The 56,612-nt window shown below is 74.5% G+C and carries 49 protein-coding genes (1 of these 49 running past the window's edge); 13 read left to right on the top strand and 36 right to left on the bottom strand.

The window, feature by feature from the left end:
• A protein-coding gene (locus AC3EVP_RS20385) for a methyltransferase domain-containing protein (protein ID WP_435131594.1) crosses the window boundary here: on the bottom strand, positions 1 to 945 show its 5' portion. It extends 192 nt beyond the left edge of the window; 945 of the gene's 1,137 nt are visible here — the first part of the coding sequence; it begins with the start codon at positions 943 to 945; its stop codon lies off the left edge, out of view.
• 66 nt (positions 946 to 1,011) lie between these two features.
• Complete coding sequence (locus AC3EVP_RS20380; RefSeq protein ID WP_435131592.1) at positions 1,012 to 2,055, bottom strand: polyprenyl synthetase family protein; 1,044 nt, start codon at positions 2,053 to 2,055, stop codon at positions 1,012 to 1,014.
• Between the two features lie 404 nt (positions 2,056 to 2,459).
• Between AC3EVP_RS20380 and AC3EVP_RS20375 the strand changes: the two genes are divergently transcribed.
• The 3 genes from AC3EVP_RS20375 to AC3EVP_RS20365 all read left to right on the top strand — a co-directional run bounded on the left by AC3EVP_RS20375 (position 2,460) and on the right by AC3EVP_RS20365 (position 7,656).
• Positions 2,460 to 5,936, top strand: coding sequence for a DNA polymerase III subunit alpha (locus AC3EVP_RS20375; RefSeq protein ID WP_435131591.1), 3,477 nt, complete (start codon positions 2,460 to 2,462; stop codon positions 5,934 to 5,936).
• A 31-nt stretch (positions 5,937 to 5,967) separates the two neighbouring features.
• Positions 5,968 to 7,080: a DNA polymerase Y family protein gene (locus AC3EVP_RS20370; protein WP_435131590.1), complete on the top strand. Its 1,113-nt coding sequence runs from the start codon at positions 5,968 to 5,970 to the stop codon at positions 7,078 to 7,080.
• A gap of 111 nt (positions 7,081 to 7,191) precedes the next feature.
• On the top strand, positions 7,192 to 7,656 hold the full coding sequence (locus AC3EVP_RS20365; RefSeq protein ID WP_335982252.1) for a PPOX class F420-dependent oxidoreductase: 465 nt from the start codon (positions 7,192 to 7,194) through the stop codon (positions 7,654 to 7,656).
• Here AC3EVP_RS20365 and AC3EVP_RS20360 read toward each other — a convergent pair.
• Both AC3EVP_RS20360 and AC3EVP_RS20355 read right to left on the bottom strand, forming a co-directional pair.
• Positions 7,653 to 8,657, bottom strand: coding sequence for a helix-turn-helix transcriptional regulator (locus tag AC3EVP_RS20360; RefSeq protein ID WP_435131589.1), 1,005 nt, complete (start codon positions 8,655 to 8,657; stop codon positions 7,653 to 7,655). The genes AC3EVP_RS20365 and AC3EVP_RS20360 overlap by 4 nt on opposite strands.
• Before the next feature lie 154 nt (positions 8,658 to 8,811).
• Positions 8,812 to 10,077: a DUF5685 family protein gene (locus tag AC3EVP_RS20355; protein ID WP_435131587.1), complete on the bottom strand. Its 1,266-nt coding sequence runs from the start codon at positions 10,075 to 10,077 to the stop codon at positions 8,812 to 8,814.
• Between the two features lie 386 nt (positions 10,078 to 10,463).
• Between AC3EVP_RS20355 and AC3EVP_RS20350 the strand changes: the two genes are divergently transcribed.
• On the top strand, positions 10,464 to 10,907 hold the full coding sequence (locus AC3EVP_RS20350; RefSeq protein WP_335982246.1) for a cell division protein SepF: 444 nt from the start codon (positions 10,464 to 10,466) through the stop codon (positions 10,905 to 10,907).
• Between the two features lie 42 nt (positions 10,908 to 10,949).
• On the opposite strand, the gene AC3EVP_RS20345 is transcribed toward AC3EVP_RS20350, so the two are convergent.
• On the bottom strand, positions 10,950 to 12,140 hold the full coding sequence (locus tag AC3EVP_RS20345; RefSeq protein WP_435131585.1) for an acyl-CoA dehydrogenase family protein: 1,191 nt from the start codon (positions 12,138 to 12,140) through the stop codon (positions 10,950 to 10,952).
• A gap of 65 nt (positions 12,141 to 12,205) precedes the next feature.
• Positions 12,206 to 13,891, bottom strand: a complete 1,686-nt coding sequence (locus tag AC3EVP_RS20340; RefSeq protein WP_435131584.1) for an MFS transporter — start codon at positions 13,889 to 13,891, stop codon at positions 12,206 to 12,208.
• 396 nt (positions 13,892 to 14,287) lie between these two features.
• Between AC3EVP_RS20340 and AC3EVP_RS20335 the strand changes: the two genes are divergently transcribed.
• A complete protein-coding gene (locus AC3EVP_RS20335) occupies positions 14,288 to 15,310 on the top strand; it encodes a phosphatase PAP2 family protein (RefSeq protein WP_435131582.1) in 1,023 nt (340 codons plus the stop codon).
• On the opposite strand, the gene AC3EVP_RS20330 is transcribed toward AC3EVP_RS20335, so the two are convergent.
• Together AC3EVP_RS20330 and AC3EVP_RS20325 are read right to left on the bottom strand one after the other, a co-directional pair.
• Positions 15,267 to 15,485, bottom strand: a complete 219-nt coding sequence (locus AC3EVP_RS20330) for an I78 family peptidase inhibitor (RefSeq protein ID WP_335982238.1) — start codon at positions 15,483 to 15,485, stop codon at positions 15,267 to 15,269. The genes AC3EVP_RS20335 and AC3EVP_RS20330 overlap by 44 nt on opposite strands.
• 254 nt (positions 15,486 to 15,739) lie before the next feature.
• Positions 15,740 to 16,612, bottom strand: coding sequence for a LysM peptidoglycan-binding domain-containing protein (locus tag AC3EVP_RS20325; RefSeq protein WP_435131581.1), 873 nt, complete (start codon positions 16,610 to 16,612; stop codon positions 15,740 to 15,742).
• 256 nt (positions 16,613 to 16,868) lie between these two features.
• On the opposite strand from AC3EVP_RS20325, the gene AC3EVP_RS20320 reads away from it, so the two are divergent.
• Together AC3EVP_RS20320 and AC3EVP_RS20315 are read left to right on the top strand one after the other, a co-directional pair.
• Positions 16,869 to 17,810 carry a hypothetical protein gene (locus tag AC3EVP_RS20320; protein ID WP_435131579.1) on the top strand — a complete coding sequence of 314 codons (942 nt, stop codon included), beginning with the start codon at positions 16,869 to 16,871 and terminating at the stop codon, positions 17,808 to 17,810.
• A gap of 218 nt (positions 17,811 to 18,028) precedes the next feature.
• Positions 18,029 to 18,382, top strand: a complete 354-nt coding sequence (locus AC3EVP_RS20315) for a hypothetical protein (protein WP_335982234.1) — start codon at positions 18,029 to 18,031, stop codon at positions 18,380 to 18,382.
• Between the two features lie 75 nt (positions 18,383 to 18,457).
• Here AC3EVP_RS20315 and der read toward each other — a convergent pair whose 3' ends face one another.
• The 4 genes from der to AC3EVP_RS20295 all read right to left on the bottom strand — a co-directional run bounded on the left by der (position 18,458) and on the right by AC3EVP_RS20295 (position 22,647).
• A complete protein-coding gene (der, locus tag AC3EVP_RS20310) occupies positions 18,458 to 19,915 on the bottom strand; it encodes a ribosome biogenesis GTPase Der (protein WP_335982232.1) in 1,458 nt (485 codons plus the stop codon).
• A 99-nt stretch (positions 19,916 to 20,014) separates the two neighbouring features.
• Positions 20,015 to 20,602 carry a lysophospholipid acyltransferase family protein gene (locus AC3EVP_RS20305; protein WP_435131748.1) on the bottom strand — a complete coding sequence of 196 codons (588 nt, stop codon included), beginning with the start codon at positions 20,600 to 20,602 and terminating at the stop codon, positions 20,015 to 20,017.
• A 131-nt stretch (positions 20,603 to 20,733) separates the two neighbouring features.
• Complete coding sequence (gene cmk, locus AC3EVP_RS20300) at positions 20,734 to 21,411, bottom strand: (d)CMP kinase (RefSeq protein WP_435131577.1); 678 nt, start codon at positions 21,409 to 21,411, stop codon at positions 20,734 to 20,736.
• Positions 21,412 to 21,561: 150 nt separating this feature from the next.
• On the bottom strand, positions 21,562 to 22,647 hold the full coding sequence (locus AC3EVP_RS20295) for a prephenate dehydrogenase (RefSeq protein ID WP_335982229.1): 1,086 nt from the start codon (positions 22,645 to 22,647) through the stop codon (positions 21,562 to 21,564).
• Between the two features lie 323 nt (positions 22,648 to 22,970).
• On the opposite strand from AC3EVP_RS20295, the gene AC3EVP_RS20290 reads away from it, so the two are divergent.
• Positions 22,971 to 23,714, top strand: a complete 744-nt coding sequence (locus AC3EVP_RS20290; protein WP_435131576.1) for a nucleotidyltransferase domain-containing protein — start codon at positions 22,971 to 22,973, stop codon at positions 23,712 to 23,714.
• A 50-nt stretch (positions 23,715 to 23,764) separates the two neighbouring features.
• Here the strand turns inward: AC3EVP_RS20290 and AC3EVP_RS20285 are convergent, their stop codons facing one another.
• From AC3EVP_RS20285 to pyrG, 10 genes are all read right to left on the bottom strand, one after another.
• Complete coding sequence (locus AC3EVP_RS20285) at positions 23,765 to 24,556, bottom strand: nucleotidyltransferase domain-containing protein (RefSeq protein WP_435131746.1); 792 nt, start codon at positions 24,554 to 24,556, stop codon at positions 23,765 to 23,767.
• A 206-nt stretch (positions 24,557 to 24,762) separates the two neighbouring features.
• Entirely contained in the window at positions 24,763 to 25,863 is a 1,101-nt protein-coding gene (locus AC3EVP_RS20280; RefSeq protein ID WP_335982225.1) for a pseudouridine synthase, read from the bottom strand.
• A complete protein-coding gene (scpB, locus tag AC3EVP_RS20275) occupies positions 25,863 to 26,591 on the bottom strand; it encodes an SMC-Scp complex subunit ScpB (protein ID WP_335982223.1) in 729 nt (242 codons plus the stop codon). Before scpB ends, AC3EVP_RS20280 begins: the two co-directional genes overlap by 1 nt.
• Positions 26,588 to 27,700 carry a segregation and condensation protein A gene (locus AC3EVP_RS20270; RefSeq protein WP_435131575.1) on the bottom strand — a complete coding sequence of 371 codons (1,113 nt, stop codon included), beginning with the start codon at positions 27,698 to 27,700 and terminating at the stop codon, positions 26,588 to 26,590. The genes scpB and AC3EVP_RS20270 overlap by 4 nt, the downstream gene beginning before the upstream one ends.
• A gap of 45 nt (positions 27,701 to 27,745) precedes the next feature.
• Positions 27,746 to 28,378: a hypothetical protein gene (locus AC3EVP_RS20265; RefSeq protein WP_335982219.1), complete on the bottom strand. Its 633-nt coding sequence runs from the start codon at positions 28,376 to 28,378 to the stop codon at positions 27,746 to 27,748.
• Complete coding sequence (locus AC3EVP_RS20260; RefSeq protein WP_335982217.1) at positions 28,363 to 29,454, bottom strand: ParA family protein; 1,092 nt, start codon at positions 29,452 to 29,454, stop codon at positions 28,363 to 28,365. Before AC3EVP_RS20260 ends, AC3EVP_RS20265 begins: the two co-directional genes overlap by 16 nt.
• 261 nt (positions 29,455 to 29,715) lie before the next feature.
• Positions 29,716 to 30,831, bottom strand: coding sequence for an alanine dehydrogenase (gene ald, locus AC3EVP_RS20255; protein ID WP_335982333.1), 1,116 nt, complete (start codon positions 30,829 to 30,831; stop codon positions 29,716 to 29,718).
• Between the two features lie 254 nt (positions 30,832 to 31,085).
• The gene (locus AC3EVP_RS20250; protein WP_435131572.1) at positions 31,086 to 33,743 is read right to left on the bottom strand and encodes a tetratricopeptide repeat protein; all 2,658 of its coding nucleotides are present in this window, start codon (positions 33,741 to 33,743) and stop codon (positions 31,086 to 31,088) included.
• 201 nt (positions 33,744 to 33,944) lie between these two features.
• Positions 33,945 to 34,568, bottom strand: coding sequence for an NUDIX domain-containing protein (locus AC3EVP_RS20245; protein ID WP_335982213.1), 624 nt, complete (start codon positions 34,566 to 34,568; stop codon positions 33,945 to 33,947).
• A gap of 87 nt (positions 34,569 to 34,655) precedes the next feature.
• Complete coding sequence (pyrG, locus tag AC3EVP_RS20240) at positions 34,656 to 36,314, bottom strand: CTP synthase (protein WP_435131745.1); 1,659 nt, start codon at positions 36,312 to 36,314, stop codon at positions 34,656 to 34,658.
• A 542-nt stretch (positions 36,315 to 36,856) separates the two neighbouring features.
• Between pyrG and AC3EVP_RS20235 the strand changes: the two genes are divergently transcribed.
• The gene (locus AC3EVP_RS20235; protein WP_435131744.1) at positions 36,857 to 38,683 is read left to right on the top strand and encodes a glycoside hydrolase family 15 protein; all 1,827 of its coding nucleotides are present in this window, start codon (positions 36,857 to 36,859) and stop codon (positions 38,681 to 38,683) included.
• Between the two features lie 51 nt (positions 38,684 to 38,734).
• On the opposite strand, the gene AC3EVP_RS20230 is transcribed toward AC3EVP_RS20235, so the two are convergent.
• From AC3EVP_RS20230 to AC3EVP_RS20200, 7 genes are all read right to left on the bottom strand, one after another.
• Positions 38,735 to 39,862 (bottom strand): glycosyltransferase family 4 protein, encoded by a 1,128-nt coding sequence (locus AC3EVP_RS20230; protein ID WP_435131570.1) that lies wholly within the window; start codon positions 39,860 to 39,862, stop codon positions 38,735 to 38,737.
• Between the two features lie 154 nt (positions 39,863 to 40,016).
• The gene (locus AC3EVP_RS20225) at positions 40,017 to 40,847 is read right to left on the bottom strand and encodes a hypothetical protein (protein WP_335982209.1); all 831 of its coding nucleotides are present in this window, start codon (positions 40,845 to 40,847) and stop codon (positions 40,017 to 40,019) included.
• A gap of 85 nt (positions 40,848 to 40,932) precedes the next feature.
• Positions 40,933 to 42,711 (bottom strand): DNA repair protein RecN, encoded by a 1,779-nt coding sequence (recN, locus tag AC3EVP_RS20220; RefSeq protein WP_335982207.1) that lies wholly within the window; start codon positions 42,709 to 42,711, stop codon positions 40,933 to 40,935.
• Between the two features lie 86 nt (positions 42,712 to 42,797).
• Positions 42,798 to 43,808 carry an NAD kinase gene (locus AC3EVP_RS20215; protein WP_435131569.1) on the bottom strand — a complete coding sequence of 337 codons (1,011 nt, stop codon included), beginning with the start codon at positions 43,806 to 43,808 and terminating at the stop codon, positions 42,798 to 42,800.
• Positions 43,805 to 44,611 carry a TlyA family RNA methyltransferase gene (locus tag AC3EVP_RS20210; protein WP_335982205.1) on the bottom strand — a complete coding sequence of 269 codons (807 nt, stop codon included), beginning with the start codon at positions 44,609 to 44,611 and terminating at the stop codon, positions 43,805 to 43,807. The genes AC3EVP_RS20215 and AC3EVP_RS20210 overlap by 4 nt, the downstream gene beginning before the upstream one ends.
• Positions 44,612 to 44,618: 7 nt before the next feature.
• Entirely contained in the window at positions 44,619 to 44,927 is a 309-nt protein-coding gene (locus tag AC3EVP_RS20205) for a hypothetical protein (RefSeq protein ID WP_435131568.1), read from the bottom strand.
• Positions 44,920 to 45,861 (bottom strand): histone, encoded by a 942-nt coding sequence (locus tag AC3EVP_RS20200; protein WP_435131566.1) that lies wholly within the window; start codon positions 45,859 to 45,861, stop codon positions 44,920 to 44,922. Before AC3EVP_RS20200 ends, AC3EVP_RS20205 begins: the two co-directional genes overlap by 8 nt.
• Before the next feature lie 150 nt (positions 45,862 to 46,011).
• Between AC3EVP_RS20200 and AC3EVP_RS20195 the strand changes: the two genes are divergently transcribed.
• On the top strand, positions 46,012 to 46,359 hold the full coding sequence (locus tag AC3EVP_RS20195; protein ID WP_435131564.1) for a sterol-binding protein: 348 nt from the start codon (positions 46,012 to 46,014) through the stop codon (positions 46,357 to 46,359).
• On the opposite strand, the gene AC3EVP_RS20190 is transcribed toward AC3EVP_RS20195, so the two are convergent.
• The 3 genes from AC3EVP_RS20190 to AC3EVP_RS20180 are packed head-to-tail and all read right to left on the bottom strand — an operon-like array spanning position 46,307 to position 49,535.
• Positions 46,307 to 47,344 (bottom strand): ABC transporter ATP-binding protein, encoded by a 1,038-nt coding sequence (locus tag AC3EVP_RS20190; RefSeq protein ID WP_435131562.1) that lies wholly within the window; start codon positions 47,342 to 47,344, stop codon positions 46,307 to 46,309. The genes AC3EVP_RS20195 and AC3EVP_RS20190 overlap by 53 nt on opposite strands.
• A 56-nt stretch (positions 47,345 to 47,400) precedes the next feature.
• Positions 47,401 to 48,474 (bottom strand): FecCD family ABC transporter permease, encoded by a 1,074-nt coding sequence (locus AC3EVP_RS20185; RefSeq protein WP_435131560.1) that lies wholly within the window; start codon positions 48,472 to 48,474, stop codon positions 47,401 to 47,403.
• On the bottom strand, positions 48,471 to 49,535 hold the full coding sequence (locus tag AC3EVP_RS20180; RefSeq protein ID WP_435131743.1) for a FecCD family ABC transporter permease: 1,065 nt from the start codon (positions 49,533 to 49,535) through the stop codon (positions 48,471 to 48,473). The genes AC3EVP_RS20185 and AC3EVP_RS20180 overlap by 4 nt, the downstream gene beginning before the upstream one ends.
• 56 nt (positions 49,536 to 49,591) lie before the next feature.
• On the opposite strand from AC3EVP_RS20180, the gene AC3EVP_RS20175 reads away from it, so the two are divergent.
• Positions 49,592 to 50,647: an ABC transporter substrate-binding protein gene (locus tag AC3EVP_RS20175; RefSeq protein ID WP_435131559.1), complete on the top strand. Its 1,056-nt coding sequence runs from the start codon at positions 49,592 to 49,594 to the stop codon at positions 50,645 to 50,647.
• Between the two features lie 4 nt (positions 50,648 to 50,651).
• Positions 50,652 to 51,524: a siderophore-interacting protein gene (locus AC3EVP_RS20170; RefSeq protein ID WP_435131558.1), complete on the top strand. Its 873-nt coding sequence runs from the start codon at positions 50,652 to 50,654 to the stop codon at positions 51,522 to 51,524.
• Between the two features lie 27 nt (positions 51,525 to 51,551).
• On the opposite strand, the gene AC3EVP_RS20165 is transcribed toward AC3EVP_RS20170, so the two are convergent.
• The 4 genes from AC3EVP_RS20165 to AC3EVP_RS20150 form a co-directional block, all read right to left on the bottom strand.
• The gene (locus AC3EVP_RS20165) at positions 51,552 to 52,787 is read right to left on the bottom strand and encodes a mannosyltransferase family protein (protein WP_435131557.1); all 1,236 of its coding nucleotides are present in this window, start codon (positions 52,785 to 52,787) and stop codon (positions 51,552 to 51,554) included.
• A 183-nt stretch (positions 52,788 to 52,970) separates the two neighbouring features.
• Positions 52,971 to 53,492, bottom strand: a complete 522-nt coding sequence (locus tag AC3EVP_RS20160; RefSeq protein WP_435131556.1) for a hypothetical protein — start codon at positions 53,490 to 53,492, stop codon at positions 52,971 to 52,973.
• Complete coding sequence (locus tag AC3EVP_RS20155; protein ID WP_335982189.1) at positions 53,485 to 54,018, bottom strand: SigE family RNA polymerase sigma factor; 534 nt, start codon at positions 54,016 to 54,018, stop codon at positions 53,485 to 53,487. Before AC3EVP_RS20155 ends, AC3EVP_RS20160 begins: the two co-directional genes overlap by 8 nt.
• A gap of 124 nt (positions 54,019 to 54,142) precedes the next feature.
• Positions 54,143 to 55,165, bottom strand: coding sequence for an HAD-IIA family hydrolase (locus tag AC3EVP_RS20150; RefSeq protein WP_435131555.1), 1,023 nt, complete (start codon positions 55,163 to 55,165; stop codon positions 54,143 to 54,145).
• Between the two features lie 91 nt (positions 55,166 to 55,256).
• Here AC3EVP_RS20150 and AC3EVP_RS20145 point away from each other — a divergent pair, with 91 nt between their 5' ends.
• Positions 55,257 to 56,570 carry a DUF1015 family protein gene (locus AC3EVP_RS20145; protein ID WP_435131554.1) on the top strand — a complete coding sequence of 438 codons (1,314 nt, stop codon included), beginning with the start codon at positions 55,257 to 55,259 and terminating at the stop codon, positions 56,568 to 56,570.
• Positions 56,571 to 56,612: the final 42 nt, after the last annotated feature.

The raw sequence follows: 56,612 nt of genomic DNA, 5'->3' as shown, positions 1-56,612 counted from the left end.
CAGCTCCAAGCACTTGTCCGGCTCCCGGTTGACCGGTTCGGGGCCGCCGGGCGCTTGGTGCGCGACGAAGAACCAGCCGATCCGGGCCTGTCCGCCGGGCCCCCGGTGCTGCATCACCAGTGCGGCCTCCAGGTCGCCGGGGGCCAGGTCGAGCCCGATCTCCTCCCGGGTCTCGCGGATCATTCCGCTCCTGACGTCCTCGCCGTCCTCCAGGTGCCCGGACGGGGCGTGCAGCAGGCCGTCCGCGTAGCCGGTCCCGTCCCGGCGGGCGAGCAGCACGTCCCGGCCGCGCAGCAGGAGCAGATGGACGTCGACGACCTCGGTGTGCCGGCGGGAGCCGCGGGGGGCCGGGCGGACCACCGCCGCATACCGCTCGTCGGACACCTCGTGCCCCCACAGCGCCGTGTCGTGTCCGAGCTGTTCGACCCGGGTCGACCCGCCGAGCGGCGCGGTGAGTTCGACGAGGGTGTCCGCCGAGATGCCGACCGGGGGCGTCCCCCACCTTCCCTCGACGAGGACCAGCCGTCCGCCGGGCCGCAGCAGGTCCGCCCACCGCCGCAGCACGGCGTCCGGGTCCGGCAGCGCCCACAGCACGTGGCGGACGAGGACGACGTCGAATCCGCCGGCCCCCACCGGCGGGTGCCCTGCGTCGCCGACGACCACCCGCGCGTCCGTGCCGGCGAGTTTCGCGCGGGCCCGTGCGGCCATCCGCTCCGACCGGTCCACCGCGGTGACGCGGTGCCCGTCGGCAGCGGCGAGGCGGGCGAGGCTCCCGGTGCCGCAGCCGAGGTCCAGCACGTCGGACGGCTCTGCCGGCAGCCAGGACCTCAGCCGCGCCTCCCAGGCCGAGCGGACGCCCGGGTCGCGCAGGCCGTGGTCGGGCTCGTCGTCGAAGTGGTCCGCGGCGGCATCCCAGTACTGCCGGGCGTCTGTGTCGGTGCTCATACGGGAAGCTTCGCACCCACCACTGACACGACCGCCGGCCGAGCGGATCGGACGAACGAGGCGGGCTCAGGCACGGCGGGCGGCCAGGCGTCCGGCCATGGCGGCGAGGTGGTCGCGGTGCTGTCCGGGCGGCAGGTCCTCCAGCGCGGCCAGCGCGGCCGCGAGGTGATCGGCGGCGGTGGCCCGGGCGGCGTGCAGCGCCCCGGCCGCTTCCAGGAGTCCGGCCAAGGCGTGCTGGGCGTCCTCCGCCGGCTGCTGCCACAGGTCCTGCAACAGCAGGCGCTGCTGGGGCGTCGCGTTGCCGAAGGCGATCAGCACCGGCAGGGTCGGGCGCCGGTTGCGCAGGTCGCTGAGGGCGGGCTTGCCGGCCGCCCGGTCGTCCTCGGCGTACGGCAGCAGGTCGTCCTGCATCTGGAAGGCGATCCCGAGGTGGTCGGCGAACCGGGCCAGGGCACGGACGTGCGGCGGCTCCGCTTCGGTCAGCACGGCGGCCGCACGGGTCGCGGCGTCGAGCAGGGCGCCCGTCTTGAGCCGGACCATCCGGAGGTACTGCGCCATGGCGCAGTCCATCCGCCCGGCGAGGTCGGCTTCCATCATCTGGCCGCGGCTGACCTCGACGGCGGCCGTGCTGATCACATCCAGTACCCGGAGTGCCTGTTCGGCACCGTAGCCGCTGGTCGCGAGCGCCCGCGCCTGCCCGAGCGCGGCGCACATCATGGCGTCCCCGCCCACCAGGGCGTCGGCCTGGCCGAAGCGCGCGGCCACGCTCGGGCGGCCGCGCCGCAGCGCGTCCTGGTCGATGATGTCGTCGTGCACGAGCGTGGCGGCGTGCAGCATCTCCAGTGCCGCGGCGGCCGGCAGTGCCGCGCCCGGGTCGCCGCCCAGGGCCGCGACGGTCTCCAGCAGGAGCAGCGGGCGCAGCAGTTTCCCGCCCGGCAGCAGGGCGTAGCGCATCAGCACGCCCAGCCGGTCGTCCGAGGCGCACACGGACTCCAGGTGCCCGAGCAGGAGCGCGGCCAGCTCCACCGCGCAGCCGTCCACCATGGCGGTGTCGGTGGGCGGGGAGAGCACCGTCAGGGGCTCGGGGCCGAGTTCGACGCCTCCGCGCACACTCCACCAGCTCTCAGGCAGGACCGATGACCAGAGCCGCGCGCCCGCCTCTTCGGTCCGGCGAACCGGACGGAAGCCGCGAGCGGCAGATACCCCCACACTATTCCGGCCGCTCGGAGCACCTTCCGGCACCCCATGGCTGGTGCGGGGGCGAAGGCCGGCGCCCTCTCGTGATGAACGTCATTGCGGCCGGCGGCGCCGCGGTCCGAACCGCCAAGTCCGTTGCCAGGCCGCGAAGATGCGGCGCAGGCGTTCGATTTCGCCATCGTCCTCCACCCCCGGACCGCCGACCAACGGGCGCGTTCGAGTCGCTGACCTGGGGCGACCGCGCTAAGGTAATCGAACGAACGTGCGAGAACGTTCCGGACGGATGGCCGAAAAGGGGTGGAGGGTGGAGGTGCGGCATGGCGGGCTTCGCCCATCTGCATGTCGCGTCCGGCTACTCCGAGCGGTACGGCGCGGCCCACCCCGAACAGCTCGCCCTGCGGGCGGCCGAGCGAGGGGTGCGGACGCTGGCACTGACCGACCGGGACACCGTCACGGGGGCCGTGCGGTTCGCGCGGGCGTGCGCGGAAACAGGGGTGCGGCCGGTCTTCGGGATCGACCTCGCCGTGGCCGCGCTCGCGCCACCGCCCCCGGCCCAGCGGCTCAGGGCCCCGGCGCGCGGTGGCGCCCACGTGGTCGAGCCGCCGTTGCGCTTCGTCCTGCTCGCCCAGGACGCCCAGGGCTGGGCCCGGCTGTGCCGCATCACCAGTGCCGCCCACGTCGGCACTGCGAGCCGGACGGCGCCCGTCGAGGTGCCGTGGGACGCGCTGCGCGAGCACGGCGGCGCCGGTCTGACCGTGCTGCTCGGGCCGCTCTCGGAGCCGGTGCGGGCGCTGGCGGCCGGCCGGGAGGACGTCGCGGTGAGGCTGCTGCGGCCCTGGTGGGAGATCTTCGGCGACGGGCTGCGACTGGAGGCGGTCGTCCACGGCAAGCCCGGGACGGGGCCGGGCTCGCTGCGGCTGGCCGCCCGCACTCTCGCGCTCGCCGACCGCACCCGTACCACCGCGGTGCTGACCAACGCCGTCCGCTACGCCGACGCGGAGCAGCACCGGCTCGCCGACGTCCTCGACGCCGCGCGGCTGCTGCGGCCGATCGACCGGCGGCGGCTGGACAGCGGGCAGCGCTGGCTCAAGGGGGAGGGGGAGATGTCCCGGGTGGCGCGGGAGATCGCCGAGTGCGCCGGCATGGGACCGCGCCGGGCGGACCGGCTGCTCGCCGACACCGCCGCCACGGCAGCGGCCTGCCGCCTGGACCCGGAGGCGGATCTGGGAATCGGGTCCCGGCACTTCCCCGAACCGGAGGTCGTCGGGGCTCGGAAGCCAGGTCCTGGTGCCGCTGCCCGGCTGCTGCGGGAACGCTGCGAGGCGGGGCTGGCGCGCCGCGGCCTGGAGCGGGACCGTGCGGCGCTGGAACGTATGGGAAGCGAGCTGGAGATCATCGGGAAGCTCGGCTACGACTCGTACTTCCTCGCCGTCGGGCAGGTGGTCGCCGACATCCGCGAGCTGGGCATCAGGGTCGCCGCCCGCGGTTCCGGCGCGGGCTCGATGGTCTGCCACGCCCTCGGTATCGCCACCGCCAACCCGCTCGACCACCACCTGCTGTTCGAACGCTTCCTCAGCGAACGGCGCAGGGGATTGCCCGACATCGACATCGACGTGGAGTCGATGCGCAGGCTGGAGTGCTACGACGCGATCTTCCGCCGGTTCGGCCACGAGCGGGTCGCGGTCACCGCGATGCCCGAGACCTACCGGGCGCGCAGAGCGCTGCGCGACACGGGGCTGGCGCTCGGCATCCCCCCCGCGGAGGTGGACCGCGTCGCCAAGAGCTTCCCGCACCTGCGGGCCGGCGACATCACCAGCGCGCTCGCCGAACTGCCCGAACTTCGCGCACTCGCCTCCGAGGCCGGGCGGTACGGGCCCCTGTGGGAACTCGCCGAAGGGCTGGACTCCCTCGTCCACGGCATGGCCATGCACCCGTGCGGAGTGATCATCAGCGACGCGACCCTGCTGGACCGCCTTCCTGTCCAGCCGACCCCGCAGGGCGACTACCCCATGGCCATGGCGGCCAAGGAAGAGGTCGAAATCCTGGGCAACATCAAACTGGATGTCCTGGCGGTACGGATGCAGTCCTCGATGGCGCACGCGGTCGCGGAGATCGAACGTGCCACGGGGCAGCGGATCGACCTCGACGACGGGAAGCAGGTCCCGCTCGACGACGTCTTCGCGTTCCAGCTGATCCAGCAGAGCCAGACCATCGGCATGTTCCAGTTGGAGTCGCCCGGCCAGCAGGACCTGCTCTCCCGCCTTCAGCCGCGGGACGTGCAGGACGTCATCGCCGACATCAGCCTCTTCCGCCCCGGGCCGGTGGCCGGCGGAATGCCCGAGCGGTACATCGCCGCCCGGCACGGCGGCTCTCCGCGCTTCGCCCACCCCGCTCTGGAACCGGTGCTCGCCGACACCTACGGGGTGACCATCTGGCACGAGCAGATCATCGAGACGCTGGACGTGATGACCGGATGCGGCAAGGACCGGGCGGAGGTGGGCCGGCGCCTGCTCGGCAGCCCCGGGAAGCTGCCGGAGATCAGGGACTGGTTCCACCGTGCGGCCGCCGCCCGCGGCTTCTCCCCCGAGGTCCGCGACGAGGTGTGGGCCACGGTCGAGGCGTTCGGCGCCTACGGCTTCTGCCGGGCGCATGCGGTGGCGTTCGCGGTGCCGGCCCTCCAGTCGGCCTGGCTGAAGGCGCACTACCCGGCGTTCCTGCTGGCCGGGCTGCTGGAGCACGACCCGGGCATGTGGCCCAAGCGGGTCATCGTCGCCGACGCCCGGCGCCGCGGGGTGCCCGTGCTGCCGGTCGACGTCAACCGCTCCCGCCCGGAACACGTCGTCGAGCGTGCCGAGGACGAGCGGTGGGGGGTGCGGCTCGCCCTGTCCGGGGTGCGCGGGATCAGCGAGGAAGAGTGCGCGCGGATCTCCGCGGGGCAGCCGTACGATTCCCTGTCCGACTTCTGGCAGCGGGCCAGGCCCAGCCGTCCGGTGGCCGAACAGCTCGCCGTCATCGGTGCGTTGGACGCGCTGCACGACGGGCGGTCGACCCGGCGGGATCTGCTGTTGCAGATCGCCGAACTGCACAGGCAGTCCCGCAACCGCAACGTGACCGAGGGGCAGGTCCCCCTCACCACGGAGGCGGTCGGCGCCGCCGAGCCCGGCGGCCTGCCCGAGATGACCAAGCGCGAAGTGCTCGGCGAGGAACTGCACACGCTCGGCATCGACGTCTCCCGGCATCTGATGGAGTACCACCACCGGCTGCTGCGGGAGATCGGCGCGACCGACGCCGCCCATCTGGGCGGCCTGCCCGCAGGCCGGCAGGTCCTCGTGGCCGGCATACGGTCCGCGACCCAGACCCCGCCGATCGCCTCGGGCAAGCGGATCATCTTCGTCACCCTGGAGGATGGCTCCGGCCTGGTCGACCTCGCCTTCTTCGAGGACTCCCACGAGGCATGCGCGCACACCGTCTTCCACTCCGGGCTGCTGCTGGTCCGCGGCACCGTCCAGGTCCGCGGCACGCGCCGGACGATCGTCGGCACCATGGCCTGGGACCTTGAGCAGCTCGCCGCCACCCGGCGTGACGAGGGACCGGAGGCCGCCCTTGCGCTCCTGGGAGCGGACGGTCCCCACCCGACACCGGCGCAGCCGCAGCCGCAGCCGCAGCCGCAGCGAACTCTGGCGAACGGCACCACCGGCGCCCGCCTCCACCCCTACGCCGACCTCCAGCCCGCCGGCTCCCGCACCGCCGACCTGCGCAGGCTCGGCCACCGCAGCCCGGGGAGCGCGGGATGAGGGCGCGCCGCACCGTCGGGGTGACTGCCGCGTGAGCGGGACCGGTGACGTGGCCGGAGGGCGGCACGCCGGCGGCAGGCAGGTGCTGCACGTGCGGTTGCTGATTCCGGACCGCCGACGCGAGGCCCTGTTCGCCGCGGTCCTGGAGGCGTTGACGAACATCACACCGGTCGTGCAGGCGCTCCCGCCCGACGCCGCGGACCTGGACGTGACCGGTGCGCTGAGGTTCTGGGACCGGGATCTGCGCGGGATCGCGTACTTGGTGCAGGTGCGCCTGGTGGCTTTGTTCGGGCTGGACCGCGCCTGCATCGGGGCCGGGACGAACCGTCAGATCGCCGCCATGGCCGCGTCCGTCACGCCGCCCGGCCGCGTCACCGTCGTCGGCTCCTCCCGCGAGGCGGTGGCCGCGTTCCTTCGTCCGCTGCCGGTGGCGGCGCTGCCGGGCGTCGGGCCGGCCACCGCGGAAACACTGCGCCGGTACGGGCTGCACACGGTCGGCTCGCTCGCCGACCTGCCGCTGGTGACGCTGCAACGAATCCTGGGCGGCACGGCCGGCAGAGCGGTTCGCGAGCGGGCCCTGGGGATCGACCCCCGGCCGGTCACGCCGGCGGAACTGCCGCGGTCGCTCACCAGAGCGGTGGAGTTTCCCGCTGATGTACTCGATCCCGAGCGGCACCGCACCGCGCTGCTGTCGCTGGCGGACGCACTGGGCGGGCAGCTGCGGCGGGAGGAGCAGGTCGCCGGCGCGATGGTGCTGACGGTGGGGTACGCGGACGGGTCGGCGTCGGTGCGCAAGCGGGTACTGCCCGAGTCCACCGCGCACTCGGCCGCGCTGGCCCGGGCGGCGTACGCGCTGTACGAGCAGTTGGGACTGCAGCGGGCCCGGGTCCGGCGCGTTCATCTGCGGCTGGACGCGCTGCGCCCCGCCAGGGAGGCCGTGCGGCAGCTCAGTTTCGATCCGCGGGACGACCGGGCCCGCGCGGTGGAGGCCGCCGCGGACAGCGCCCGGGCACGTTTCGGAAGCGACGCCGTGATGCCGGCGAGCCTGGCACCGTCCGCCGCCAGAAGGCCGCGCCGGCCCCGCCCGGCGCGTCTCGGGCCGGACCGGCCGCCGTGGGCGACGGGGCTTGTCCCGAAAGAGTGAATCCGTGCGATTCGGTGCTCGGGACGGAACAACCGCCCGGCCACGGCGCGTTCCCCCATGCACAGGCAGTAACCGACCGTATCCGTCAGCCCCGCTCACCGAGGAGCGATCATGCACCAGGCCCCCGCCACCAGCCCGCTGCTGGACCTGCTCAAGGACCAGCGGAACGGAGTGCTCGTCACACTCAAGAAAGACGGCAGGCCCCAGTTGTCCAACGTCACTTTCCTCTACGACGAGTCGACCCGCTACATCCGCGTCTCCGCCACCGACAGCCGGGCCAAGACCCGCAATCTGCGCCGCGACCCGCGGGCGAGCTTCTACGTCACGACCCCCGACCTGGGCGCCTATCTGGTCGCCGAGGGCGAGGCGGAGCTCACCCCGGTGGCCGCCGATCCGCACGACGCCACCGTGGACGAGTTGGTCGAGGTCTACCGGGCGATCGCCGGGGAACACCCGGACTGGGAGGAGTACCGCGCGGCCATGGTGGCCGACGGGAGGCTGGTCATACGCCTGCGGGCCGACCGCGCCTACGGCTGGGGCCGCACCCAGGGCGGCACGAGCGGCCCCCTGGACTAAGGCTGCCCGAGGTCGCCGGAGGCCACCTGGGCGCCGCCCTCCGCACCTCTGCGGTGGGCCGCCCGGGCCAGCCGGCCGGACACCGCCGCGAGCTGGGACACCAACTCGGGCGGCTCCTTCACCTCGAACTCCGCACCGGTCATGCCGATGAACATCGCCACGGCGTCCAAGGTCTCGAACCCGGTGGTCAGTTCGCAGGTGTCGGGCCCGAGGGCGGCGAGCCGGCCGAAGCCGGACCAGGCGAGGGCGGCAATGGTGTCCAAGGGCGCGTGCAGCACCACCCTGGCCTGGTAGCGGTAGGCCCGGGAGGTGACGCCCGCGGCGACGTAGGAGGCGGCGTCGTCGGGGAGTTCGCGCGGGGCGAAGCGGGGGCCGGTGGGCGGCTTGGGCTCGATCCGGTCCACCCGGAAGGTCCGCCAGTCGTCCCGGTCGGTGTCGAAGGCGAGGAGGTACCAGCGGCGGCCGTGGTGGACCAGCCGGTAGGGCTCGACGGTGCGGCGGCTGCCGGCGCCGCGGTGGTCGAGGTAGTCGAAGCGCAGCTGCTCCCGGTCCCGGCAGGCGGCGCCGATCACGGTCAGCACTTCCTGGCTGACCGTCATAGCAGCGGGCGCGGGCCGCACGGTGACCGCCTGCATCGCCTGCACCCGGTGCCGCAGCCGCGACGGGAGGACCTGCTCCAGCTTGGTCAGCGCCCGCGCCGAGGTCTCCTCGATGCCCTCGACGCCGCCGACCGCGCCGGTACGCAGGCACAGCGCCACCGCGACGGCCTCCTCGTCGTCGAGCAGCAGCGGCGGGAGGGCGGCACCCGCGCCCAGCCGGTAGCCGCCCGCCGTGCCGGGGGTGGCGTGGACGGGGTAGCCGAGCGCGCGCAGGCGTTCGACGTCCCGCCGGACCGTACGGGCGGTGACGTCCAGGCGCCCGGCGAGTTCGGGTCCGGTCCAGTCGCGGCGCGACTGGAGGAGGGAGAGCAGGCGCAGCAGGCGGGCTGAGGTTTCCAGCATGCTGTTCAGTCTGGCAGTGGTCCAGGACAGGAGTTGACCGCGAGGTGAGCGAGCGAGGAAGGAGCAGGGCAGGCGTGGCGAAGCGGTTCGAGAAGGCCGCTGCCGCCGCCGGGCGGTACCCGGCGGAACGGCCCGACCCCGGCGGCGCCCCGGTTCAGCAGTCGCACCCGCAGTCGCAGCAGTCGCAGTTCCCGCAGCACTCGCAGCAGTCGCCGCAGTTGCTGCAGTCGGTGCTGTCGCAGCAATCGCAGTCGTCGCACCAGGCGTCACGCGGTCGTCCGGTCCAGGCGTCCTTGTGGTCGGTGCAGCACACCTGGCAGGTGCAGAACATGCCGGCGTAGACCAGGCATCCGGCGATCAGGCCGCGGCGGCGGGGCGGCTCGGGCGGGGGCGGGAAACCGCCGGGGCCGCCCGGTCCGCCCGGCTGCTGACCGGGAGGGTAGGGCTGCTGGCCGGGCGCGCCGGGTGCGTAGGGACTGCCGGTGTACGGGTTGCCGGTGTAGGGGTTGCCCGGGTACGGGTCGCCGTTCCGGGCCGCGGGGTGGTGCGCGCAGCCGTCCGTGCCGAAGGCGCGGTCCACGGAGCGTCCGAGTTCGTGGACGAGCAGGGTGTGGGCCAGGCGGGCGGAGGCGGTGTGGGCGAAGTCGACATCGCGGAGGGCGAGTCGGATGCCGTGGCGGGCGTCGTCGCACAGCCGCCGGGCCTCGGCGAGGTCGGTGCCGGTGGCGGTGAGCGGGTTCCAGGCGCCGGTGCGGGTGTCCTCGGCCAGGTCCTCGACCGCGTCGAGCAGGTGGGCGAGGCGACCGAAGAGCCGTCCGGCCTCCTGGAGCGGGGCGGTGTTGCCCGGCCGCCCGGCGAGGACCGCGGTGTGGGCGAAGGCAGCGGCGGTCGCGGTCTCGGTGGGTTCGGTGACGGCCAGCACACAACTGCCGAGCCCTGCCGCCGCTTCGACCTCCGCCTGGCGTCCGACCGCGTCGAGCAGCAGCGTGGTGTCGAAGCCGAGGTCGCCGCCGGTGCGTGCGCCGGCCCGGTCCCAGCGGCGGGCGACCTTCTGGGCCGCGCGTGCGACGGGGCGGCGGGCGAACGGGCCGTCGCCGTCGTCGACATGGTCCCGCACCTTCGCCGAGGCCAGGACCAGGGAGACCGCCGCGGCCAGCCGGGCGCCCTCGCCCTTGGCGACGGTCGCGGTGCGCATGCCGCGCAGCGGACAGGGCCCGGCGGTGCGTCGCTGGGCGGGAGTGGGCGCGGACTGGGCCTCGACCAGTACAGAGATGATCAGACCGTCGTAATTGGTCGCGACACGGGCGAACTGCCCGTGCCCGTCGCGCAGGGCGAGGCACAGTCCGCACAGATGGGCCAGCCACGAGGCCGCCATGCCCTCCGACATCCGGTGCCGGCAAGGACGGATGATTCCGAACACGCTTCCCACTCCCCCATCGAACCCGCATTGCAGGACGCGCGGTCGGCGTCGGCGGCCGTTCGGCCCGGCCGGCCATACACCCGCCGCCGCCTGCGCTTTGACCTCCGGTCAGGTTTCAGAACCCGGCCGGCGGTCATGTTATCGGTGCGGGGCCCCGGTCCCGTACGGCCGTACGGCCTCCGAAATCACCCGATCGTGGAGGACGTTCCCATCAGATCGTCAGGCCCCCGATGCCTGCCCCTGCTTGACGGTGCGCCACTATCGTGTGTGCCAGTACCGTCACAAAGGGCCTGCGTGGCGCGTATCCCCTTGGCGCATCACCCTCATCATGGATGACGATAGGACTAAGCGGACGGTACAGACCGCGTGCGAGAGAGGAGGCGTCCATGGGTTCTGTTCGACGGGCGAGTGCCTGGCTTGGCCTCGTCGACGACAACGGCGGCGAGGGTTACTACGACGAGGAGTACGCCGACTACGGCGAGGGCCCGGAGCGCGCCGACACGTGGGTGACCGACCCGCGGGTTCGGATCGCGACCGAGTCGGCCGAGGAGGAGGGGCGGCGGATCGCCACGGTGACGCCCGACGGCTTCCGTGACGCGCGCGGCATCGGTGAGCTGTTCCGCGACGGCGTCCCGGTGATCGTCAACCTCACCGCGATGGAGCCCTCCGACGCCAAGCGCGTGGTGGACTTCGCCGCCGGGCTGACCTTCGGCCTGCGCGGCTCCATCGAGCGGGTGGCCACCCGGGTGTTCCTGCTCACCCCGGCCGACTACTCCGTGATGAACGCCGACTCCCGTCGCGGCGGCGACGGTTTCTTCAACCAGAGCTGAGTCCGGTTCCGGTGGCCGTCACCGCCTTCCGCGGGCAACGCCTCACCCGCGGAAGGCGTCGATGCCGGTGAGTGCCTTGCCGAGCACGAGTTGGTGCATCTCCACGGTGCCCTCGTAGGTCAGCACGGACTCCAGGTTGGTCGCGTGCCGCATCACCGGGTACTCCAGGGAGATGCCGTTGGCGCCCAGGATGGTGCGGGCGGTGCGGCAGATTTCGATCGCCTCGCGCACGTTGTTGAGCTTGCCGAAACTGACCTGCTCCGGGCGCAGCGTGCCCGCGTCCATCCGCTGCCCGAGGTGGTGCGCCAGCAGGATGCCCTTGTGCAGTTCGACCGCCATGTCGGCGAGCTTCGCCTGGGTGAGCTGGAAGGCGCCGATCGGCCGCCCGAACTGCTCCCGCTCGCCCGCGTAGTCCAGCGCCGCCTCGAAACTGGCCCGGGCCGCGCCCATCGCGCCCCACACGATGCCGTAGCGCGCGTGGTTCAGGCAGCTCAGCGGGCCGCGCAGGCCGGTGACCTCGGGCAGCACCGCGTCCGCGGGCAGCCGCACCCCGTCCAGCACCAGTTCGCTGGTGACCGACGCCCGCAGGCTCCACTTGTGGCGGATCTCCGGGGCCGAGAACCCGGGGGTGTCGGTGGGGACGACGAAGCCGCGCACCCCTTCCTCCGTCGTGGCCCAGACCACGGCCACCCCGGCGACCGACCCGTTGGTGATCCACATCTTGCGGCCGTCGAGCACCCAGTCCGCGCCGTCGCGGACCGCGCGGGTGCGCATACCGGCCGGGTCGGAGCCGTGGTCGGGCTCGGTCAGGCCGAAGCAGCCGATCACCTCGCCCGCGGCCATCGACGGCAGCCAGCGCTCCTTGTGCGCGTCGGAGCCGAAGCGGTGGATGGCGTACATCGCGAGCGAACCCTGCACCGACACCAGCGAGCGGATGCCGGAGTCGGCGGCCTCCAGCTCCAGGCAGGCCAGGCCGTACTGCACCGCGCTGGCACCCGCGCAGCCGTAGCCGGTCAGCTGCATGCCGAGGGCGCCGAGGGAGCCGAGTTCACGGGCCAGTTCGCGGATCTCGGGCAGCTCGCCGCGCTCGTACCAGCCGGCCGCGTGGGGCAGTACCCGGTCGGTGGCCCACCCGCGGACGGTGTCGCGCACCGCCTTGTCCTCGGCGGTGAGCAGGTCGTCGAGGCCCAGCGGGTCGCGCGGGTCGAAGGGCGCCTTCACGGCGTGGGACATCAGTGGACCTCCGGCCCGTAAAACTAGCGGTGGTCATCATCGCGGGTCGGCGCCGACGTTACGGCTCAGCCCCGGGCCCGTCCAGAGCGTACGGCGGTCGAGCGCGCCGCGACGCCGGGGGCCGCCGCCCCCGCCCCGTGCGCCGTGGCACCCTCCGCCCGGGCACCGGCGCTCTTTTCCTCCGCCCCCGCGCCCTCCGTCCGCACCGGCCACGGCAGCTCCACCGCGGCCCGTTCATCGGACCGGCCCGCACCGCCGCCCACCGCGCACTCCATCACCCGCGGCAGCCGCCGCGCCGCCCACGCGCCCGACAGCAGCAGCGCCACGCTCACCAGGAGCGTCACATGCAGGCCATGCACGAACGAGTGACGTGCGGCCGTCCGCAACGCCGTACCCCGGGCCCCGCCGACGCGTTCGGCGACGTCGTACGCGCCGCCCAGCGACTGGCCGGCCGCCGTGGTGTCGGTGGCGCTGATCCCGGAGGCGTGGGGGGCGTAGACCGCGTTCATCACACTGCCGAGCAGCGCGATCCCGAGCCCGGCACCGAGTTGGTACGCGGTCTCGCCGACCGCGGCCGCCCCGCCCGCCCGGCTGGCCGGCGCCTGGCTGAGCATCGACTCGTACGCCCCGAACAGGGTGGCCTCCAGGCCGAAGCCGAGCGCGACGAAGGCGACGGTGAGCAGCAGCGGGCGGTCCTGCTGCCCCATCGCGGTCAGCGACAGCACGGCCAGCGCCGTGAGCAGGAAGCCGCCGCCGACCATCCGGCGCGGCCCGAAGCGGGCCAGCGCCCTGGAACCGGCCAGCCCGGCCGCCATCGCGGCGAAGGTGAGCGGCAGCAGGCGCAGCCCGGTGTCCAGTGGGCTGAGGCCGAGCACGAGTTGGAGGTACTGCACCGCGATGAGCTCGAGCCCGACCAGCGCCAGCATGGCCAGCACGATGCAGCCCACCGAGGTGGAGAACGCCGCCTGGGCGAACATCCGCACATCGATCAGCGGGTGCGCCAGGCGCCGCTGCCGCCGCACGAAGTACACCAGCAGCGCCAGCCCGAGCAGCAGCGGCACCCAGACCGAGGGCTCCAGCGGGGCCGCGCCCGCCCCGAACCGCTTGACGCCGAAGACCGCGCCCAGCACGCCGAGCGCGGCGGTGGCGGCGCCGGCCACGTCCCAGGGGCCCTCGGCGCAGCCCCGCGAGGGGGGCAGCAGCAGTCGGCCGACCGGCAGCATCACGGCCATCAGCGGGATGTTGACCAGGAAGACCGAGCCCCACCAGAAGTGCTCCACGAGGAAGCCGCCGAGCACCGGGCCGACCGCCGCGCCGATGGCGGCGACCGCGCTCCACACCCCGATCGCCGTGGCGCGCTCGCGCCGGTCGGGGAAGACCTGCCGCAGGATGGACAGCGTGGCGGGCATGATCATCGCACCGCCGGCGCCGAGCAGGCCGCGGGCGGCGATCAGGACGTCGGGGGTGGGGGCGAACGCGGCCAGCCCGGAGGCCGCGCCGAAGAGCGTGTAGCCGATCAGCAGCACCCGCCGGTGGCCGATCCGGTCCCCGAGGGTGCCGAAGAGGATCAGCAGCGAGGCGGCGATCAGCGGGTAGACGTCGACGATCCACAGCAGGTCCTGGGCGCCGGGCCGTAGGTCCTCGGTGAGTGCGGGCACCGCCACGTGCAGCACGGTGGCGTCCAGTGCGACGATCAGCAGACTCGCGCACAGCACCACGAGGATGGTCCAGCGGCTGACCTGCCGCGTCATAGGCGTACCTCCACGGCCGACTCCGTGCTTCCAGGGCGGTGAGCGGCCAGCGTACGTGACCGGGCTGTGGCCGTCCTGTGCCGTCCACGGCGCCCGCCCCCCGACCGGGCGGCCAGCACGCGGGAAACCCCGAATAAATTCGAGGGAAATAAGCATCGAATAAGAACACGGCCGTGTGAGTATCGACACCCGAACATAAACTCCACGGCCTCCTCGCATTCACCTCAATCACCGTCCCCCAAAGGGGTGGTGAGACGCACTCCACATCACATCGTCATTACAGATCCGTCCGTACGGCGGTTGCACGCCATCACACGCTGTAACGTCGTTTCAGTGCGTACCGATAACGGGCCCGACCGCGCGGCCGAGCGACCGGCGAGCCGCGGCCTGCCGCGGATGAGCCGAACGCGCGTGTGGCTGTTCGGCCTCACCGTCGCCTCCTACGTAGCGATCGTCGTCGGCGTGCTCACCACCTCGAAGCTGGTGACGCTCGACTGGCAGGTCATGCTCTGGCGCCCCTACAAGCAGTGGCCGCAGATCCACGCGTTCCTGGACTACTTCGTCGTCCTCGGCCAGCGCGGCCCCACCGCCGTGATGGTGCTCGCCTGGCTGGGCTGGCGAGCCTGGCGCCACCGCACCCTGCACCCCCTGCTGGTGCTCGGCACCTCCCTGCTGCTGCTCAACATCACCGTGGGGGCCGTGAAATACGGCCTCGGCCGGCTCGGTCCGCATTACGCGACGACCGTCGGCTCCGCGGAGATGTTCGCCGGCGGCGATATATTTCCTTCCGGGCATACCGCCAACGCGGTGGTGACCTGGGGCGTACTGGCCTATCTCGCCACGACTCCGCGGGCCCGCCGCTGGGGTTCGATCGCCAGCGCGCTGCTGGCGCTCGGAGTCGGCGCGACCACCGTCTACCTCGGCACCCACTGGGTGAGCGATGTGCTGCTCGGCTGGGCGGCGGGGCTGCTGATCCTGCTGGCGCTGCCGTGGTTCGAGCCGTTCATGTCCAAGGCCGAGTACTGGCTCACCGGTGCCTGGCGCCGCTTCCGCGCCCGCCGCGCCGCCCCGGGCGCGGGGACGCCGGCCGCTCCCGTCCCCGCCGGCCAGCAAAGCGGCGAGGGCGAACCGGACCGCGAGACGGTGGGCACGGCCGCGCAGGTGGCAGCGCCCTCCGGCGCACCGGCGCCGGGCACAGTCGTCACCACGCCCGCACCGGTCGCCGCACCCGCGGCCTCCGCGGCGGGCTCGGCCTCAGCGGGCGGGCACTCCCCCGGCCGACCGGCCACGGTGCGCGGCGAGCGCACCCCGCCCGGCTCGGGCGGCGCCCGCCGCCGCCCGGTGGACCGGCAGATCGTGCGCCCCGTGCCGCCGCTCAGCCAAGCCAGCAGCGTTGCACGCGGCCCTCGGCCACGATGAAGTTCAGCCGCCCGAGGACGAACTCCATCGTCACCACCGTCCCGGGCGGCAGGCTGCGGACCGTAGTCCAGCCGTGGGCGCGCGCCCGGGCCTCCGCCTCGGCGGCGGGCAGCCCGAGATAGGCGTCGAGGTTGTCGTCCGGATTGCGGTCCTGGGGGTTCGGCTGCGGTCCCATGAGGGCAACGGTATTCGCTGCAATAGCCGTACGCGGTACGGCGTACGCGAACGGAACACACACCTCCCGCACAGCCCCCACACAAAAAACCATCATTTCCAGTGGTTTACCGGGCGGTCGCAAGTTAAGACGCGACACCGGACGATCGGCTCCCGCCCGCACCTGTGGGGCCGGTGGGGAATCCCACCGGCCCCACAGGGGGCGCAGGGTCAGGGCGGCCGGGGTAGCCGGAGCAGCCGGGGTGGCCGGCCGGTTCAGTTGACGGTCAGGACGGTGCCCGGCTCCAGCTCGTTCGGGTCGTCGCCGACCAGGCTCTTGTTGAGCTGGTACAGCCGCTGCCAGCCGCCGTCCACGCCGTAGGAGGCGGCGATCCCCGACAGGGTCTCGCCGGGCTGCACCGTGTGCACGAGGTGGTTGAAGCCGCTCATCCCGGCGCGCTTGGCACACACCGGCCAGGCGTTCCAGCCCTGTACCCGCAGCACCGCCTCGGCGATGTCGATCTGGTGCTGGGGCGAGGCGAGGTCGGCGCGGCGCGCGTACTTCAGCCCGCCGAACAGCTCCCAGGTGGGCTGCCAGAACTGGAGGCCGCCGTAGTAGCCGTTGCCGGTGTTGATCTGCCAGTTGCCACTGCTCTCGCACAGGGCGATGTCGTCCCAGACCGAGCGCTGCCGGGTGAAGCTCTCCGCACGGGGCGCGGCGGGCACAGCGGCAGTGGTGGCGGTTGCGGTGGTCGCGGTGGCCGCGGTGGCCGCGGCAGGGGCGACGTCGCCGAGCTGCGCCGTACCGGCCTGCGGGTCGACGGTGCGGGCCGTGTCCAGGGAGGCGGGCTGCTGGGGGGCGGGAGCCGCGGCGGCGGGCTGCGTCACCATCGGCAGCAGTGCGCAGGCGCCGAGCACGGCGGCCGCGGCGACGGCGCGCGGGCCGCGGATGCCGGCCAGGGTGATGCGGCGGATGCCGCCGAGGTGGCGCGAGCGGCGGGCGGCGGCCCATGCCTCGCCCCAGGGCGACGGGGAGGGCGACGCCTGCTCGGCGGCCCACGGGAGCGCCGCCTGCGGTGGCGCCGACGGGGATGCCGGCTGGGAGGCCGGCCGGGGTGACTGAACCGGCTGAGCTGGCGGGGCTGACATATCAGATGAGTCCGACAAGTTCGACAGTTCGATCATCGGGCCACGCTAGGCACGCCCCCGCCCCGGAACGCCGCCGCCACGGCACGCACGCCCTACACCTCACCCGGACGGCGCACGCACCCGGCGCAACCCGTATCCCGTAAACCGTGACTCCGCGCGCGGGCCGTCCGTTGTCACAGTGCGCCGGGACCCGCCCGGCGACCGGACCCCCGGCCCGCATTCGTGACCGCAGCACCGCACTTCCAAGGAGACTCCCGTGGCGCCCATGCTCGACGTGAGCGATGAGGTACGAGCCGAGATCGGCGACGAGGAGACCGACCGGCTCCTCACCGGCGAGAGCTTGCCGGGCACGTACGACTGCACGTCCTGCCGCACGCCCGGTGACAGCGGGCAGGAGCGGACCAGCACCGTGCTGTTCGTGGGCGACGAGACCGCCGTGCTGGCGTTCGCGCACGCCGCGTGCATCCCCTCGCAGGTCGTGCCGGTGTCCGAGGCCCAGTTGCAGGGCGCGGTGGCGAGCATCTCCGGCGGTGTGCCCGCGGGGCCGGGCAGCCCCGCCGGCGGTGTCCCGCCGCACAGCGCGCCGTACGGGGGACCCGAGGGCGGCGGCATGGCAGGAGGCGGCGCGGCAGGGGGCGGCACGGTGGGCGGCCAGGGCGCGGACCGGTCGGCCGCGTCCGCGGTACCGTCGGGGCCGGCCGTGCCCGACCTCGACCTCGCCCCCCGGCAGGCGGTGCTGGGCATCACCTGCGGTCTGATCATCGTGGAGGAGCAACTGCGCCCGGCGCTGGTCGTGGAGCCGACCGGACCGGTCGCCCGGGTCGGTTCCACCGGCGGTGGCGACGACTTCCTGCCGCTCCTCATCGAGCAAGGCTTCGTCCCCCAGCTCGACCTGGAGGCGCCGCCGTCGCCGCTGCCGGGCTGGTCGGTGCTGCTGGCCATGGGCAAGCTGCACGCCGTGCTCCAGCCGGGCGTGGGCGGCGGCCCGGCCGCGGCCTGGTGGCAGGCGCACCAGCCGCTCCAGGTCAGCGACGGCTGGCGGGCCGCGGTGCAGCGCGGCAACGAGGTGTACGTGTACGCCGGCCCGGCCGGTTCGATCGGCCGCCAGCCGCGCGAGGACCTGATGCGGGACGCGCTGGCCCGGGCCTGCGCGCGCGGCCAGCTCGTCGCGGCGACCATGCCGCTGTCGGGAACGTGATCAGCACATCGTCATAGCGATCACCCGGTCGGAGGGCGCGCGCGGTACGCCACGCGCGCCCTTCGCACGTCATACCGCCGCCATCGCCGCGTTGACCTGGTCAAATATCGGCAATTCAACCGCCCGGCCCGCATCCCGCCCGGCGCCGGGTCGTTGGCAGTTACGTGTACAGCTTCGACGCATCCTCCCGAGCCCCTTACCAGCGCTACATCCCGCCCATGCGCACCGCGCAGGACGGGAGCGGGTCCGGTGCGTCGAACACGCCGATCTACGACGCGCTGTACTCGGAGTACCAGCGGCTGTTCCGTACCCTCCCCGGGGACCGCAGCGGTGAGGAGTCCCTTCAGTTCAAGGGGTTCGCGGCCTGGCAGGCGGAGTACCCGCCGCTGGCGCCGGGCGGCCGGCACCGCAGCGCTCCCGGGGGCGCCGGGAGCGGCGGGGCGCACGGCTCGGGCAGCGGCACGAACGGCGGTGCGAACGGGCGCGGCGGCCGGACCGGGCGGCGCGGCGGGACGAACGGGGACGGCCCGGCGGCGCTCCCCCCTGGCCGCGGCGACGACCGGAACCGGTAACGGCCGGACAGATAGCGGCCGGGCCCGGTGGTAGCGGCCCTACCGGGTCGAGCCACTACCGGCGCCGGCGCCCCGCTACTTCTTCCGGCCGCGCTTCTCCCGCACCCGCACCGACACCTGGATCGGCGTGCCCTCGAAGCCGAACTCCTCGCGCAGCCGGCGCTCGATGAACCGGCGGTAGCCCGCCTCCAGGAAGCCCGACGCGAACAGCACGAAGCGCGGCGGCTTGGTGCCCGCCTGGGTGCCGAACAGGATGCGCGGCTGCTTCCCGCCGCGGATCGGGTGCGGGTGGGCGGAGACCAGCTCGCCGAGGAAGCCGTTGAGCCGCCCGGTCGGCACCCGGGTCTCCCACCCGGCGAGCGCGGTCTCGATCGCCGGGACCAGCTTCTCCATGTGCCGCCCGGTCCGGGCCGAGACGTTGACGCGCGGCGCCCACTGCACCTGGACGAGGTCGCGCTCGATCTCGCGCTCGAGGTAGTAGCGGCGCTCCTCGTCGAGCATGTCCCACTTGTTGTAGGCGATGACGACGGCGCGGCCGGCCTCGACCGCCATCGAGATGATCCGGGTGTCCTGCTCGCTGAGCGTGTCGCTCGCGTCGATCAGGACCACCGCGACCTCGGCCTTCTCCACCGCGGCCGCGGTGCGCAGGGAGGCGTAGTAGTCGGCGCCCTCGGTGAGGTGCACCCGCCGCCGGATACCGGCGGTGTCGACGAACTTCCAGGTCACGCCGCCCAGCTCGATCAGCTCGTCGACCGGGTCGCGGGTGGTGCCGGCGATTTCGTTGACCACCACCCGGTCGCTGCCGGCCACCTTGTTCAGCAGCGAGGACTTGCCGACGTTGGGGCGGCCGATCAGCGCGATGCGGCGCGGCCCGCCCAGGGCCTCGCCGAAGGTCATCGCGGGCGCCTCGGGCAGCGCCTCCATGACGGCGTCGAGCAGGTCGCCGGTGCCGCGGCCGTGCAGCGACGAGATCGGGTACGGCTCGCCGAGCCCGAGGTTCCACAGCGCGTACGCGTCGGCCTCGCCGGAGGGGCCGTCGACCTTGTTGGCGGCGAGCACCACCGGCTTGCCGGCCCGGCGCAGCAGCTTCACCACGGCCTCGTCGGTGTCGGTGGCGCCCACCTTGGCGTCGACGACGAAGACCACCGCGTCGGCGGCGTCGATCGCGAACTCCGCCTGCGCGGCCACCGACGCGTCGATGCCGAGCACGTCCTGCTCCCAGCCGCCGGTGTCGACCAGCTTGAAGCGGCGCCCGTTCCAGTTCGCCTCATAGGTGACCCGGTCGCGGGTGACGCCGGGGCGGTCCTCCACGACGGCCTCGCGGCGGCCGATGATCCGGTTCACCAGTGTCGACTTGCCGACGTTCGGCCGGCCGACCACGGCGAGCACGGGCAGCGGCCCGTGCCCGGCGTCGGCGAGGTCGTCGGCGACCTCCTCCGGGTCGAAGCCCTCCTCCGCGGCGAGCTGCATGAACTCGGCGTATTCGGCGTCGCCGAGCGCGTCGGCGGTGCCGTGTTCGTGTCCCTGGTCCATGAGGTCTCTCCGTCGATCAGCAAGAAGTACGTGGGCGCGATCCGCCCGGTCCCGGCCGGCGGTGCGCGGTCGGCCGGGGCCGGCCGCCGTCCGCCCGGGTCAGGCCCGGCCGGTGAGCCGCCTGGCCTCGGCGAGGTGCGCGGTCAGGTGCGCCTGGCTGCGTGTGGTGGCGTCGTCGAGCGCGGTACGGGTCCGCCGCCCGCTGCCGTCGCCCGCCTGGAAGGGCTCGCCGTAGACGACGTCGATCCGGGCTCCCAGCGGCGGCAGGCCGCCGACCAGCCGGCCGCGTCGGGCGCTGCCGAGCACGGCCACGGGCACGACCGGGGCGCCGGAGCGCACCGCGAAGTACGCCAGTCCGGCCCGCAGTTGCGCGAAGTCGCCCTCGCCGCGGGTGCCCTCGGGGAAGATGCCCAGCACCCCGCCCCGCTCCAGCACGCCCAGCGCGGCGGTGATCGCCCCGCGGTCGGCGCCGGAGCGGTCGACCTCGACCTGTCCGATGGCCCGCAGGAACGGGTCGAGCGGCCCGACGAACGCCTCCTTCTTCACCAGGAAGTGCAGCGGCCGCGGGCAGGTACCGATGAGCATCGGCCCGTCGACGTTGTGGCTGTGGTTGCCCGCGAGGATGACCGGGCCGTGCGCCGGCAGCCGCCAGTCGCCGAGCACCCGGGGGCGCCACAGGCCGTTCATCAGCCCGATGCCGATGCCGCGGGCCACCGCGGCGCCTCGCGCGCTGGGCAGCGGCGACGGCTCCGACGGCTGCCGTGGGGGCGAAGGGTGCGGCGGCGGCACGGGCCGTACCGGCCGCGCCGGCTGCGTACTCACCGCGCCGCTCGCTTCTCCCCGACCAGCGCGACGACCTGCTCGACGACCTGTTCGAGGGTCAGCTCGCTGGTGTCGACCTCTATGGCGTCGTCGGCCTTGGCCAGCGGGGAGGTCTTGCGGCCGGAGTCGGCGGCGTCGCGCCGGACCAGGGCGGCCTGGGTGTCGGCGACGGACTGGGCGCCCTTCAGCTCGCCGCTGCGGCGGGCGGCGCGCACCTCGGCGGAGGCGGTCAGGTAGATCTTGGCGGTGGCGTCGGGCAGCACCGTGGTGCCGATGTCGCGGCCCTCGACCACGATCCCGGCGGGCGCGGCGGCGGCCGCGGCGCGCTGGATCTCGACCATCCGGGTCCGCACCTCGGGCACGGCGCTGACGGCGCTGACCGCGGCGGTGACCTCCTGGCTGCGGATCGGGCCGGACGCGTCCACGCCGTCCACGGTGATCGCCGGGGCGGCCGGGTCGGTGCCGGACACGATCGCCGGCTTGCCCGCCTGGTCGGCGACGGCCGACGCGTCGTCCACGTCCACGCCGTTGGTCAGCATCCACCAGGTGATCGCGCGGTACTGCGCACCCGTGTCCAGGTAGCTGAGGCCGAGCCGGGACGCGACCGCCCGGGACGTGCTGGACTTGCCCGTGCCGGAGGGGCCGTCGATCGCGACGATCACCGGATTTGACACAGCGGGTGGCCTTCCTCGTGCACGGATGCGGGTACGGGCGGGCCGGCGGCGCGCCGGATGCCATCCCCCAAGGTTACCGGCCCCCCGGGCGGCCCCGTGCCACCCGTGCCCCGGCGGCCCGGGGCGGGGGCGCCGGGGCGGCGCGCGCTCCTACTGCCGCAGCGCCCAGCCGCGCTCGCGCAGCGCCGCCGCCAGCACGGGCGCGCTGCGCGGCTCGACGGTGAGGTGGACCAGGCCCGCCTGCTGGCCGGTGGAGTGCTCGATCCGCACGTCCTCGATGTTGACGCCCGCGGCGCCGGCGTCCGCGAAGAGCCGGGCCAGTTCGCCGGGCTGGTCGCCGATGAGCACGGAGACGATCTCGTACGGCTTGGGGGCGGCGCCGTGCTTGCCGGGGACCTTGGCGCGGCCGGCGTTGCCGCGGCGCAGGATGTCCTCGATGCCGCTCGCGCCGTCGCGCCGCTTGTCGCCGTCGGCGGACTGGAGGGCGCGCAGCGCGGTGACGGTCCCGGCGAGGTCGGTCGCGAGTTTGTCGAGGACGTCAGCGACCGGGCCGGGGTTGGCGGCGAGGATGTCCATCCACATGCCCGGCTCGGACCCGGCGATCCTGGTGACGTCGAGGATGCCCTGCCCGCACAGGCGTACGGCGGTGTCCTCGGCGTGCTCCAGGCGGGCGGCGACCATGCTGGAGACCAGTTGCGGGGTGTGCGAGACCAGCGCCACCGCGCGGTCGTGCGCGTCGGCGTCCATCACGACGGGGACCGCGCGGCACAGGGCGACCAGTTCCAGGGCGAGGTTGAGCACCTCGGTGTCGGTGCCGGCGGTGGGGGTGAGCACCCAGGGGCGGCCCTCGAAGAGGTCGGCGCTGGCGGCCAGCGGGCCGGAGCGCTCCCGCCCGGCCATCGGGTGGGTGCCGATGTAGCGGGTGAGGTCGCAGCCCAGCGCGTCCAGCTCGCGGCGCGGGCCGCCCTTGACGCTGGCGACGTCCAGGTAGCCGCGGCCCAGGCCGTCACCGATCGCGTCCGCGAGGGTCGCGGCCACGTGCGCGGGCGGCACCGCGACGACCACCAGGTCCACCGGCCGCGGCGGCTGCCCGGCGCTCCCGGCGCCGAGCGCCTCGGCGGTGCGGGCGGCGGATTCGTCGTAGTCCGTCAGATAGACGTCGACCCCGCGGCCGCTGAGTGCGAGCGCGGCCGATGTGCCCATCAGGCCGGTTCCGATGACGAGGGCGGTCCTCACGAAAGGGTGTCCTTGCGGGTACGAGGGGCGGGTACGAAGGGAGTACGGGGGCCGGGTACGGGGGGCTGCGGCCCGTACGGGACCGCGGGCCGGCAGGTGGCGGTCCGCGGTCCAGCGTAGCCAGCCGCGCGGGGGCGGCGCGGCGCCGACCGCGGGCCGAGACGGGGCCGGGACGGGGCCGGGACGGACGGGACCGGACCGCGAGGCGCCCGGCACCCCGCGGCGGCCCCGCGCGCACCATCCGCCCCGCAGCGCCACCGCCGACCCGCGGGGAACACGGAAAGCCGCCCGCGCGAGCCGACCGGATGGCCATAATCGCCCTCATGCACGCATCGCTCGGGGACGACGTGGGACACCGACTGGTCACGGACCACACGGTCTACGCGTGCGTGATGGGCTCGCGCGCCTTCGGGTTGGCCACGGACGGCAGCGACATCGACCGGCGCGGGGTGTTCCTGGCGCCGACCCCGCTGTACTGGCGGCTGGACAAGCCGCCCACCCATGTCACCGGACCGCTGGACGAGCAGTTCTCCTGGGAGCTGGAGCGGTTCTGCGTGCTCGCGCTGCGCGGCAACCCGAACATCCTGGAGTGCCTGCACTCCCCGCTTGTCGAGCACGCCGACGCGACCGGCCGCGAACTGCTCGCGCTGCGCGACGCGTTCCTCTCCCGCCGCGCCGAGGCGTCCTTCCGCGGCTACGCCGTGCAGCAGCTCGGCAAGCTGGAGGCCGACCTGCGCACCCAGGGCCGGCCGCGCTGGAAGCACGGCATGCACCTGCTGCGGCTGCTGCTGAGCTGCCGCGACCTGGTGCGGACCGGCCGGCTCGACATCGACGCGAGCGAGCACCGCGACCGGCTGCTGGCGGTCCGGCGCGGCGAGCTGGGCTGGGACGAGCTGCGGGCGTGGGTGCGCGCGCTCAACGAGGAGATCGACGCGGCCGCCGCCCGCACCCCGCTGCCGGACGAGCCGGACGTCGCGCGCGTCGAGGACTTCCTGATCCGTGTGCGCGCCGCGTCCGCCGCCTCGGCGCCTGCGCCGCTGCTCCCGGCCACGACGCGGGTCCCGTGACGGAACGCGGCCCGCGTGAGGTGACGCGGCCCGGGTGACGGGCCCCGGCCTCAGACGGCCGCCTCGCGGGTGCGGACGACCAGGTCGTGCAGCGCGTCCTCGGCGCTCGGGCGGTCCGGCAGCCGGGAGGCGTCCTGCGCGGCGGTCAGGGTCTCGTGCAGGGCCGCCACGTCGGCGGTGAGGCGTTCGGCGGGGAAGTCGGGGGTGGGCCCGTGCTCGGCCTCGGCCTTGGCGGCGATCAGGTCGGGCAGGTAGGCGGGCGCTTCCGGGACCTCCGCGGACAGAGTGGGCAGGTGGGCCAGCACCTGGCCGGTGCGCATGAGGTGGATGCCGGTGAGCAGGCCCCGGAAGGTGTACAGCAGCGGCTTGAGTTCGCCGTTCTTGGCGTGCAGCCGCCATTGGGTGGTGGCGAGGCCGCGGTAGTGGTGGGCGTGGCCGGCGGTGATCACGCCGGGGGCCAGCGCGGTGAGTCCGGCGTGGACGGCGGTCGTGTGGACGACCAGCGGTGAGAGCAGCTGCTCCAGTACGTAGCCGTTGCGGCGCAGCATCAGCCGGGCGAACTTCAGCAGGTCGTGGGTGACCAGGTCCAGGTCGAGGCCGTCGCGCTGCCACATCCGGGTCCGGGTCGCCTCGCCCTCGCGCAACCCGATCACCTCGCGCAGGCGCAGCAGGTGCACCCCGCGCAGGTCCACGTCGGAGTCGCGGGAGGGGAAGCCGTACAGGTGCGCGCCGGAGACGGTGGCGAAGAGCAGCTCGGGGCCGCTGCCGAGCAGTTCGGCGACGGCGGGCGCGAGGTCGGGCACCTGTGCGGCGGCGAGCGTCGCGAGGGAGGTGACGGGCACGCCGGCGGACGGGGCGGTGGCGGCCGTGGCACGGGGCGCGGCGGTGGCGGAGGACGCGGGAGGTACGGTCACGCGTCCATCCAAGCCGCGGGCGGGTACGGCTGTCGAGGCGGTTCCGACAGGCGCGCGGGCCGGACGCGGCGGCCACCGGTAAGTGGCCGCCGCCGGGATGCCGGCCCTTACCGGGAGGCCGCCGCCCCCGCCTGCTACAGGTCGACCTCGCGCATGAGCATGCCGACCTCGGTGTTGGTCAGGCGGCGCAGCCACCCGGACTTCTGGTCGCCGAGCGGGATCGGCCCGAAGCTGGTGCGCACCAGCTTGTCGACGGGGAAGCCCGCCTCGGCCAGCATGCGGCGCACGATGTGCTTGCGGCCCTCGTGGAGGGTCACCTCGACCAGGTAGTTCTTGCCGGTGTTGTGCACGATCCGGAAGTGGTCGGCGCGCGCCCAGCCGTCCTCCAGCTCGATGCCGCTCTTGAGCTGCTTGCCCAGGTCACGGGGCAACGGGCCCTGGATCGCGGCGAGGTAGGTCTTCTGCACGCCGTAGCGCGGGTGGGTCAGCCGGTGGGCCAACTCGCCGTGGTTGGTGAGCAGGATCAGGCCCTCGGTCTCGGTGTCGAGCCGGCCGACGTGGAAGAGCCGGGTGTCGCGGTTGGTGACGTAGTCGCCCAGGCACTGCCGCCCGTCGGGGTCCTCCATCGTGGAGACGACACCGGCCGGCTTGTTGAGCGCGAAGAACAGGTACGACTGGGTGGCGACGGTCAGCCCGTCGACCTTCACCTCGTCGTGGTCGGGGTCGACGCGCATGCCCTGCTCGGTGACGATCTCGCCGTTCACCTCGACCCGGCGCTGCTCGATCAGCTCCTCGCACGCGCGGCGCGAGCCCATGCCGGCCCTGGCCAGCACCTTCTGGAGCCGCTCGCCCTCCTGCTCGGCGCCGGGGAACGTCTTGGGCGTCCGGATCTGCGGCTTGCTGTGCCGCTCGCGGTTGCGCTCCTCGATCTGGGCGTCGAGCTCGCGCGGGCGGGCGGGTACCGGCTTGCGGCCGCGGTTGCCGGTCGGCCGGGCCCCGGGCTTCGCGCCGCCCGCGTCCTTGGTGCGCGGCATTCCGCCGGGCTTGTTCGCGCCGGACTGCCCGGTGGCGCCTACGTCGTAGCGGCGCTCCTCCGGACGCGGCTTGCGGGGGCGCTCGGGCTTGTCGGCGCGCCGGCCGCCCGAAGAACCGCCGGAAGAGCCGCCGGCGGGCCCGCCGCCACTGCCGCCGCGGGGTTTCCGGTTGCCGCCGCTGTTCCTGTCGCTGCTTCGCATCAAGGTTCCGTAATCGAGGTGTTCGAGGTGTTCGACATGTTCGAGGTCGTCGGTGGATCGTCCGGGGCGTCCGGGTCGAAGGACGGGAGCCCTTCCGCGGACTCCGCCTCGACCGCTTCCGCCTCCGGCAGGAACGGGGCGAGCTCGGGCAGCTCGTCGAGGCTGCGCAGGCCCATGCGTTCCAGGAAGTAGTTCGTCGTCGTGTACAGGATCGCACCTGTCTCGGGTTCCGTCCCACCTTCGGCCACCAGCCCGCGCTGGAGCAGGGTGCGCATGACCCCGTCGCAGTTGACCCCGCGCACCGCCGAGACCCGGGACCGGCTGACCGGCTGCCGGTAGGCGACCACGGCCAGCGTCTCCAGCGCGGCCTGGGTCAGCCGGGCGTGCTGGCCGTCCAGTACGAAGCTCTCCACCGCCGCGGAGAAGCCCGGGCGGGTGTAGAACCGCCAGCCGCCCGCGACCAGCCGCAGGTCGAAGCCCCGGCCCTCGCGGGTGTAGTCGTCGGACAGCTCGCGCAGCGCCTTGCCCACCGCCCGCCGCGGCCGGCCCAGCACCTTCGCCAGGTGCTCCTCGGTCGCGGGCTCGTCCACCACCATGAGCACCGCCTCCAGCGCCGGCTTCAGCTCCAGCTCGGCGGTCTCGGCGGCGAGCAGCCCCGCGGGGGCGGCCGCACCGTCGGCGGCGGGGGTGCCCGCGGCGCCCCGCGTGAGGTCGGTCACGTCGGTCATCCCTGCTCTCCCTTCCCGGCCGCGCCGGGGTCGGCGGCGGCGCCGGCGGTACGCCCGCCGGTGCCGCGGGAGTCCGCCGCCGCGGCCTCCTGGTCGAACTCGTCGGTCACCAGCGGCGCCGCGTCCCGCGCCGCACCCGTCCAGCGCACCTGGAGCGCGCCCAGCGCCTCTTCCTGGTCCAGGGCGACCGCCTTCTCCCGGTACAGCTCCAGCAGCGCCAGGAAGCGCGCCACGACCGTGAGGGTGTCGGCCGCGTCGGCGGTCAGCTCGCCGAAGCTGGCCGCGCCGCGCTCCCGCAGCAGCGCGATCACATGCTCGGCCTGCTCCCGCACGCTGACCAGCGGTGCGTGGATGTGGTCCACGTACACCTGCGGCTTCGGCTTGGGCTGCATCGCCTTCACCGCCAGCTGCGCGAACCGCTCCGGGCCGATGCTCAGCACCACCTCCGGCAGCAACTCCGCGTGCTGCGGCTCCAGTCCGACGGTGCGCGGGTGGCGCAGCGCCTCCTGCTCCAGCCGCTCCGCGAAGATCGCGGCGATCTGCTTGAACGCGCGGTACTGGAGCAGCCGGGCGAAGAGCAGGTCCCGCGCCTCCAGCAGCGCGAGGTCGGCCTCGTCCTCCACCTCGGCGGCGGGCAGCAGCCGGGCCGCCTTCAGGTCCAGCAGCGTGGCCGCGACGACCAGGAACTCCGTGGTCTGGTCGAGGTCCCAGTCCGCGCCCATCGCGCGCAGGTGCGCCATGAACTCGTTGGTGACCTTCGACAGGGCGATCTCGGTGACGTCGAGGCGGTGCTTCGCGATCAGCTGCAACAGCAGGTCGAACGGCCCCTCGAAGTTCGCCAGCCGCACCGTGAACCGGTCCCCGCCCCCCTCGGGTTCGCTCCCCTCGGGCCCGTCGGCGGCCACCTCCGCGGGTACGTCCTCCGCCACCTCCGCGGGTGCGTCCTCCGCTGCCTCCGCAGCCTCCGCAGCCACCTCCACGGTCACGTCCGCGGCCGCGCCCTCTGCTTCGTCCGCCGCCTGTTCCGGCGCAGGGGCCGGTTCCGCCGCTGCTGCTGCGGCTGCGCCGCGTCCGAGGCTGCGGCGGGGGGTGGCGGGTGAGGTAGGCATCGCCAGCAGGCTACTCGCCGTGGCCGGGGCGGTCCCGTCGGCGCGTCAGCGCCCTCTGAGGCGGCGGACGAGAATGCTCGCGTCCCCGCGCGACTCCAGATCCGCCAGGACGACTGCGACCGCCTCGCGGACGATCCGGCCGCGGTCGATGGCGAGCCCGTGCTCGCCGCGCAGCACCAGCCGGGCGTGCTCCAGGTCCATCAGCTCCTCCGCGGAGACGTAGACCGTGATCTTCTCGTCGTGGCGCTCGCGCCCGCTGGGCCGGCGGTTCTGCCGGGGCGCCTTGCGCCGTGCGGGCGCGGCGGGTTGGGGTGTCGCCGTGATCGGCGGCGGGGTGGGCTTGCCCGGAGTGACGGTCGCGGTCGCCCCGGGCGCCGGGGCCGTCGCGGCGGCCTGGACGGCGCCGCCGCGCTCCGGCGTGCGCTCCCCGGGCGCCGGGCGGCGCTGCCCGGGCGGCACCGTACGGGCGCCGTCCCGACCGGTGTGCTCCTCACCGGGCGCGGACCCGTTCGGTGCGGGGGCGGCGGGCGCGGCGCCGCTGCCCGGCGCGCCGGGGCCGCCGGGCCGTGCGTCGGTGTCCGCCTCGGCGCCGTGCGGCGGCGAGGGTGCCTGGAGCGACGCCCCGCCGGTGGTCCGGAACAGTTCGTCGGCGCCCGGCAGACTCACTCGGCGTGGCACCGGGCGAGCACCTCCCTGGCGAGTTGGCGATATGCGGCGGCACCCACGGAGTTGGACGCGTACGTGGTGATCGGCTCGCCGGCCACGGTGGTCTCCGGGAAGCGCACGGTGCGGCCGATGACGGTGTGGAAGACGTGGTCGTCGAACGCCTCGACCACCCGGGCCAGCACCTCGCGGCTGTGCACGGTGCGCGAGTCGTACATCGTGGCGAGGATGCCGTCGAGTTCCAGCTCGGGGTTGAGCCGCTCGCGGACCTTCTCGATGGTCTCGGTGAGCAGCGCGACCCCGCGCAGCGCGAAGAACTCGCACTCCAGCGGCACGATCACCGAGTGCGCCGCGGTGAGCGCGTTGACGGTGAGCAGGCCGAGCGAGGGCTGGCAGTCGATGACGATGTAGTCGTAGTCGGACATCAGCGGCTTGAGGGCGCGCTGGAGCGCGGACTCGCGGGCCACCTCGCTGACCAGCTGCACCTCGGCGGCGGACAGGTCGATGTTGCTGGGCAGCAGGTCCATGCCGGGGACGGCGGTCTTCAGCAGCACCTCGTCGGGGGCCAGGCCGCGTTCCATCAGCAGGTTGTAGACGGTGATGTCGAGTTCCATCGGGTTGACCCCGAGGCCGACCGACAAGGCGCCCTGCGGGTCGAAGTCGACGAGCAGCACCCGGCGGCCGTACTCGGCGAGCGCGGCACCCAGGTTGATGGTCGAGGTGGTCTTGCCGACCCCGCCCTTCTGGTTGCACATCGCGATGATCTTCGCCGGGCCGTGGTCGGTGAGCGGGTTCGGGATCGGGAAGTACGGCAGCGGGCGGCCGGTGGGGCCGACGCGCTCGCGGCGCTGCCGGGCGGCGTCGGGCGCGAGCGTGGCCGCGTACTCCGGGTCCGGCTCGTACTCGGCGTCCGGGTCGTAGAACTGACCGTCTTGCAGGTCGTGGTCGTCGTCGTAAGGAGCCATGGCGTAACCGGGGAGCGTCTCCGTGGTCGTCGTCTCGGGCCGGCGGGAATCGAAGGTACGGACCGCAACCGAACCGACGGTCGTTCCTGGTTGACCACCCCCGGGAGCAAATGTCGACTCATTCACAAGTCGTCTTACCTCCTTGGTGACCAGGAAACTTCTAGATAGGTCAGCGTGACTACAGCCGACGTTTCGCGACTCTATGGCGTGTCGGTGGTTCGCAGCAACACAATCCGCCGGACACGGCACGATGTGTCGGGAACGGAACACCCCTCTGTCAAGGGCGTAACCACGCGGACGGCGGGGTCTCGATGGACAAGACCCCGCCGTGGGCGCGCAGTTGGCACCGGCCGTGCGCGCGTGACGTTTCTTCGCACGCGCGGGCGGTCAGCCCAGCACGGTGTGCAGGTCAGCGGCGGTCAGGCCGTGCGCCTCGGCGACGGACCCGTAAACGACCTGCCCCTCATAGGTGTTGAGGCCGAGCGCGAGGGCCTCGTCGCGCCGCAGCGCCTCGCGCCAGCCGCGGTTCGCCAGTTCGACGATGTAGGGCAGCGTCACGTTGGTGAGCGCGTACGTCGAGGTGTTGGGCACCGCGCCGGGCATGTTGGCCACGCAGTAGAAGACCGAGTCGTGGACGGCGAAGGTCGGTTCGGCGTGCGTGGTGGGGCGGGAGTCCTCGAAGCAGCCGCCCTGGTCGATCGCGATGTCGACAAGTACCGATCCCTGCTTCATCCGGGAGACCAGGTCGTTGGTGACCAGCTTGGGCGCCTTGGCGCCGGGCACCAGCACCGCGCCCACGACCAGGTCGGCGTCGAGGACGGCCTGCTCCAGCGCGAGGGCGTTGGAGGTGACGGTCTGCACGCGGTTGCCGAACACCTTGTCGGCCTCGCGCAGTTTGTCGACATCCTTGTCCAGCAGGGTGACGTGGAAGCCGAGGCCGAGCGCGATGGTGGTGGCGTGCCAGCCGGAGACGCCGGCGCCGATCACCACGGCGCGGCCGGACTTCACCCCGGGCACCCCGCCGGGCAGCACCCCGCGGCCGCCGGCCGAGCGCATCAGGTGGTAGGCGCCGACCTGCGGGGCGAGCCGCCCGGCGACCTCGGACATCGGGGCCAGCAGCGGCAGCCGGCGGCCGGGGGTCTCGACCGTCTCGTACGCGATGGCGGTGGTGCCGGAGGCCAGCAGCGCGTCGGTGCAGGCGCGGGAGGCGGCCAGGTGCAGATAGGTGAACAGGACCTGGTCCTTGCGCAGCCGGTGGTACTCCTCGGCGACCGGCTCCTTGACCTTCAGCAGCAGGTCCGCGGCGCCCCACACCTCGTCGGCGCCGCCGAGCACGGCCGCGCCCGCCGACAGGTACTCCTCGTCGGGGATCGACGAGCCGGCCCCGGCGCCCTGCTCGACGACGACCTCGTGGCCGTGCCGGACGAGCTCATGGACGCCGGCCGGGGTGATGGCCACGCGGAACTCGTTGTTCTTGACCTCGCGGGGGATGCCCACCTTCACGTCGATCACGGTCCTTGCACTGAGGAGGGAGGTTCGGGAGAGGGTGCGCCCACACGTCCGGTGTCCGGACATGCGGCGGCATCGCGCGACACTCCGGACCTGACCGGCTTGTGTGCGGCGAAACTCAGTCTAGTGAAGGAAGAGCCGCTGTCCAGCCTTACAAAGTGGTGGGTTCAGCGGAGACCATTGGCAGTTTCGTAGGCTGGTCACGTCCAGATGACGCCGTTGTTACGCCCGGCTGCGTGGGACGCGGGTCAGAACGCCGGGCGCTCGCCGGCGCGCAGCAGGCGGCGGGCGGCGGCGCGCTGGAGGTCGGCGCCCCCGGTGTCGCCAAGGTGCTGGAGCGCGTCGGCCAGCCGCAGCAGCACGGCGGCCTCCAGCCGCCGTTCGCCGACCTGGCGGGCGTAGTACAGCGCGTCGCGGCAGGTGCGCAGGGCGTCCTCGGGCAGCCCGGCGTACTCCTGGACCCGGGCCGCCTCGGCCAGCGCCCGGGCCTGCGCGCCCACGTCGCCGAGGCGGCGGTGCACCCCGGCGGCCGCGCGCCACTCGCGCAGCGCCGGGCCGTGGCTGCCCTGGTACGTCAGGACCGCGCCGATCCGGGCGTGCAGCCGCGCCTGGTCGGCGAGTTCGCCGCGGCCCTGGCGCAGGGCGAGCGCGCGGCCGAACCAGTCGCCGGCCCGGGAGAGGTCGCCGAGTTCGAGGTGGCAGCCGCCGATCGCCTCCAGCACCCGTCCCTCGGCGCCGCTGTCGTCGGCGGCGCGGGCGGCTTGCAGCGCGTCGCGGTAGGCGGTGACGGCCTGTTCGGTGCGGCCCGCCTCCGCGTCGAGGTCGGCGAGGTTGATCAGCGCGGCGGCCCGCTCGCGCGGCAGGCGGCGGCGCTCGGCGACGGTCAGCGCCAGGGTGTGCAGTTCGTAGCGGTCGGCGCGGGTGCCGGGGCCGCGGCTTCCGCCGGCCGGCCCGGGCGCGGCGGCGGGCAGCGCGAGCAGTGCGCGGACCAGCGCGGCGACCAACCGGCGGGCGAGGGTGTCGAGTTCGCCGTCGGCCACCGCGGCGCGGGCGGCGGCCATCAGTGCCGGGCGGCGGGCCAGCAGCCAGCCGGCCGCGGCGGCGGGCGAGGCGAACCGGACGGTGGCCGGCAGCGCGTCCGTGCCGCCCTCGCGCGCCAGCGCCGCCCGGCATGACTCCAGCAGCCTTACGGTCCGCTCCAGCATCCGCGCCCGGGCCAGCCGGATGTCCTGCGGGCGGTCGCTGCCGGCCAGCAGGGCCCGCAGCAGCTCTTCGAGGCAGCCGGGCACCCGGTACAGCCCGTCGGCGGGGCCGCGCACCAGCAGCGCGGCGTCGGCCAGGCCGGCGAGGGCGCGCTCGGCGGCGTCCACCGCGCAGCCGGCCAGCGCGGAGGCGACCTGGGCGTCGATGCTTCCGGCCGGGGCGAGCACGAGGCTGCGCAGCAGGCGGGCGACCGGCGCCGGGAGGATGCCGTACGCGGCCCGGAAGGCCCGCAGCAGCTCGGGCGGAGCGCTGGGGCGGCGTACGGGGCCGGGCGGCACGGGGCCGGGCTGTTGGGGAGCCGCGCCGCCGCCCTCCTCGGCCGGGCCCGGGCCGTCCGGGGCGGGCGCCGGGGCCGGGGCCGGGGGTGCCGACGGGGCGGCAGGGGCGGGCGGGGTGCCGGGGAGGGCGCGCAGCCGCGCGGTCGCCTCGGACAGCGGCATGCGCGGCTGGGCCGCGAGCCAGGCGGCGGCCAGCCGCAGCGCGGTGGGGTGCCCGGCCAGTTCCTGGACGAGTGCCTCGGCGGCCCGCGGGTCGTTGGTCAGGCGGGTGCGGCCGGTGGTGTGGGCGATCAGTGTCAGGGAGGCGGGGGCGTCCAGGCCGCCGAGGGCGCAGGGGCGGACGTCGGGGACGCCGGTCAGCGGGCCGTCCGCGGTCGCCACGACCAGGCTGCCGGGCGCGTCGGGCAGCAGCGCGGTGAGCTGGTCGGCGCGTGCCACGTCGTCGAGGACCAGCAGCAGGCGGCGCCCGGCGGTTGCCTTGCGCAGCGCGGCCACCGGGTCCTCGGCCGGTTCGGCGCCGCCGCTGCCGGGCGACGGCTGCCCGGGCACCGCGGGGCGGGCGGCGGAGGGCACCCGGGCGGCCAGGGCCCCCAGTAGCGCGCGGGCGACTCTCTCGGCGGGCACGGGTTCGCCGTCGGTGCCGGTGAGCCGCGTGAAGAAGCGGCCGTCGGGATAGGCCGCCGCGACCTCCCGGGCGAGCTTCACCGCCACCTCGGTGCGACCGGCGCCGGGCCGGCCGACCACCAGCAGCACCCGGCCGCGGTCCGGCTGTTTCCGGCCCGCCGCGGCAAGCCCGGGCCGTACGATGTCGGCCCGCAGCTGGGCGAGTTCGCGCTCCCGGCCGGTGAAGTACGGTGCCGGCTCGGGCAGTGGGCGCACCACGGCGCCGCTGTCCGGTTCGGTGGCCGGCGGGGCCTGGGGCGGTGCCGCGGCGGGCGGGTGCGGGGGCCGCGGCGGGGCCGCTGGAGCCGGAACGGGTGCGGCCGCGGTCGCCGTGTACGTGCCGGGCCGGGGCCGTACGGCGCGGGCCTCGGCACTGCCGTCCGGTGCGGCCCCGGACGCCGGCTCGGGTGCCCGGGCGGGCGGCCTCGGCAACTGGACCCGCGCTTCGCCCGGCTCGGCCCCTTCCGCCGCCGGTCGCGGCCCCTCCGGCGCCTCGGGCTCTCCGGCGGACTCCTCAGCCTCTCCGGCCGCCTCGGCCTCTTCCGCCGCCGGTTCGGCGTCCTCCCCGGGCAGCTCGCGTCCCCGCGCGGCCGCACCCTCTTCCGGGTCCGGGTCGGGCGTGCGCTCGGGGTCCGCGGGGCGGCCGGTCTCGCCGGTGTTCCCCGCAGGGGACCGCCACGGGTCGAGGGCCTGGTCCGGCACGGGCGCGCTCCCGGAGGTGAGGTGGTGCCCCGGGAAGGGGGCGCGTCGAGCCTAGTTCACGCCGGGCCCCACGCCCCCGGGCCCGTGGCCGACGGCGGCGCCAATGATCACCCTTTCAGATCACCCCGCGCCCTCGGACCGCTGCCCTTCACACCCCGTTTCCCGCATCCTGCTCCCTGCTCTCTGCCGCGGACGGCTCCGCTACGCGGTGAACGGCCGCGCCGGCCACGGCGCCTCGGCCGGCCGCAGGGCGTCCAGCCCGCCGGAGGCGATCGCCGCGTTGAGCGCGAGCACCCCGACCACCAGGCAGCTGTTGTGGAGTTCGCCCGCCAGCACCGCCTGGACCAGCTCGGCCAGCGGCACCCGCGCGTACTCCAGGTCGGCCTCCTCCTCGCTGACCGCGAAGCGCTCGCCGTCCGCGTCGGAGACGCCGCGGGCCAGGAAGACCCGCACCGCCTCGTCGGAGCCGCCGGGGCTGGTGTAGATGTCGGCGAGCACCCGCCAGTCCTCGGCCTTGGCGTGCGCCTCCTCGTACAGCTCGCGCTGGGCGGCGTGCAGCGGGTTCTCACCGGGGATGTCGAGCAGCCCGGCGGGGATCTCCCACAGCTTCTGCCGGACCGGGTGCCGGTACTGCTTGAGCACCAGGACGCGGTCGGCGTCGTCGAGGGCGAGCACCGCGACCGAGCCGGGGTGGACCTGGTAGTCGCGGCTGGCCGTGGAGCCGTCGGGCATCACCACGTGGTCGGTGCGCACACCGGTCTTCTTGCCGGTGAACGGCGTGGCGGTGGCCGTGACCTGCCACTCCTGCGGGGTGTCCTGGAGCATGCTGCGCCTTCCGGGATGTCAGGGAGTCGGATCACCGCCGGCGTACCGGGACGCCGGCGGGGAGTCGGCGGGGACGCCGGTGGGGCGTCAGCGCTTCACCTGGGCGGCGACCGCGGCCTTGACCAGGCCGGCGAAGAGCGGGTGCGGCCGGGTGGGGCGCGACTTCAGCTCCGGGTGCGCCTGGGTCGCCACCAGGTACGGGTGCACCTCGCGCGGGTACTCGACGTACTCCACCAGCTTGTCGTCGGGCGAGGTGCCGGAGAAGACCAGGCCGGTCTTCTGCTCCAGCTCGGCCCGGTAGGCGTTGTTCACCTCGTAGCGGTGGCGGTGGCGCTCCTCGACGCGGGGCCGGTCGCCGTAGACCTCGCGGACGATGGAGCCCTCGGCGAGCTGCGCGGGGTAGGTGCCCAGGCGCATGGTGCCGCCGAGGTCGCCCTTGCCGTCCACGATGTCGAGCTGCTCGGCCATGGTGGAGATCACCGGGTGGGGGGTCGCCGGGTCGAACTCGGTGGAGTTGGCGTCGGCGATCCCGGCGAGGTTGCGGGCGGCCTCGATCACGATGCACTGGAGGCCCAGGCAAAGGCCGAGCAGCGGGATGCGGTTCTCGCGCGCGTAGGTGATGGCGCGGACCTTGCCCTCCACACCGCGGTCGCCGAAGCCGCCGGGCACGCACACCGCGTCGACGCCGGCGAGCTGCGCGGCGGCGCCGGCCGGGGTCTCGCAGTCGTCGGAGGCGACCCACTTGACGGCGACGCGGGCGTTGTTCGCGAAGCCGCCGGCCCGGATCGCCTCGGTGACCGACAGGTAGGCGTCGGGCAGGTCGATGTACTTGCCGACCAGGGCGACGGTGACCTCGTGGGCGGGTTCGTGCACCCGCTTGAGCAGGTCGTCCCACTGGGTCCAGTCCACGTCGCGGAAGGGCAGGTCCAGGCGGCGCACCACGTAGGCGTCCAGGCCCTCGGTGTGCAGGACCTTGGGGATGTCGTAGATGGAGGGGGCGTCGATCGCGGCGACCACCGCGTCCTCGTCGACGTCGCACATCAGGGAGACCTTGCGCTTGATGGCGGTGGGCACCTCGCGGTCGGCGCGCAGCACGATCGCGTCGGGCTGGATGCCGATGTTGCGCAGGGCGGCCACCGAGTGCTGGGTCGGCTTGGTCTTCAGCTCGCCGGACGGGCCGATGTAGGGCAGCAGGGAGATGTGCACCACGAAGACGTTGTCGCGGCCGACCTCGTGGCGGACCTGGCGCACCGACTCCAGGAAGGGCAGCGACTCGATGTCGCCGACGGTGCCGCCGACCTCGGTGATGACCACGTCGACGTCCTCGCCGGCCATCCGCCGGATACGGGACTTGATCTCGTTGGTGATGTGCGGGATGACCTGGACGGTGTCGCCGAGGTACTCCCCGCGCCGCTCCTTGGCGATCACCGTGGAGTAGACCTGGCCGGTGGTGACGTTGGCCGAGCCGGCGAGGTTCACGTCCAGGAAGCGCTCGTAGTGGCCGATGTCGAGGTCGGTCTCGGCGCCGTCGTCGGTGACGAATACCTCACCGTGCTGGAACGGGTTCATCGTGCCCGGGTCCACGTTCAGGTACGGGTCGAGCTTCTGCATGGTGACGCGCAGGCCGCGTGCCTTGAGCAAGGCGCCGAGGCTGGAGGCGGTGAGCCCCTTGCCCAGCGACGAGGCCACCCCGCCGGTGACGAAGATGTGCTTGGTCGTCGTGGATTTCGGCGCACTGTTCAGCAATGAGGCCAAGAGGGGGCTCCCGTGGTCGCGAGGTGAGTGTCGGGCGGCGCTCGGGTCTGGCGCGCCGCCGCGGCGGTTCAGTGGTTCACAGCCCACCGGCCCACGGGCTACCAGGGTATCAGCGCCGCCGGGCGCGATGGGCGACAGGCGCGGACCGCCGGGGAGTGTGCACCGCGCGACGGCCGCATGGCGATGGTGTGAGGAAACGGTGGCGACCGCGGGGACGCCGGGTGCCGATCGCGTGCCCGGGGCTCGGCGTGCGAGGCTGGACGGCGGGCGCTCACCGCGTCTGCCTGCGGCGACGTCCGCTCCGCGGCCGCCGGGCGGCGGGGCCACCCGACCGGCTCAATGAAGATCAGCGAGAGGCACGCACGGCTCGCTGGGAGGACGTATTCTGCTCGAACGCATTGCGCGAGCGACCGGCACGGCACATCCCCGCCCCCCTCCGGATCACTAGCTCGTCCACAGTTCCAGAGCTGACTCGCCGAAGGAATTGCCCCCATACCGCAAGACCGTCCCAGCGGGGGCGGCGCCGTGTTCGACTGGAGTTTCACGTGGCAGGGCGTATCGAGGACTACGCACTCATCGGTGACATGCAGACCGCCGCACTGGTCTGCAGGGACGGCACCGTCGACTGGCTGTGCCTTCCGCGGTTCGACTCGCCGGCGGTCTTCGCCGGCCTGCTCGGCACCGACCAGCACGGCTTCTGGCGGATCGGCCCGGCCGTGCCCGAGGGTGCGAGGACGCCGGACGCGACGCGCCGCCACTACCGCGGCGAGTCGCTGGTCCTGGAGTCGGAGTGGGACACCGCGACCGGCACCGCCCGGGTGATCGACTTCATGCCGCCGCGCGACGGCGCGCCGCAGGTGATCCGGATAGTGGAGGGCGTCAGCGGCAAGGTGGCCATGCGCTCCTCGCTGCGGATGCGCTTCTCCTACGGCCAGGTGGTGCCCTGGGTGCAGCAGGTCGGGGACCGCACGGTCGCGGTGGCCGGGCCGGACTCGGTCTGGCTGGACACCGATGTCGAGACCTACGGCGAGGACCTGACCACCTACAGCGACTTCACCGTCTCCCCCGGTGACCGGGTCTGCTTCACCATCAGCTGGGAGCCGTCGCACAAGCCGCAGCCGTCGCTGCCCGACCCGCAGGGCTCGCTCACCGCGACCGAGGACTTCTGGCGCGAGTGGGTCGAGCAGTGCACCTACTCCGGCCCCTACCGCGAGGCCGTGATCCGCTCCCTGATCACGCTCAAGGCCCTCACCTACGGGCCGACCGGCGGGATCGTCGCCGCGCCCACCACCTCCCTGCCGGAGGACATCGGCGGGGTGCGCAACTGGGACTACCGCTTCACCTGGCTGCGGGACGCCGCGATCACCCTGTCGTCGCTGCTGCGCACCGGCTACCGCGAGGAGGCCCGCGCCTGGCGCGAGTGGCTGCTGCGGGCGGTGGCCGGCGACCCGGAGAACCTCCAGATCATGTACGGCATCGCCGGGGAGCGCGAGCTCGGCGAGAACACGCTGCACTGGCTGCCCGGCTACGAGAACTCCTCGCCGGTGCGGATCGGCAACGGCGCCGCGCACCAGCTCCAGCTCGACGTGTACGGCGAGGTCACCGAGGCGCTGCACCTGGGCCACATGACCGGCCTGGCGCGCAACGACTACGCGAGCGTGCTCCAGCTCAAGCTGATCCGCTATCTGGAGAAGCACTGGATGGAGCCCGACGAGGGCATCTGGGAGGTGCGCGGCCCGCGCCGCCACTTCGTGCACTCCAAGGTGATGGCCTGGGTGGCCGTCGACCGCACCGTCAAGCTCATCGAGTCCGGCGAGATCGAGGGCCCGCTGGAGCAGCTGAAGGAACTGCGGGACGAGATCCACTACGACGTGTGCGAGAAGGGGTACGACAAGGAGCGCAACACCTTCACCCAGTCGTACGGCTCGCGCGAGTTGGACGCCTCGCTGCTGCTGATCCCGCAGATGGGCTTCCTGCCCCCGGACGACAAGCGGGTGATCGGCACCATCGAGGCGATCCAGCGGGAGCTGTCCACGGCGGACGGCTTCGTGCTGCGCTACCCCACCTCCAGCGGCGACGCGAGCGGCGAGGAGAACCTCGACGGGCTGCCCGGCGACGAAGGGGCCTTCCTGGCCTGCTCGTTCTGGCTCGCCGACGACCTCGCGATGATCGGGCGGGTGCAGGAGGCGCGGCGGCTCTTCGAGAAGCTGCTCGCCCTGCGCAACGACCTCGGGCTGCTCGCGGAGGAGTGGGACCCGCGGCGCCAGCGCCAGGTGGGGAACTTCCCGCAGGCGTTCAGCCACGTCCCCCTGATCGACACCGCGCTGCGCCTGACCGCCTGCGGCGCGCTGGAGCAGTAGCCCGGCGGACGGCCCCGCGGCCGGGTGGACGGCCCCTGGAATCCCGGCGGTTCAGGGGCCCGCCAGTTCGTCGTAGATGCTGAGGACCTGGGCGACCGTGTCGTCCTCGGTGGGCCAGGTCGCCGCCTGGGCGCGGCCCGTGATCGCCAGGGCGGCCCGGCGCTCGGGGTCGGCGAGCAGGTCCACGACGGCGCGCGCCAGGACGTAGGGGTCGCCGTAGGGCACCAGGTGGGCGGCGTCACCGACGAGTTCGGGGGTGCCGCCGACCGCGGTGGCGACCAGCGGCACCCCGGCGTGCAGCGCCTCCTGCGCGATCAGGGGGCGCCCCTCCCAGCGGCTGGGCAGCACCACCAGGTCGGCGGCGGACAGCAGTTCGGGCACGTCGTCACGCCGCCCGAGCAGCGCCACCGGCAACTTCTCGGCCTCGACGCGCTGTTCCAGCGCCGCCCGCTGCGGCCCCTCCCCCGCGATCGCGAGCAGCGGCCGCAACTCGGAGTCGGCCCAGTACGCGGCGGCCGTCAGCAGGAAGTCGTACCCCTTGGCCGGTTCGAGCCGGCCGACGGCCAGCAGCAGCGGCCGCTCCTCGGCGCCGAACTCGGCCCGCACGCGCTGCTTCCTGCGCTCCCCGTCGGCCGGCAGCAGCGGCGGTCTGGGCTGCGGCCGCGGTACGGCCGCCGGCGCCAGCCGCACGTCGCGGGCGCCGTGGCCGCGGGCCCGGTCGACCAGGTCGGAGGAGACCCCGAGCACCACCGTCGCCGCCCGCACCGCCCGGCGCTCCAGCCAGCGGACCATCGGCCCGGCCCGGCCCTCCGCGGGCGTCTCGCCGCCGTGCCAGGTCACCACCAGCGGCACCCTGCGGCCGCCGAGCGCGAGCGCGGAGAGCAACCCGGCCCGCAGGCCGTGCGCGTGGACGACGCCCGCGCCGCTGAAGGCGGTGCGCAGCGCGGCCAGCGCGGGACCGTCGGCGGCCGCGCTGCGGCCGACGTCGACGGGCAGGAAGCGGGCCCCGCCGGTCCCGAAGCCGTACTCGGTGTCGGTCCCGGCCGGGCCGCAGACGGTGACGTCCACCCCGCGTGCCACGAGCCCGGCGGACAGCGAGCGGACGTGCGCGCCCGCCGCCGCGCCCAGTACGTGCACGGCGTGGAGCTGCCCTTGAAGGGGGTGCGGGCTGCTGCTCACGCGGGAGGGGCTCCTGACTCGGGGTGTGCGGACACGGCCGCGGAAGGCCGCGGGCGAAGGGGGCCCGGCTACCGGCGCCCGCTCCAGGATGCCAGGCCCTGGCCCGGGCCTGACCGCCCAGGAGGGCGCGAATGCCGCCCGTCCGCGCCCCGGATCACCCGTACGGGTGGGGCGTTCGACCCCAGGCGTCGAACCGGCGTACCACCGGCGCGCTCCAGAACCGCTGCCCCGCCCCCACCCGGTCCCCCACCGCGGCCAGCGCGACCACGACCGCGGCGTGCGCGACCAGCGCGCCGCGCCCGTCGGCGAGCGCGAGTGCCGCGCCCAGCGCCGCACCCAGCGCGTGCGCGCCCGCGTCGCCGAGCATGGTCCGCTCGTGCAGGTCGTCGCCGAGCACCGCGGCGGCCGCGCCGAGCGGCGCGGAGGCGAGCACCGCGCCCGGGCCGCGCCGCAGCAGCCCCGGCAGCCCGGCCGTGATCACCGCTTTCGCGGCGCGGCCGGGCGCCACGTCGGCGAGGTTCACCGCGTGCGCGCTGCCCGCGATGACGACGCCGGCCAGCACCTGGTCGAGCGGCCGGGCCTTGAGCAGCGCGCCCGCGGCCAGGCCCGCCGCGCCGATGCCGAGCAGCTTCACCCCGCCCGAGGTCAGCCGCCGCTCGCGCAACGCGCCCAGGTGGGCGGCGAAGCCGCGCTCGCCGGGGACGCCCTTCTGGTCGTCGTAGGCACCGCACGCGCCGGCCGCGAGCGCCGCGCCGACCGCCGCGATCCGGGCCCGTACGCTCACCCCGCGGGCGGCGGCCATCGCCGTCGCCGCGCCGGCCGCCGCCGCCAGCCCGCCGTACAACTCCACGCCCCGGCCCGCGTAGTTGGTGCGCTGCCACATCCGCGCCTCCACCGGGGGGCGGCGCCGCAGCTGCCGGTAGGCGGCCCTGGTGGCCGCTGCCGCCGACGCGGCGACCGATACGTGCCCGCTGCTCCGGTTCACCGTGTGCGGCTCCTCGCCGTAGTGACTCGCGTTCGTACGCCGCGCCCCGGGCCCGGCCGGGCGTGGCGCTGCGAGGGGCGGGGGCTCAGCGGGACGCCTTGGCCGCGGCGAGGAGTTCCTCGGCGTGGGCGCGGCCCAGCTCCGAGTCCTCCAGCCCGGCGAGCATGCGGGACAGCTCGCGCACCCGGTCCTCGCCTTCGAGGACGGACACGCCGCTGCGCGTGACGGACCCGTCGTTGGTCTTCTCCACCAGCAGCTGCCGGTCGGCGAACGCGGCCACCTGCGGCAGGTGGGTGACGACGACGACCTGGGCGGTGCGCGCCAGCCGGGCCAGCCGCCGGCCGACCTCGACCGCGGCCTTGCCGCCGACCCCGGCGTCCACCTCGTCGAAGAGGTAGGTGGGCACCGGGTCGGACCCGGCGAAGACCACCTCGACGGCGAGCATCACCCGGGACAGCTCGCCGCCCGAGGCGCCCTTGGCGATCGGGCGCGCCGGGGAGCCCGGGTGCGGGGCGAGTTGCAGTTCGACCTCGTCGGCGCCGGTGGGCCCGTAGAGCACCGCGCGGCCGCCGACCTCCACGCCGGCGTCCGGGTCGGCCGCCTCGGTCTGGCGGATGCCGACGGTGACGCGGGCGTGCGGCATCGCCAGTTCGGCGAGTTCCGCGGTCACGGCGACCGCGAACCGCTCGGCGGCCTCCGTACGGGCGTCGGTCAGGCGCTGGGCGAGCGCGCCGAGTTCGGCGCGCAGCGCGTCGCGTTCGGCGGTCAGTTCGGCGATCCGGTCGTCGTCGCCCTCGAGTTCGTCCAGCCGGGCGGCGCTGCGCCGGCCCCAGGCGAGGACCGCGTCGATGCCGCCGCCCTCCGCCGTGTCGGCGGCGTCGGTGCCGTACTTGCGGACCAGGTGGGCCAGGACGGACCGCCGCTCCTCGACGGCGGCCAGCCGCAGCGGGTCCGCGTCGAGGTTGTCGGCGTATCCGGCCAGCTCCCCGGCGACGTCCCCGGCGAGGATGCCGATCTCGCCGAGCCGGGCCGCGAGGTCGGCGAGCACCGGGTCATGGGCGCTGACCGCGTCCAGGGCGCGCTGGGCGGCCGCCACCAGGGTGCCCGCGTCGACGCCCTCGGGGTCCTCGGGGTTGCCGGCCAGGCCCGCGTGCGCGAGCGTGGCCGCGGCGGCCAGCGCCTCGGCGTTGCCCAGGCGCTCGGCCTCGGCGGCCAGTTCGGTGTCCTCGCCCGGCAGCGGCTCGGCCGCGGAGATCTCCTCCACGCCGAACCGCAGCAGGTCCGCCTCCTGGGCGCGTTCCCGGGCGCGGGTGGTGAGCTCGTCGAGCTGCTCGGCGACCTCGCGCAGCCGCCGGTAGGCCGCGCCGTACGTCGCCAGCGGGCCGGCGACGGCGTCGCCCGCGTACCGGTCCAGGGCCTCGCGCTGCCGCGCCGGGCGCAGCAGCCCCTGCTGGTCGGTCTGGCCGTGCACCGCCACCAGTTCGTCGGCGAGTTCGCCCAGCAGGCCGACCGGCACCCCGCGGCCGCCGACGTGCGCGCGGGACCGGCCCTCGGCCGACACCGTACGGCTGATCAGCAGCGCGCCGTCATCCAGTTCGGCGCCCGCCTCAGCGGCCCGCACCGCGGCCGGCGCCTGCGGGTCGAGGCCGATCCTGCCCTCGACCACCGCCTGTTTGGCGCCGATCCGCACCAGCGCCGGGTCGGCGCGGCCGCCGAGCAGCAGCCCCAGGCTGGTGACGACCATGGTCTTGCCCGCGCCGGTCTCGCCGGTCACCGCGGTGAAGCCGGGGGACAGCTCCACCACGGCATCCTCGATGACTCCGAGCGACCGAATCCGCATTTCCTCCAACACGGATACGACCATACGAGGTTTCGGCTGGCCGTGGGACCGCCCGGGGTACCCGTTCGCATGAGTCGGGGGTACCGACCGCACCGGACCACCCCGGTGGGTCAGGGCACGACCACCCCGCGCCAGCCGGAGACGGGCAGTGCGAACTTCGCCACCAGGCGGTCGGTGAACGAGGCGTGGTGCAGCCGGGCCAACCGGACCGGCACGGCGCCGCGCCGCACCTCCACCCGGGCACCGGGCAGCAGTTCGACGGTGCGCCGCCCGTCGCACCACAGCACCCCGTACTGGGACTGCGGCTGCACCTCGACCGCCAGCACCGACCGCGGCGAGGTGACCAGCGGCCGGGCGAACAGCGCGTGCGCGCTGATCGGCACCATGAGCAGCGCCTCGACCTCCGGCCACACCACCGGCCCGCCGGCGGAGAACGCGTAGGCGGTGGAGCCGGTCGGCGTGGCGCACACGACGCCGTCGCCCCCGAACCCGGAGACCGGGCGGCCGTCGACCTCGGTGACGACCTCCAGCAGGCGTTCGCGGGACGCCTTCTCCACCGACGCCTCGTTGAGCGCCCAGTCGGTGTGGACGATCCGGCCGTCGTTGCGCACCAGGACGTCGAGGGTCATCCGCTCCTCGACCTCGTACTCCTTGGTGACGACCCGGTCCACGACCTTGTCGAGGTCGTCCCGCTCGGCCTCGGCGAGGAAGCCGACCCGGCCGAGGTTGACGCCGAGCATCGGCACCCCGGAGGCGCGGGCGAACTCCGCGCCGCGCAGCAGGGTGCCGTCACCGCCCAGCACGATGATCAGTTCGCAGCCCTGGACCGAACCCGGACCGACCTCGCCGACGAGTTCGACGGCGGGCGGCAGCGGGAGGTCCGCGGCCTCGTCCTCCAGCAGCCGCACCCCGATGCCGCAGCGCATCAGCCCGTGCACCACCCGCTCGGCGCTGCGGATCGCCGACTCGCGGCCGGTGTGGGTCAGCAGGAAGACGGTGCGGCCGGCGGCCGCGGACCCGTCCGCCGGATCGGCGGCAGCCGCGGGCACGGACGCGGCCCCGGACCCGGGCTCGGACCCGGCCTCGGACGCGGATTCGGACGTATTGGACAGCTCGCTCATCGGGGCCCCTCCGCCACAGCACGGTCGACTTCGGCCGGGTCCAGCGCGGGGGCGCCGGAGCGCAGCCACAGAAAGTACTCCACGTTCCCGGACGGGCCGGGCAGCGGGCTGGCGGTGACGCCGAGCGCTCCCAGCCCGAGTACGGCGGCCTGCTCGGCCACCTTCCGCACGCTCTCGGCGCGCAGTCGGCTGCTGCGGACCACGCCGCCGCTGCCCAGCCGCTCCCGGCCCACCTCGAACTGCGGCTTCACCATCAGCACCAGGTCCGCGTCCGGCGCGGCGCACCGCACCAGCGCGGGCAGCACCAAGCCGAGCGGGATGAACGACAGGTCGCCGACGACGAGGCCGACCGGCCGGCCGTCGATCGCCTCCAACGTCAACTCCCGTACGTTGGTGCGGTCCTTGACGGTGACCCGGTCGTCGCTCTGGAGCGACCAGGCGAGTTGGCCGTAGCCGACGTCCACCGCGACCACCTCGGCGGCGCCCGCGCGCAGCAGCACGTCGGTGAAGCCCCCGGTGGAGGCCCCGGCGTCCAGGGCGCGGCGGCCGGCCACGGTCAGGCCGCGCGGGGTGAAGGCGGCCAGCGCACCGGCCAGCTTGTGGCCGCCGCGCGAGACGTAGTCCGGGTCGCCGTCGTCCTTCGCGACGACCAGGGCCGCGCTGGTCTCCACCTGCGTGGCCGACTTGGTCGCGGTCGCCCCGGCCACGGTCACCCGGCCTGCGGCGATCAACTGCCCGGCGTGCTCGCGGGAGCGCGCGAGTTTCCGGCGCACCAGCTCAGCGTCGAGTCGGCGTCGTGCCACGTACGGTTCAGCCCCTGTTCTCGTCCAGCGCGGTCAGTGCGTTCCGCAGTCCTGCGTGCACATCTTCGTAGACCTCGATGTGCGCGTCGGTGGGGAGCGCGTCCGCGTCCCGCAGCCGCTCAACCGCGGCGTCGACGTCAGCATTCCCCGTCGCCTCGACCGCCACCCCCAACGGCTCCACCCGCTGCGAGGCTTCGGCCGCCCCGCCCGGCTCCTCGCTCGGGGCCGGGGCGGTCTGCTGCGCCGCGGGCGGCTCCGCCGGGGGGTGGGGGTGGGGGTGCGGGTCGAGTCCCGGCAGATCGTAGCTTTCACTCATCGCCCGTGCCCTTTGGGGTGGCGGGCGTCCCCGTACCGCCGGACCCCGCCGCCGGGGTGCGCTTGGCGGGGGCCTTCCTGGCCGGGGTGCTCTTCGCGGCCGCGGTCTTCTTGGCGGCGGCCTGCTTGGCGGGCGTCGTCTTCGCGGGGGCCTTCTTGGCGGGCGTCTGCTTCGCCGCTGTTTGCTTCGCCGGTGTGGGCCGTGCGGCGGTCTCCTCCGCGGGAGTACCCGTGGTTGCCGTCTTCTTGGCGGGGGCCTTCTTGGCGGCCGTCTTCTTGGCCGCGGCCTGCTTCGCGGGTGCCTGCTTCGCGGCGGTCTTCTTGGCTGCGGTCTTCTTGGCTGCCGTCTTCTTCGCTGCCGGTGCGGCCTTCTTCGCCGGTGCGGGCTTCGCGGACGCGGGCTTCCCGGGCGCGGCGGTCCTGCGGGGGTTGGCGACCGAGGTGGGGGCCGGTTCGGTGTCGACCCGGACGTGTTCGACGGGTGGCGCCGCGGGCGGGGTGCGCTGCGCCCGTTCCTTGGCGGTGGCGGTGGGGGTGGGAGCCGGGGCCCGGGTACGGCCCGCGCCCGGGGCGCCGTCCGGACCGGTGTCGGCCCCGGGCTGCTCCAGGTTCCTGATCCGGCGCTCCAGCGCCTCCAGGACGACGCCGACCTTGGTGACCTCGTCGGCGAGCCGGCCGACTCGGCTCATCGCCTTGTCGACCTCCTCGCGGACGATGCCGAGCAGCAGGTCGCGGTTGGCCCGGCCGGAGGCGACCAGCTCGTCCGCGAGGGTCTGCACCTCCTGCGGGATGGCCGCGCCGATCCGCTCCTGGAGGGCCGCCGGGTCGATACCCGCCTGGTCGAGCATCTCCCGTGCGGCCTCTGCCGCACGGCGGCGGGTGGCCTCGGTCAGGCCGCCCGCGATCTGCAGACAGGTACGCAGCGCGTCCCGCATCGCTCACACTCCTCGCCTCGCCGTCGGCGCATGTCGCCGCCCACTGGTGCACGCGGTGACGACGCTACCTCTTTCCGTCGCCGCTCCCCGAGCGCGGGCCCTGCGGTACCGTCATCCGGACGTACCGACCACCGGGAGACATCTCAGCCGATGGCCACCATCGAGGAGTGCCGCAGCGCGCTCGACACCCTTGCGGCGAACCTCGCGAAGGCCGAGGGCGCCGTCCGCGACGCCACCGCCCTGGAACGCTCGCTGAGCTGCCACCTCACGGACCTGGACGTCACCTTCGCCGGCAAGCTGGCGGGCAGCAGCATCCAGGACGTGGTGACGGTGCCGGGCGCCCCCCGGCAGAAGGCGCAGATCCGGCTGGCGATGACCGGCGACGTGCTGGTCGGGCTGGTCGGCGGCGAGTTGAACTTCGCGAAGGCGTGGGGCTCCGGCCGGGTCAGGGTGCAGGCGAGCCTGCGGGACCTGCTGAGGCTGCGCTCGCTGCTGTAGCGCCACCGCCCCGGTCCGTGCGGTCCTCCGCGCCGTCTTCGGCCGTGGCCGTACGGTCCTCGTCCCCCTCTGCCGCGTCCGTACGCTCCTCGTCGCCTTCGGCCGCGTCATCGGTCTTGGCCGCCGCGCGCCGGGCGGCGGGCACCACCAGGGGCGTGCCGCTCTCCGGGTCGTCGATGATCCGGCACCGCACCCCGAAGACGCGCTCGACCAGTTCGGTGGTGAGGATCTCGGCGGGCGGGCCCTGGGCCTCGATCCGGCCGTCCTTCATGGCGATGAGGTGCGTGGCGTAGCGGGCGGCCTGGTTGAGGTCGTGCAGGACCGCGACGAGGGTGCGGCCGTGCTGCTCGTGGAGTTCGGCGCACAGGTCGAGGACGTCGATCTGGTGCTGGATGTCCAGGAAGGTGGTCGGCTCGTCGAGGAGCAGCAGCGGGGTCTGCTGGGCGAGGGCCATCGCGATCCAGACGCGTTGCCGCTGCCCGCCGGAGAGTTCGTCGACAAAGCGATCGGCGAGGGCGTCGATGCCGGTGGCGGCCATCGACTCGTCGACGATCCGCTCGTCCTCGGGCGACCACTGCCGCAGCAGGCCCTGGTGCGGGTAGCGGCCGCGGGCGACCAGCCCGGAGACGGTGATGCCGTCGGGCGCGACCGAACTCTGCGGGAGCAGGCCGAGGGTCCTGGCCACGGCTTTCGCCGGGAGGGACCCGATCGCGTGGCCGTCGAGCAGCACCCGGCCCTGCGCCGGCCTGAGCAGCCGGGACAGGGCGCGCAGCAGGGTGGACTTGCCGCACGCGTTGGGGCCGACGATGACGGTGAAGGAGCGGTCGGGTATCGCGACCGAGAGGTCCTCCGCGATGACCCGCTGGTCGTAGCCGAGGGTGACGGACTCGGCGGTGAGGCGGGAGCCGCCGGACGGTTCGCCGTCCTGGCCGCGGCCCGGCGTCTTCGCGGTGGCGGTTGTCGACTTGTCGGTGCCGCGGAACATCCGGCGGAACCCCTTTCCCGGTCGGGCCGTCGCCGGCCGCGCTGACTGCTTGCCGCTCATATCCGCCCCGCTTTCCGCTCGCTGACCAGCAGCCACAGCAGGTAGCCGCCGCCGAGCACCCCGGTGGCCACGCCGACCGGCACCTCGCCCGTCCCGAAGGCGCGCTGGGCGGCCCAGTCGGCGGCCACCAGCAAGGTCGCGCCCATGAGGGCGGAGGGCACGAGGGCGACGCCGGGCGAGCGGGTCAGGCGGCGCGCCAGTTGGGGTGCGGTGAGCGCGACGAACGAGATCGGGCCCGCGGCGGCGGTCGCGGAGGCGGTGAGCAGCACCGCCGCCAGGACCGTGACGAGCCTGACGCGCTCGACGCGTACCCCCAGCGCGCTGGCGGCGTCATCACCCATCTCGGTGATCCTCAGCGCACGTCCACTGATGACGAGGGTCGGCATGAGGACGACAGCCGCGCCGAGCAGCGGCCACGCCTGCGACCAGTCGCGGCCGTCCAGCGACCCGGTGATCCACACCACGGCCCGGGCCGCGTCCACGATGTCCGCCTTGACCAGCAGGTAGCTGTTGACCGCCGACAGCACCGCGGACGCGCCGATGCCGACCAGCACCAGCCGGTAGCCGTGCACGCCGCGCTTCCACGCCAGCAGGTACACCGCGATCCCGGTGAGCAGCCCGCCGGCGACCGCGCCGATCGCGACCTGGTACGAGGAGCCCTTGAGCAGCACGATCACGACCAGCGCGCCGGCCGCCGAGCCCTGGCCGAAGCCGATGACGTCCGGGCTGCCCAGCGGGTTGCGGGAGACGGTCTGGAAGGCGGCACCGGCCATGCCCAGGCTCGCGCCGACCAGCAGCGCCACCACGACCCGCGGCAGCCGCAGTTGGCGCACGATGAAGTCCTGCCCGGCGTCGCCGTGGCCGGTGAGGCTGCGCACCACGTCGAGCGGGGCGATGTGGTAGTCGCCGGTGCCGATGAGCACCACGGAGATGGCCAGCGCGACCACCAGCAGGCCCGCGCAGACCAGCAGCGAGCGCCGGTCGACCGGCAGCGAGAGGTGGCCTCGGCGCAGCACGGTCCGGTGCGGGGCCGTGCTCCGGCCGGGGGTCCGGGTCAGGGTCCGGCTCACAGTTCGGCCATCCTTCGGCGTCGGACCAGCGCGATGAAGACGGGGCCGCCGATGACGGCGGTGACGATGCCGACCTGGAGTTCGGCGGGCCGGGTGACGACCCGTCCGATGACGTCGGAGCCGAGCAGCAGCACCGGCGAGAGCACCGCGGCGTAGGGGATGATCCAGCGCATGTCGGGGCCGGTGATGCCGCGCACCACGTGCGGCACCATCAGGCCGACGAAGACGATCGGCCCGCACGCGGCGGTCGCGGCGCCGCACAGCAGGGTGATCGCGGCCATCACCAGCACGCGGGTGCGGGTGAGTTTCGCGCCGAGGCCGCGCGCGGTGTCGTCGCCGAGCGCGACGGCGTTCAGCGGGCGGGCGGTGGCCAGGGCGAGCACCGCGCCGACCGCGAGGAAGGGCGCGACGTCCCGCACGGTGGACATGTTCGCCGAGGCGAGCGAGCCGACCTGCCAGAAGCGCATCCGGTCCAGGGCGACCTTGTCGGTGAGTTCGACGGCGGTGGTCCAGCCCTGGAGCAGCGCGGTGATGGCGGTGCCGGCGAGCGCGAGCCGTACCGGGGTCGCCGAGCGGCTGCCGCCGATGGCGTAGACGAGCACGGAGACCACCGCGGCGCCCACCAGCGCGAACCAGACGTAGCCGGTGGTGGAGGTGACCCCGAGGAAGCTGATCCCGGAGACCACGGCGGCGGCCGCACCGGCGTTGACGCCGAGCAGGCCCGGGTCGGCGAGCGGGTTGCGGGTCAGCGCCTGCATGGCGGCCCCGGCGACACCGAGCGCGGCGCCGACGACCAGGCCGAGTACGGTACGGGGCAGCCGCAGTTTGCGGATGACCACGTCGTCGTCCGTGCCGGTGTAGTGGAACAGGCCGTGCCACACGTGGCCGACGGGCACGTTCCGCGCGCCGATCGCGATGCTCGCCACCACCACGACGGCGAGCAGCCCGACGGCCAGCAGCAGCCCGGCGGCCCGGCGGGCGTCGGCGCGCGCGACGCTGCCGCGCGCTGGGGCGGACGGGGGCCCGGTGTCCGCCTGGGGCGGGGAGTGTCGGTCGACCAGCACGGACTTAGGTTAGCCTACCCTCGCCAGTCCACTTCGAGCAGAGCGGTAGCCCCATGCACGCGTCCCGTTTCGCCCCAGTCTCCGAACCGTCGCGCCGAGGGGTGCTCGCCGCGGGCGGGTCCGTCGGTCTCGGCGCGCTGCTGGCCGCGTGCGGCGGGTCGTCCGGCTCCGGCTCCGACGCCGCCGCGGCCTCCTCCGGCGGCAAGGACACCAAGGCCGGCGGCCCTTGGAGCTTCACCGACGACCGCAAGAAGACCGCCAAGGCCGACCGCATACCCGCGAACCTCGTCGCCTACACCGGCACCGCCGCGGCCCTGCACGACTACGGCGTCGAGTGCACCGGCGTCTTCGGCCCGACCACCCTCAAGGACGGCTCGCCCGACCCGATGGCCGGCGACCTCGACGTGAAGAAACTCACCGTGATCGGCAACGCCTGGGGCGAGTTCAACATCGAGAAGTACGCCGCCCTGAACCCCGGCCTGCTCGTCAGCCACATGTACCAGGCCCCCACGCTCTGGTTCGTCCCCGACGACAGCTCCGCGAAGATCCTCGCCCTGGCGCCCAGCGTCGGCATCAACGTCGCCGGGGTCCCCCTCACCACGCCGCTCCAGCGCTACGCCGAACTCGCCGCGTCCCTGGGCGCCGACATGGCCGCCGGCACCAACGCCGCCCAGAAGGCCCGCTTCGAGAAGTCCTCCGCCGCCCTGCGCGCGGCCGTCAAAGCGCACCCCGGCATCACCGTCATGGCCGGCTCGGCGAGCGCCGACTCGCTGTACGTCTCCACCCCCGCCGCCGCCTCCGACCTGCGCTACTACCAGAGCCTCGGGGTGGACTTCATCGTCCCGAACCAGGTCAAGGGCGGCTTCTTCGAGACGCTGAGCTGGGAGAACGCCGACAAATACCAGGCGGACATCATCATGCTCGACAACCGCACCGCCACCCTCCAGCCCAAGGACCTCACCGGCAAGCCCACCTGGACGAAGCTCCCCGCGGTCAAGGGCGGCCAGGTCGTCGGCTGGCCCAGCGAGCCGATCTTCTCCTACGCCAAGTGCGCCGACCGGATCGACGCCCTCACCCACGCCATCACCTCCGCGAAGAAGCTGGTCTGACACCGTGAACGACCGCCCCGTGAACGAGCGCCCGTACCAGTTCTTCCACCCGCGGGTCGTGCGCACCCGGCAGCTGTCCCCCACGCTGCGCCGCGTCGTGCTCGGCGGCGCCGGCCTCGCCCGGATCGTCACCGGCGGCCGCGACCAGCGCGTCAAGCTCTTCCTGCCGCGCCCCGGCCAGTCCGCGCCCGTCCTGCCCAAAGTCCTCGACGACGACTGGTACGCCCGCTGGCGCGGCCTCGACCCGGACCTGCGCGGCGTGATGCGCACCTACACCGTCAGCGCCGTCCGGCCGCAAACCGCCGAACTCGACATCGACTTCGCCCTGCACGGCGACCTCGGCCCGGCCTCCCGCTGGGCCGCGCGGGCCTGCCCCGGCGACCGCGTCGCGCTGCTGGCACCCGTCGTCGAGGACAACGGCGGCATCGAGTTCCGCCCGCCGGCCGGCACCGGCTGGGTGCTGCTCGCCGCCGACGAGACCGCGCTGCCCGCGGTGGCGAACATCCTCGCCTCGCTCCCCGCCGGGCTGCCGGTCCGCGCCTTCGTCGAGGTCGGCCACCCCGACGACCGCCGCCACCTGCCCACCCGGGCCGACGCCCGCGTCACATGGCTGGTCCGCGCCGGCCACGACCGCACCACACCCCTGCTGGACGCCGTACGCGCCACCGCCGCCCCCGACGGGGCCGCGCCCTACGCGTGGCTGGCCGGCGAGGCCGGCTGCGTACGGGCGCTGCGCCGCCACCTGGTGACCGAGCGCGGAATGGACCGCAAGGCGGTCTCGTTCACCGGCTACTGGCGCCAGGGCCGCACCGAGGACGACCTGCTCCGCGCCGCCGTCGCCGCGGCCGAGGCGGAAGCACAGACGGCCGCCGCCTGACCGCCGCCGGGCACCGCCCGGCCGCCCTCACCCCGCCCACCGCCCGGTGAAGAAGGCCAGCGCCAGCACGGTGCCCAGCGGCCCGGCCACCGCGAAGTAGGCGGTGCGCAGCCGCGGCCGGACCGCGGTCGCCGCGCACAGCGACGTCCACAGGGGCCACCACAGCAGCGCCGCCCGCGGGATCGACATGTACCAGTACGACGTGCCCAGCGCCCACAGGCTCAGCCCGACGTACACCCCCTCCGCCCACCGGCGCCGCACCAGCAGGAACACCAGCAGCACCGTCCCGGCGGCCATCCCGACCAGTTCGGCCTGGAACATCACCGCGTACCCCGTGCCCTGGGTGTGCCCGAACGCCGCGGTCCACGTGTGGTGCCAGGCGCTCCACGGACTGTGGAACTGCCGCGCCCAGCCCCGGTCCTCCGCGTCCTTCCACGCCAGCCAGTCGCCGGTACGCGAGTGCAGGTAGGCGCTGTACAGCAGCGGCGGCAGCGCGGGCAGCGCCAGCCACGCCAGCGGGCGCAGGTCGCGCGGCCGCCGCACCGCCACCAGCAGCTGGACCACGAGCGCCGCCACCAGGAACAGCCCGGACACCCGCACCGTGCACGCCAGGCACGCCAGCACCGCCGCGCGCGCCCACTCCTCCCGGCGGGCCGCGAGCCACGCGGGCAGCGCCAGCGCCAGGAACAGCGACTCGGTGTAGCCCGCGGCGAGGAACACCGCACACGGCGACAGCAGGAACAGCGCGGCCGTCCGCCGCGGCGCGCCCGCACCCGGCTGGTCCAGCCCGGCTATCCGCCCCAGCGCCACCACCGCGACCGCGCCGGCGGCGAAGGAGACGGTCAGCCCCGCCGCCGTCCAGTCGCCGATCACCGTGTGCACCGCCCGCAGCACCAGCGGGAAGCCGGGGAAGAACGCCTCCCGGTTGTCCCAGCCGACCTGGCCGGGGCCCGGCGCGCCCGCCGGGAAGTAGCCGTCCCGCGCGATGTGCAGGTAATACGCCCAGTCCCACTGCTGCCACGGCGCGAGGACCGCCGCCGGGTGGCGGCTGTCCCCGTCGGCCGGGAAGAGCCAGCGGGCGCAGTACTCCGTGCCCCACAGCCCGGCCCGCGTCAAGACGTACAGCCACAGCACGTCGCGGTCGGCACGCGTCAGCCGGCCGGTGAAGCGCCGCACCGAGAAGGGGCGCCGGCGCCGAGCACCAGGGCGCTCCGGCTCGGACTCGGCCGCCTCGACGGTCGGCAGGGCAGGGGAGATCGTCATGAACGGACCTTTCGGGCTGCGTCCGGACGTACGGCACCGCGCCCTGGCGGCCGGGGCGCGCGGGCGGGGGCGGTGCGGGATATCGGGATCAGGATGCGAAGCCGTCGATCGGAAGCGGGCGTTCGGGATACGGGGGTACGGACGTGCGGGCGGGCGTATGGGCGGGATACGGGGTGCGGGCGCTCAGGGCGCCGTGGTCCGCGGGTAGGCCGGTGTGGTGCTCGCCGGGGAGGACGGCAGCCCGGTGGCACCGTCCGCGGCGCCGGTGCCCCGCACGCTGGTCGTGGTCGAGGGCGCCCGGGACAGCGTGGTGCCGGCCGGGTCCGCGCCGCGCACCGGGCCGCTGCTCGCGGTGCCCGGCGCGGTGGCGGACCCGCCCCCGCCGCTGCTCGTGCTGCCGGGCGGTACGGAGCCGCCGCCGCGCGGCAGCGCCGAGACCAGCCCCGCGGCTGTTCCGGCGAGCACCACGGACAGCGCGGCCGCGGCCACCGCCGCACGCCGTCGGCGCCGCGCCGCTCCCCGCGCCCGGACCTCCGCCGGCGGCGCGGAACGCGTCCTGGCCTGCCCGTCGGCGGCGGCCGACTTGAACAGGGCGCGCAGCGGCTCGTCCGGACCATCAGGACCATCAGGACCGGACCCGCCGAAGGGCCCCGGCAGGCCGCCCAGGTCGTCGAAGTCGCCGTGCGCGTCGCGGTGTTCAGGCACCGGAAGCCTCCTCGTGCCGCGGATCGTTCAGGAGGTGGGCGAGCGCCGAGCGGCCCCGGACCAGATGCGTCTTGACGGTGCTCACCGACACCCCGGTCTCCGCCGCGATCTGGTCCACACTCAGATCGCAGACGTAGTGCAGGGTCAGCGTGCGGCGCTGCTTCGGCGGCAGCTCGCGCAGCGCCTCCACCAGCACCACCGGCTCCGGCCCAGGACCCTCCGCAGTTACCGGCGGCCCGGTCCGGTGCCATGCCTCCGCGGTACGCCGCCGGCCCCGCCAGCGGCTCACCGCCAGCCGCCACGCGACCGTACGCACCCAAGCCTCCGGGCGTGCGTCGGACCGCAGTTGGCGCCGCCGGCTCCAACCGCGGACGAACGCCTCCTGCACGACGTCCTGCGCCTCTTGGTGATCGCCGAGCATCACGTACAACTGGCCGGTCAGCCGACCGACCGTCTGCGCGTAGAACTCCTCGAACTCCTCGACGGTCAACGATCGCTCCCGGGTCTGCTCGGTCTCACCGGGCATACGCTCGTCGGGCCCGATCCGGTCTACACCGCGTGCGACATCGCGACGTGACCTGCGTCATAGGGTGGATGCTCGGGGCGGCGCCGGACGCACCACCGCCCGCGGTGCCCGGCCCGACGGCGCTCTACAGCCCCAGCCGCCCGACCGCCTTCCCCGCGTCCAGGCCGCAACTCCCCTCGCCCGCACTGCTCCAGGCCGCCCCGCACAGCGCCCGCAGCCCGTCCAGCGGGTCGCCGTCGCCCTCCACCGCGAGCACCCCGCCCGCGGCCGACGCACTCCACCCCCCGCACACGGCGGCCCCCGCCGCACCCACCTCCACCGGCGGCTGCGCCACCAGCAACTCCCGCAGGTCCCGCCCGACATACGTGGGCCGGTGCTTCGGCTCGGCCGCCAGCAGTGCCGCCGGGTCGGTCACCCCCGTCAGCACCAGCAGCGAGTCCACCCCGCCCGCGAACGCCCCCTCGATGTCGGTGTCCAGCCGGTCCCCCACCACCAGCGGCCGCCGCGCGCCGGTACGCAGCACCGTCTCCCGGTGCATCGGCGGCAGCGGCTTGCCCGCCGCCTGCGGGTCACCGCCCGTCGCGATCCGCACCGCCTGCACCGCGGCGCCGTTGCCCGGCGCGATGCCCCGCCCGCTCGGGATCGTCAGGTCCGTGTTCGACGCGAACCACGGCACCCCCCGGTTCACCGCGTACGCCATCTCCGCCAGCTGGGACCACCGCAGGTCCGGACCGTACCCCTGCACCGCCGCCACCGGGTCGTCGTCCGCGGAGTCCACCGGGACCAGGCCGCGCTCGCGCAGCGCCACCATCAGCCCCTCCCCGCCCACCGCGAGCACCTTCGCACCGGCCGGCACCTGGTCCGCGATCAGCCGCGCCACCGCCTGCGCCGAGGTGATCACGTCGTCCGCCCCCGCCGGGACCCCCAGCCGCGTCAGATGCTCGGCGACCGCGTCCGGCGTACGCGAGGCGTTGTTGGTGACGTAGGCGAGGTGCATGCCCTGCCGCCGCGCGGTGCCCAGCGACTCCACCGCGTGCGCGATCGCCTCCCCGCCCGCGTACACCACGCCGTCGAGGTCCAGCAGCGCGGTGTCGTACGCCGTGTCCAGCGGCTCGTCGCTGCGGTGCGGGCTGGTGCGGTACGTCATGGCGGGGCTCGCTCCTCGTCGGTGGGCTACCCCTCGATCATCCCCCATGCCGATCGGCCCCGGCGCCGCGAGGGCGTCGTAGCATGCGCGGATGACCGACACCGATCAGGACCACCCGCGGGGCCCTCACCTGGCGCCGTTCCGCGGGCTGCGCTTCGTACGGGAGCACGTCGGCAGCCTGGCCGCCGTCACCTCGCCGCCGTACGACGTCGTGGTACGCCCCGACGGCCAGCGCCATCTGGAGACCGCCGACCCGTACAACGTGGTCCGGCTGATCCTCCCGGACGCCACCACCCCCGACGCCCGGCACCGCAAGGCCGCCCGCACCCTGGCGACCTGGCTCGACCGCGGGGTCCTCGCCCAGGACCCGGCCCCCGCCCTCTACGTCTACGAGCAGCGCGACGGCGACCACCTCCAGCGCGGGGTGATCGGCGCCCTGCGGCTCAGCGGCCCCGAGGAGGGCGCCGTCCTCCCGCACGAGGACGTCATGCCCGGGCCGGTCGCCGACCGCGCCGCCCTGATGCGCGCGACCGGGGCCAACCTCGAACCCCTGCTGCTCTCCTACCGCGACGGACCCGCCACCGCCGCAATCGTCGAACGCACCGCCGCCAGCGCGGAACCGCTGCTCGCGATCACCACCGAGGACGGCGTACGGCACCGGCTGTGGGCGCTGACCGACCCCGCCGAGCTGGCCGCGGTCGACGCCGAACTCGCCGCCCGCCAGGCCCTGATCGCCGACGGGCACCACCGCTGGGCCACCTACCGCCGGCTCCAGGCCGACCACCCGCCCGGCACCGGCTGGGACTACGGCCTGGTGCTGCTCGTGGACAGCGCCCGCTATCCGCTGCGGGTGCGCGCGATCCACCGGGTGCTGCCCGAGCTCGCGCCCGGCGCCGCCCTCGCCGCCGCGCGCGGCGCCTTCCGGGTACGGCGGCTGGCCACCCAAGACCTGTCTGAGGCGCTGGAGGCACTGGCGGCGGCGAGCGGGGAGCCCGAGGGCGCGGGCCCTGGTGCGGCGGCCGGGCGTGCGGGGAACGCCTTCCTGCTGGCGGGCGAGGACTTCCACCTCCTTGACCGGCCGGACGCCGTGCTGCTGCGTGAGACGGTGCCGGACGACCGGCCCGAGCCATGGCGGCGGCTGGACGCGACCGTGCTGCACAGCCTGCTGCTCGACCACGTCTGGCGGGTGCCGGACTCCCCCGAGCACATCCGCTACATCCACGACGCCGAGGCCGCGGTCCGGCTCGCCCGTCAACTCGGCGGCACCGCCGTCCTGATGCACCCGGTGCACGAGGGCGTCGTTTTCGACCTGGCCCGGCAGGGCGTGATGATGCCCCGCAAGTCGACGTCGTTCGGGCCGAAGCCGGCCAGCGGACTGGTGATGCGGAGCGTGGAACCGGGGTGAGGGGAGCCGGAAAAGCGGCGGAGGGGGGGGGAAAAGGGGGGG

It is taken from the genome of Actinacidiphila sp. bgisy144 (assembly GCF_057708105.1).
Note: the sequence above shows the minus strand (reverse complement) of the source record. Positions and strands in the feature narration are given on the sequence as shown.

Coding starts and splice junctions, on each gene's coding strand:
- AC3EVP_RS20375 (WP_435131591.1), top strand. CDS start 2,460: ATGGCGGGCTTCGCCCATCTGCATGTCGCGTCCGGCTACTCCGAGCGG.
- AC3EVP_RS20365 (WP_335982252.1), top strand. CDS start 7,192: ATGCACCAGGCCCCCGCCACCAGCCCGCTGCTGGACCTGCTCAAGGAC.
- AC3EVP_RS20360 (WP_435131589.1), bottom strand. CDS start 8,657: ATGCTGGAAACCTCAGCCCGCCTGCTGCGCCTGCTCTCCCTCCTCCAG.
- AC3EVP_RS20350 (WP_335982246.1), top strand. CDS start 10,464: ATGGGTTCTGTTCGACGGGCGAGTGCCTGGCTTGGCCTCGTCGACGAC.
- AC3EVP_RS20345 (WP_435131585.1), bottom strand. CDS start 12,140: ATGTCCCACGCCGTGAAGGCGCCCTTCGACCCGCGCGACCCGCTGGGC.
- AC3EVP_RS20340 (WP_435131584.1), bottom strand. CDS start 13,891: ATGACGCGGCAGGTCAGCCGCTGGACCATCCTCGTGGTGCTGTGCGCG.
- AC3EVP_RS20335 (WP_435131582.1), top strand. CDS start 14,288: ATGAGCCGAACGCGCGTGTGGCTGTTCGGCCTCACCGTCGCCTCCTAC.
- AC3EVP_RS20330 (WP_335982238.1), bottom strand. CDS start 15,485: ATGGGACCGCAGCCGAACCCCCAGGACCGCAATCCGGACGACAACCTC.
- AC3EVP_RS20325 (WP_435131581.1), bottom strand. CDS start 16,612: ATGTCAGCCCCGCCAGCTCAGCCGGTTCAGTCACCCCGGCCGGCCTCC.
- AC3EVP_RS20315 (WP_335982234.1), top strand. CDS start 18,029: ATGCGCACCGCGCAGGACGGGAGCGGGTCCGGTGCGTCGAACACGCCG.
- der (WP_335982232.1), bottom strand. CDS start 19,915: ATGGACCAGGGACACGAACACGGCACCGCCGACGCGCTCGGCGACGCC.
- AC3EVP_RS20305 (WP_435131748.1), bottom strand. CDS start 20,602: ATGAACGGCCTGTGGCGCCCCCGGGTGCTCGGCGACTGGCGGCTGCCG.
- AC3EVP_RS20290 (WP_435131576.1), top strand. CDS start 22,971: ATGCACGCATCGCTCGGGGACGACGTGGGACACCGACTGGTCACGGAC.
- AC3EVP_RS20280 (WP_335982225.1), bottom strand. CDS start 25,863: ATGCGAAGCAGCGACAGGAACAGCGGCGGCAACCGGAAACCCCGCGGC.
- scpB (WP_335982223.1), bottom strand. CDS start 26,591: ATGACCGACGTGACCGACCTCACGCGGGGCGCCGCGGGCACCCCCGCC.
- AC3EVP_RS20270 (WP_435131575.1), bottom strand. CDS start 27,700: ATGCCTACCTCACCCGCCACCCCCCGCCGCAGCCTCGGACGCGGCGCA.
- AC3EVP_RS20245 (WP_335982213.1), bottom strand. CDS start 34,568: ATGCTCCAGGACACCCCGCAGGAGTGGCAGGTCACGGCCACCGCCACG.
- recN (WP_335982207.1), bottom strand. CDS start 42,711: ATGGTCGTATCCGTGTTGGAGGAAATGCGGATTCGGTCGCTCGGAGTC.
- AC3EVP_RS20215 (WP_435131569.1), bottom strand. CDS start 43,808: ATGAGCGAGCTGTCCAATACGTCCGAATCCGCGTCCGAGGCCGGGTCC.
- AC3EVP_RS20205 (WP_435131568.1), bottom strand. CDS start 44,927: ATGAGTGAAAGCTACGATCTGCCGGGACTCGACCCGCACCCCCACCCC.
- AC3EVP_RS20200 (WP_435131566.1), bottom strand. CDS start 45,861: ATGCGGGACGCGCTGCGTACCTGTCTGCAGATCGCGGGCGGCCTGACC.
- AC3EVP_RS20195 (WP_435131564.1), top strand. CDS start 46,012: ATGGCCACCATCGAGGAGTGCCGCAGCGCGCTCGACACCCTTGCGGCG.
- AC3EVP_RS20190 (WP_435131562.1), bottom strand. CDS start 47,344: ATGTTCCGCGGCACCGACAAGTCGACAACCGCCACCGCGAAGACGCCG.
- AC3EVP_RS20175 (WP_435131559.1), top strand. CDS start 49,592: ATGCACGCGTCCCGTTTCGCCCCAGTCTCCGAACCGTCGCGCCGAGGG.
- AC3EVP_RS20165 (WP_435131557.1), bottom strand. CDS start 52,787: ATGACGATCTCCCCTGCCCTGCCGACCGTCGAGGCGGCCGAGTCCGAG.
- AC3EVP_RS20155 (WP_335982189.1), bottom strand. CDS start 54,018: ATGCCCGGTGAGACCGAGCAGACCCGGGAGCGATCGTTGACCGTCGAG.
- AC3EVP_RS20150 (WP_435131555.1), bottom strand. CDS start 55,165: ATGACGTACCGCACCAGCCCGCACCGCAGCGACGAGCCGCTGGACACG.
- AC3EVP_RS20145 (WP_435131554.1), top strand. CDS start 55,257: ATGACCGACACCGATCAGGACCACCCGCGGGGCCCTCACCTGGCGCCG.